General features: G+C 70.4%; 55 protein-coding genes, 1 rRNA gene, 1 pseudogene and 1 riboswitch (1 of these 58 only partly in view). Of the genes and pseudogenes, 23 read left to right on the top strand and 34 right to left on the bottom strand.

What is annotated here, in order from left to right:
• Positions 1–372: the beginning of an elongation factor Tu gene (tuf, locus tag ACFUPX_RS14580; protein WP_383320880.1), read on the bottom strand. Its footprint begins 792 nt before the window's first position; only the first 372 of its 1,164 coding nucleotides appear in the window; it begins with the start codon at positions 370–372; its stop codon lies beyond the left edge, outside the window.
• Positions 373–639: 267 nt separating this feature from the next.
• Positions 640–1,353, bottom strand: coding sequence for a DNA alkylation repair protein (locus ACFUPX_RS14575; RefSeq protein WP_383320878.1), 714 nt, complete (start codon positions 1,351–1,353; stop codon positions 640–642).
• 49 nt (positions 1,354–1,402) lie between these two features.
• Here ACFUPX_RS14575 and ACFUPX_RS14570 point away from each other — a divergent pair, with 49 nt between their 5' ends.
• The 6 genes from ACFUPX_RS14570 to ACFUPX_RS14545 all read left to right on the top strand — a co-directional run bounded on the left by ACFUPX_RS14570 (position 1,403) and on the right by ACFUPX_RS14545 (position 8,318).
• Positions 1,403–2,107, top strand: a complete 705-nt coding sequence (locus ACFUPX_RS14570) for a TVP38/TMEM64 family protein (protein WP_383320876.1) — start codon at positions 1,403–1,405, stop codon at positions 2,105–2,107.
• A 196-nt stretch (positions 2,108–2,303) separates the two neighbouring features.
• Positions 2,304–3,359 (top strand): dipeptidase, encoded by a 1,056-nt coding sequence (locus ACFUPX_RS14565; protein WP_383320874.1) that lies wholly within the window; start codon positions 2,304–2,306, stop codon positions 3,357–3,359.
• A gap of 99 nt (positions 3,360–3,458) precedes the next feature.
• Positions 3,459–5,138 carry a PucR family transcriptional regulator gene (locus ACFUPX_RS14560; protein WP_383320872.1) on the top strand — a complete coding sequence of 560 codons (1,680 nt, stop codon included), beginning with the start codon at positions 3,459–3,461 and terminating at the stop codon, positions 5,136–5,138.
• Positions 5,139–5,357: 219 nt separating this feature from the next.
• Entirely contained in the window at positions 5,358–6,233 is an 876-nt protein-coding gene (locus ACFUPX_RS14555) for an undecaprenyl-diphosphate phosphatase (protein ID WP_383320870.1), read from the top strand.
• Positions 6,234–6,372: 139 nt separating this feature from the next.
• Positions 6,373–6,726, top strand: coding sequence for an SCO4225 family membrane protein (locus ACFUPX_RS14550; protein ID WP_383320869.1), 354 nt, complete (start codon positions 6,373–6,375; stop codon positions 6,724–6,726).
• 122 nt (positions 6,727–6,848) lie between these two features.
• Positions 6,849–8,318, top strand: coding sequence for an FG-GAP repeat protein (locus ACFUPX_RS14545; protein WP_383320867.1), 1,470 nt, complete (start codon positions 6,849–6,851; stop codon positions 8,316–8,318).
• A gap of 17 nt (positions 8,319–8,335) precedes the next feature.
• Here the strand turns inward: ACFUPX_RS14545 and ACFUPX_RS14540 are convergent, their stop codons facing one another.
• Positions 8,336–8,947: a VanZ family protein gene (locus ACFUPX_RS14540; RefSeq protein WP_383320865.1), complete on the bottom strand. Its 612-nt coding sequence runs from the start codon at positions 8,945–8,947 to the stop codon at positions 8,336–8,338.
• A gap of 216 nt (positions 8,948–9,163) precedes the next feature.
• Here ACFUPX_RS14540 and ACFUPX_RS14535 point away from each other — a divergent pair, with 216 nt between their 5' ends.
• The gene (locus ACFUPX_RS14535) at positions 9,164–9,478 is read left to right on the top strand and encodes a DUF6401 family natural product biosynthesis protein (protein ID WP_383320863.1); all 315 of its coding nucleotides are present in this window, start codon (positions 9,164–9,166) and stop codon (positions 9,476–9,478) included.
• 12 nt (positions 9,479–9,490) lie between these two features.
• On the opposite strand, the gene ACFUPX_RS14530 is transcribed toward ACFUPX_RS14535, so the two are convergent.
• On the bottom strand, positions 9,491–10,300 hold the full coding sequence (locus ACFUPX_RS14530; RefSeq protein ID WP_383320861.1) for a hypothetical protein: 810 nt from the start codon (positions 10,298–10,300) through the stop codon (positions 9,491–9,493).
• Positions 10,301–10,548: 248 nt separating this feature from the next.
• Between ACFUPX_RS14530 and ACFUPX_RS14525 the strand changes: the two genes are divergently transcribed.
• From ACFUPX_RS14525 to lnt, 3 genes are all read left to right on the top strand, one after another.
• Positions 10,549–10,728 (top strand): hypothetical protein, encoded by a 180-nt coding sequence (locus ACFUPX_RS14525; RefSeq protein WP_383320859.1) that lies wholly within the window; start codon positions 10,549–10,551, stop codon positions 10,726–10,728.
• Positions 10,729–11,004: 276 nt separating this feature from the next.
• Positions 11,005–11,532: a nuclear transport factor 2 family protein gene (locus ACFUPX_RS14520; RefSeq protein WP_383320857.1), complete on the top strand. Its 528-nt coding sequence runs from the start codon at positions 11,005–11,007 to the stop codon at positions 11,530–11,532.
• An 89-nt stretch (positions 11,533–11,621) separates the two neighbouring features.
• On the top strand, positions 11,622–13,382 hold the full coding sequence (gene lnt, locus ACFUPX_RS14515) for an apolipoprotein N-acyltransferase (protein WP_383320855.1): 1,761 nt from the start codon (positions 11,622–11,624) through the stop codon (positions 13,380–13,382).
• Here lnt and ACFUPX_RS14510 read toward each other — a convergent pair.
• Entirely contained in the window at positions 13,297–14,211 is a 915-nt protein-coding gene (locus ACFUPX_RS14510; RefSeq protein WP_383321064.1) for a Gfo/Idh/MocA family protein, read from the bottom strand. The two genes, lnt and ACFUPX_RS14510, sit on opposite strands and share 86 nt — an antisense overlap.
• Before the next feature lie 222 nt (positions 14,212–14,433).
• On the opposite strand from ACFUPX_RS14510, the gene ACFUPX_RS14505 reads away from it, so the two are divergent.
• The gene (locus ACFUPX_RS14505) at positions 14,434–14,889 is read left to right on the top strand and encodes a hypothetical protein (protein ID WP_383320853.1); all 456 of its coding nucleotides are present in this window, start codon (positions 14,434–14,436) and stop codon (positions 14,887–14,889) included.
• A 24-nt stretch (positions 14,890–14,913) separates the two neighbouring features.
• Here the strand turns inward: ACFUPX_RS14505 and ACFUPX_RS14500 are convergent, their stop codons facing one another.
• The 7 genes from ACFUPX_RS14500 to ACFUPX_RS14470 all read right to left on the bottom strand — a co-directional run bounded on the left by ACFUPX_RS14500 (position 14,914) and on the right by ACFUPX_RS14470 (position 21,003).
• The gene (locus tag ACFUPX_RS14500) at positions 14,914–15,402 is read right to left on the bottom strand and encodes a hypothetical protein (protein WP_383321061.1); all 489 of its coding nucleotides are present in this window, start codon (positions 15,400–15,402) and stop codon (positions 14,914–14,916) included.
• 159 nt (positions 15,403–15,561) lie between these two features.
• Positions 15,562–16,245, bottom strand: coding sequence for a uracil-DNA glycosylase (gene ung, locus ACFUPX_RS14495; RefSeq protein ID WP_383320851.1), 684 nt, complete (start codon positions 16,243–16,245; stop codon positions 15,562–15,564).
• A gap of 95 nt (positions 16,246–16,340) precedes the next feature.
• Positions 16,341–17,918: an ABC transporter substrate-binding protein gene (locus ACFUPX_RS14490; RefSeq protein WP_383321058.1), complete on the bottom strand. Its 1,578-nt coding sequence runs from the start codon at positions 17,916–17,918 to the stop codon at positions 16,341–16,343.
• A 197-nt stretch (positions 17,919–18,115) separates the two neighbouring features.
• Positions 18,116–18,871, bottom strand: coding sequence for an SDR family oxidoreductase (locus ACFUPX_RS14485; protein ID WP_383320849.1), 756 nt, complete (start codon positions 18,869–18,871; stop codon positions 18,116–18,118).
• Between the two features lie 51 nt (positions 18,872–18,922).
• Positions 18,923–19,684: a 3-oxoacyl-ACP reductase FabG gene (gene fabG, locus ACFUPX_RS14480; protein ID WP_383320847.1), complete on the bottom strand. Its 762-nt coding sequence runs from the start codon at positions 19,682–19,684 to the stop codon at positions 18,923–18,925.
• 135 nt (positions 19,685–19,819) lie between these two features.
• The gene (locus tag ACFUPX_RS14475; protein WP_383320845.1) at positions 19,820–20,215 is read right to left on the bottom strand and encodes a DUF3037 domain-containing protein; all 396 of its coding nucleotides are present in this window, start codon (positions 20,213–20,215) and stop codon (positions 19,820–19,822) included.
• Complete coding sequence (locus ACFUPX_RS14470) at positions 20,212–21,003, bottom strand: HipA family kinase (protein ID WP_383320843.1); 792 nt, start codon at positions 21,001–21,003, stop codon at positions 20,212–20,214. Before ACFUPX_RS14470 ends, ACFUPX_RS14475 begins: the two co-directional genes overlap by 4 nt.
• A 90-nt stretch (positions 21,004–21,093) precedes the next feature.
• On the opposite strand from ACFUPX_RS14470, the gene ACFUPX_RS14465 reads away from it, so the two are divergent.
• Positions 21,094–21,558 (top strand): Rieske (2Fe-2S) protein, encoded by a 465-nt coding sequence (locus ACFUPX_RS14465; protein WP_383320841.1) that lies wholly within the window; start codon positions 21,094–21,096, stop codon positions 21,556–21,558.
• Here the strand turns inward: ACFUPX_RS14465 and ACFUPX_RS14460 are convergent.
• Positions 21,545–22,186 (bottom strand): cysteine hydrolase, encoded by a 642-nt coding sequence (locus ACFUPX_RS14460; RefSeq protein ID WP_383320839.1) that lies wholly within the window; start codon positions 22,184–22,186, stop codon positions 21,545–21,547. The two genes, ACFUPX_RS14465 and ACFUPX_RS14460, sit on opposite strands and share 14 nt — an antisense overlap.
• 176 nt (positions 22,187–22,362) lie before the next feature.
• Here ACFUPX_RS14460 and ACFUPX_RS14455 point away from each other — a divergent pair, with 176 nt between their 5' ends.
• Complete coding sequence (locus tag ACFUPX_RS14455; protein WP_383320837.1) at positions 22,363–22,842, top strand: pyridoxamine 5'-phosphate oxidase family protein; 480 nt, start codon at positions 22,363–22,365, stop codon at positions 22,840–22,842.
• 8 nt (positions 22,843–22,850) lie between these two features.
• On the opposite strand, the gene ACFUPX_RS14450 is transcribed toward ACFUPX_RS14455, so the two are convergent.
• Positions 22,851–23,783, bottom strand: a complete 933-nt coding sequence (locus ACFUPX_RS14450) for a LysR family transcriptional regulator (RefSeq protein ID WP_383320835.1) — start codon at positions 23,781–23,783, stop codon at positions 22,851–22,853.
• Positions 23,784–23,857: 74 nt separating this feature from the next.
• Between ACFUPX_RS14450 and ACFUPX_RS14445 the strand changes: the two genes are divergently transcribed.
• Positions 23,858–24,832: a DMT family transporter gene (locus ACFUPX_RS14445; protein WP_383320834.1), complete on the top strand. Its 975-nt coding sequence runs from the start codon at positions 23,858–23,860 to the stop codon at positions 24,830–24,832.
• A gap of 44 nt (positions 24,833–24,876) precedes the next feature.
• On the opposite strand, the gene ACFUPX_RS14440 is transcribed toward ACFUPX_RS14445, so the two are convergent.
• Complete coding sequence (locus tag ACFUPX_RS14440) at positions 24,877–26,208, bottom strand: aminotransferase class I/II-fold pyridoxal phosphate-dependent enzyme (protein ID WP_383320832.1); 1,332 nt, start codon at positions 26,206–26,208, stop codon at positions 24,877–24,879.
• 35 nt (positions 26,209–26,243) lie between these two features.
• Between ACFUPX_RS14440 and ACFUPX_RS14435 the strand changes: the two genes are divergently transcribed.
• Positions 26,244–26,972, top strand: coding sequence for a pyridoxamine 5'-phosphate oxidase family protein (locus tag ACFUPX_RS14435; protein ID WP_383320830.1), 729 nt, complete (start codon positions 26,244–26,246; stop codon positions 26,970–26,972).
• On the top strand, positions 26,972–27,607 hold the full coding sequence (locus ACFUPX_RS14430; RefSeq protein ID WP_383320828.1) for an FMN-binding negative transcriptional regulator: 636 nt from the start codon (positions 26,972–26,974) through the stop codon (positions 27,605–27,607). The genes ACFUPX_RS14435 and ACFUPX_RS14430 overlap by 1 nt, the downstream gene beginning before the upstream one ends.
• Before the next feature lie 70 nt (positions 27,608–27,677).
• On the opposite strand, the gene ACFUPX_RS14425 is transcribed toward ACFUPX_RS14430, so the two are convergent.
• From ACFUPX_RS14425 to ACFUPX_RS14415, 3 genes are all read right to left on the bottom strand, one after another.
• The gene (locus ACFUPX_RS14425) at positions 27,678–28,664 is read right to left on the bottom strand and encodes a DMT family transporter (RefSeq protein ID WP_383320826.1); all 987 of its coding nucleotides are present in this window, start codon (positions 28,662–28,664) and stop codon (positions 27,678–27,680) included.
• Between the two features lie 154 nt (positions 28,665–28,818).
• Positions 28,819–29,835, bottom strand: a complete 1,017-nt coding sequence (locus tag ACFUPX_RS14420; RefSeq protein WP_383320824.1) for a DMT family transporter — start codon at positions 29,833–29,835, stop codon at positions 28,819–28,821.
• Positions 29,836–29,887: 52 nt separating this feature from the next.
• Positions 29,888–30,538: a Clp protease N-terminal domain-containing protein gene (locus ACFUPX_RS14415; RefSeq protein WP_383320822.1), complete on the bottom strand. Its 651-nt coding sequence runs from the start codon at positions 30,536–30,538 to the stop codon at positions 29,888–29,890.
• Positions 30,539–30,735: 197 nt separating this feature from the next.
• Between ACFUPX_RS14415 and ACFUPX_RS14410 the strand changes: the two genes are divergently transcribed.
• Positions 30,736–30,924 carry a hypothetical protein gene (locus tag ACFUPX_RS14410; protein ID WP_383320820.1) on the top strand — a complete coding sequence of 63 codons (189 nt, stop codon included), beginning with the start codon at positions 30,736–30,738 and terminating at the stop codon, positions 30,922–30,924.
• Between the two features lie 52 nt (positions 30,925–30,976).
• On the opposite strand, the gene ACFUPX_RS14405 is transcribed toward ACFUPX_RS14410, so the two are convergent.
• Positions 30,977–31,834, bottom strand: a complete 858-nt coding sequence (locus ACFUPX_RS14405) for a putative protein N(5)-glutamine methyltransferase (RefSeq protein WP_383320818.1) — start codon at positions 31,832–31,834, stop codon at positions 30,977–30,979.
• A gap of 304 nt (positions 31,835–32,138) precedes the next feature.
• Here ACFUPX_RS14405 and ACFUPX_RS14400 point away from each other — a divergent pair, with 304 nt between their 5' ends.
• The gene (locus ACFUPX_RS14400; protein ID WP_383320816.1) at positions 32,139–32,567 is read left to right on the top strand and encodes an SRPBCC family protein; all 429 of its coding nucleotides are present in this window, start codon (positions 32,139–32,141) and stop codon (positions 32,565–32,567) included.
• Between the two features lie 147 nt (positions 32,568–32,714).
• Here ACFUPX_RS14400 and ACFUPX_RS14395 read toward each other — a convergent pair whose 3' ends face one another.
• The gene (locus tag ACFUPX_RS14395) at positions 32,715–33,338 is read right to left on the bottom strand and encodes a PadR family transcriptional regulator (RefSeq protein WP_383320814.1); all 624 of its coding nucleotides are present in this window, start codon (positions 33,336–33,338) and stop codon (positions 32,715–32,717) included.
• Between the two features lie 409 nt (positions 33,339–33,747).
• On the opposite strand from ACFUPX_RS14395, the gene ACFUPX_RS14390 reads away from it, so the two are divergent.
• Positions 33,748–34,569, top strand: coding sequence for a PhzF family phenazine biosynthesis protein (locus tag ACFUPX_RS14390; RefSeq protein ID WP_383320812.1), 822 nt, complete (start codon positions 33,748–33,750; stop codon positions 34,567–34,569).
• Positions 34,570–34,644: 75 nt separating this feature from the next.
• Here ACFUPX_RS14390 and ACFUPX_RS14385 read toward each other — a convergent pair whose 3' ends face one another.
• Positions 34,645–35,445 carry a type II CAAX endopeptidase family protein gene (locus ACFUPX_RS14385; protein WP_344529486.1) on the bottom strand — a complete coding sequence of 267 codons (801 nt, stop codon included), beginning with the start codon at positions 35,443–35,445 and terminating at the stop codon, positions 34,645–34,647.
• 166 nt (positions 35,446–35,611) lie between these two features.
• On the opposite strand from ACFUPX_RS14385, the gene ACFUPX_RS14380 reads away from it, so the two are divergent.
• Positions 35,612–37,384, top strand: a complete 1,773-nt coding sequence (locus ACFUPX_RS14380; RefSeq protein WP_383320810.1) for a substrate-binding and VWA domain-containing protein — start codon at positions 35,612–35,614, stop codon at positions 37,382–37,384.
• An 18-nt stretch (positions 37,385–37,402) separates the two neighbouring features.
• Here the strand turns inward: ACFUPX_RS14380 and ACFUPX_RS14375 are convergent, their stop codons facing one another.
• Entirely contained in the window at positions 37,403–38,920 is a 1,518-nt protein-coding gene (locus ACFUPX_RS14375; protein ID WP_383320809.1) for a glutamate--cysteine ligase, read from the bottom strand.
• A 484-nt stretch (positions 38,921–39,404) separates the two neighbouring features.
• Here ACFUPX_RS14375 and ACFUPX_RS14370 point away from each other — a divergent pair, with 484 nt between their 5' ends.
• On the top strand, positions 39,405–39,989 hold the full coding sequence (locus ACFUPX_RS14370; protein ID WP_383320807.1) for a hypothetical protein: 585 nt from the start codon (positions 39,405–39,407) through the stop codon (positions 39,987–39,989).
• Positions 39,990–40,295: 306 nt separating this feature from the next.
• A complete protein-coding gene (locus ACFUPX_RS14365; protein WP_361843540.1) occupies positions 40,296–40,502 on the top strand; it encodes a DUF5999 family protein in 207 nt (68 codons plus the stop codon).
• Between the two features lie 88 nt (positions 40,503–40,590).
• On the opposite strand, the gene gcvP is transcribed toward ACFUPX_RS14365, so the two are convergent.
• The gene (gene gcvP / locus ACFUPX_RS14360; RefSeq protein WP_383320805.1) at positions 40,591–43,476 is read right to left on the bottom strand and encodes an aminomethyl-transferring glycine dehydrogenase; all 2,886 of its coding nucleotides are present in this window, start codon (positions 43,474–43,476) and stop codon (positions 40,591–40,593) included.
• A 208-nt stretch (positions 43,477–43,684) separates the two neighbouring features.
• Positions 43,685–43,782, bottom strand: a riboswitch (glycine riboswitch).
• Between the two features lie 144 nt (positions 43,783–43,926).
• On the opposite strand from gcvP, the gene ACFUPX_RS14355 reads away from it, so the two are divergent.
• Entirely contained in the window at positions 43,927–44,307 is a 381-nt protein-coding gene (locus tag ACFUPX_RS14355) for a PRC-barrel domain-containing protein (RefSeq protein ID WP_383320803.1), read from the top strand.
• Here the strand turns inward: ACFUPX_RS14355 and ACFUPX_RS14350 are convergent.
• The 11 genes and pseudogenes from ACFUPX_RS14350 to rrf form a co-directional block, all read right to left on the bottom strand.
• Positions 44,223–45,789 (bottom strand): annotated as a pseudogene (locus ACFUPX_RS14350) (DNA polymerase IV). The gene ACFUPX_RS14355 and the pseudogene ACFUPX_RS14350 sit on opposite strands and share 85 nt — an antisense overlap.
• 101 nt (positions 45,790–45,890) lie before the next feature.
• A complete protein-coding gene (locus ACFUPX_RS14345) occupies positions 45,891–46,526 on the bottom strand; it encodes a MerR family transcriptional regulator (protein ID WP_383320801.1) in 636 nt (211 codons plus the stop codon).
• 172 nt (positions 46,527–46,698) lie between these two features.
• Positions 46,699–47,172 (bottom strand): bifunctional nuclease family protein, encoded by a 474-nt coding sequence (locus ACFUPX_RS14340; RefSeq protein ID WP_006123076.1) that lies wholly within the window; start codon positions 47,170–47,172, stop codon positions 46,699–46,701.
• A 53-nt stretch (positions 47,173–47,225) separates the two neighbouring features.
• Positions 47,226–47,969, bottom strand: coding sequence for a MerR family transcriptional regulator (locus ACFUPX_RS14335; RefSeq protein ID WP_383320799.1), 744 nt, complete (start codon positions 47,967–47,969; stop codon positions 47,226–47,228).
• A 42-nt stretch (positions 47,970–48,011) separates the two neighbouring features.
• Positions 48,012–48,989 carry an FHA domain-containing protein gene (locus ACFUPX_RS14330; protein ID WP_383321055.1) on the bottom strand — a complete coding sequence of 326 codons (978 nt, stop codon included), beginning with the start codon at positions 48,987–48,989 and terminating at the stop codon, positions 48,012–48,014.
• Positions 48,990–49,071: 82 nt separating this feature from the next.
• Positions 49,072–49,959, bottom strand: a complete 888-nt coding sequence (locus tag ACFUPX_RS14325) for a DUF881 domain-containing protein (RefSeq protein WP_383321052.1) — start codon at positions 49,957–49,959, stop codon at positions 49,072–49,074.
• A gap of 5 nt (positions 49,960–49,964) precedes the next feature.
• Positions 49,965–50,297 carry a small basic family protein gene (locus tag ACFUPX_RS14320; protein ID WP_030794354.1) on the bottom strand — a complete coding sequence of 111 codons (333 nt, stop codon included), beginning with the start codon at positions 50,295–50,297 and terminating at the stop codon, positions 49,965–49,967.
• Positions 50,294–51,193 carry a DUF881 domain-containing protein gene (locus ACFUPX_RS14315; protein ID WP_383320797.1) on the bottom strand — a complete coding sequence of 300 codons (900 nt, stop codon included), beginning with the start codon at positions 51,191–51,193 and terminating at the stop codon, positions 50,294–50,296. The genes ACFUPX_RS14320 and ACFUPX_RS14315 overlap by 4 nt, the downstream gene beginning before the upstream one ends.
• Positions 51,194–51,282: 89 nt before the next feature.
• Positions 51,283–53,778 carry a sugar phosphate nucleotidyltransferase gene (locus ACFUPX_RS14310; RefSeq protein ID WP_383320795.1) on the bottom strand — a complete coding sequence of 832 codons (2,496 nt, stop codon included), beginning with the start codon at positions 53,776–53,778 and terminating at the stop codon, positions 51,283–51,285.
• Between the two features lie 113 nt (positions 53,779–53,891).
• Positions 53,892–54,500 carry a CDP-alcohol phosphatidyltransferase family protein gene (locus tag ACFUPX_RS14305; protein ID WP_383320793.1) on the bottom strand — a complete coding sequence of 203 codons (609 nt, stop codon included), beginning with the start codon at positions 54,498–54,500 and terminating at the stop codon, positions 53,892–53,894.
• Positions 54,501–54,664: 164 nt separating this feature from the next.
• A 5S ribosomal RNA gene (gene rrf / locus ACFUPX_RS14300) occupies positions 54,665–54,781 on the bottom strand.
• Positions 54,782–54,945 lie beyond the last annotated feature (164 nt).

Raw genomic sequence — 54,945 nt, 5'->3', positions numbered from 1 at the left:
GCGGGCGAGCAGGACGTGCTCGGCGGTCTGCGGCATGATCCCTTCGAGCGCGGAGACGACGAGGATCGCCCCGTCCAGCTGCGCGGCGCCGGTGACCATGTTCTTGATGTAGTCGGCGTGGCCCGGCATGTCCACGTGCGCGTAGTGCCGGGTGTCCGTCTCGTACTCGACGTGCGAGATGTTGATGGTGATGCCGCGCTGCGCCTCCTCGGGGGCGCGGTCGATGCGGTCGAAGGGCACGAACGTGCCGGTGCCGCGGTCGCTGAGGACCTTGGTGATGGCGGCGGTCAGGGTGGTCTTGCCGTGATCGACATGGCCCATCGTGCCGATGTTGAGGTGCGGCTTGGTGCGGATGTATGCCGTCTTGGACATGGCGGTTCCTTCTCCGGAACTCGAAGCTGAGGACCCCTGGGCCGGACCGACCCTCCCCCTCTGGGGTCCGCCGGAGTGTCCGGGGAGGGTCAGCGTCGGGCGCCGTCGACGAGAAGTGCGGCGCAGTAAAGGACGGCAGCCTTCGCAGCGCCCGCGACCGCGGGCGGAGCTGCGTGAAAGGCGTACCGGAACATGAGGCAGATCATCGCCGACGGCCCGGGGCGCGTCGAATGGTTTTCGCCGGGGTGTCCGTGAAGTCCGGTGTGCTCAGAGGTGCTTCAGGGCCTCGCGCGCCGAGAGCGGCGCGAGGCACCCGCGCTCCCGCTCGACGAAGTCGCGTACGGCGCCCGGATCGGTCTTGGCGTACTCGCGCAGACACCAGCCGATGGCCTTGCGGATGAAGAAGTCGGGGTGCCCCGACCGGCGCAGGCAGTAGGTGAAGAGGCGTTCGGTGTCGGTGGCGTCCTTGTACCGCAGCTGGTGGAGGAGGGCGGTGCGGGCCACCCACAGGTCCTCGTCCCCGATCCAGGCGTCCATCTCGGCCTTGAGCTCCGGGTCGGCGGCGACGAGGCCGCCGACGACGTGCGCGGCGAGCGCGTCGACCGTGTCCCACCAGGAGACCGCCGTGACGAGGTGGCGGGCGACCGGCAGGAAGCCGGACGAGAGGTGCTTGCCGTACCGGCGCAGATAGTCCACGGCGAAGTACGCGTACTCGCGCTCCGGCAGCGCCCAGGAGCGCAGCGCGATCGCCGTGCAGTCGGCCTCGTCGGGGTGCGGGAGCCCGGCGAGCACCGTGCGGGCCAGCTCGCGGCGCAGGGGCGAGGGCAGGCCGAGGAAGGGGGCGACGTCCTTCATGTACGCCCGCGCCTGTGCGGCACGCTGCGGATCGGCCGCCGCGGAATACGTCGCGGTGAGCCGCTCCATGACGGTGTCCGCCAAGTCGCTGCGCGGGACCGCGCAGCGCGGGACTGTGACGCTCATGAGACGCACCATACGGCGATCACACACATATGTCGGTTAGTCTCCCCGGATGTTCGACACCGCCGCCACCCGCCCGCAAGGCTTCGCCGTGCGCTGTACCAAGGCGCTCCTCTCGCCCTGGTCGCGGCTGTCTCTGCTGGTCGTGCTGCTCGCGGCGGCCGGGACGTGCGTGCTGCTCTTCGAGCCGCAGCGGATCCTGTCCGACGGAGGCCTGCGGCAGCTGGGGGGCGCCGCCGCCGTGACGGTCTTCGCCCTCGCGTACGGCCTGTGCACCACGGCGTTCGTGCCGCGTCCGCTGCTCAACCTGGCGGCGGGCGCCCTCTTCGGTTCGCAGGCGGGGCTCACCGCGGCGCTCGCGGGCACGGTCCTGGGCTCCGGGATCGCCTTCGGGCTCGGCCGGATGCTGGGGCAGGACGCGCTGCGGCCGCTGCTCCGTGGCCGCTGGCTGCAGGCGGCCGACGGGCAGCTGAGCAGACACGGCTTCCGGTCGATGCTGGCGGCGCGGCTGTTCCCCGGGGTGCCGTTCGCGGCGGCCAACTACTGCGCGGCCGTGTCCCGCATGGGGTGGCTGCCGTTCCTGCTCGCCACCGGCCTGGGCTCGATCCCGAACACCGCCGCGTACGTCATCGCGGGCGCCCGCGCGTCCACGCCGACATCCCCCGCCTTCCTCGTCGCCATGGGCTTCATCGCGGTGACGGGCCTCGCGGGTGCGGTGGTGGCGTGGGTCAAGCGCCACCACTTCCGCGACCGCTAGCTCGCCCGAAAGGCCCTGAGACTGCCTGTACGGCTTGTCCTGTGGCACGAGCCGACCCATTCTTCTTGTCCGCAAGGACGAATCGCCGACCGCCCGACGGACGCGACACTCGCCCCGCAGGAGGCCCAGCCGCGGTCCGCACCGGGCGGCCTGTCGTTTCGCGGGAAAACCCGCCGAGCCGAAGGGGAATCCGTACATGACCACGGCACCGAGCCAGGCCGCCGCCGAGCTGCACAGCCGCAGCGTCGTCGCCGACACCCACAACGACCTGCTCTGCGCGGTGACGGCCAGGCCCGTCGACCGGTGGGCGGGGTTCTTCCGCGAGCAGTGGCTGCCGCAGCTCCTGGCGGGCGGCGTCGACGTACAGGTGCTGCCCGTGTTCATCGACGACACCTACCGGCCCGAGGGGGCGCTGCGCCGGACGCTGCGCATGATCGAGGCCGCGCACCGCCTCGCGGCGGGCAACGCCGACGCGGTCCGGCTCTGCGGCGACGGCGCCGAGGTGGACGCCGCCCTGGACGACGGGAAGATCGCGCTCGTGCTCGCCCTGGAGAGCGCGCCGGGCGTCGCCGATGACGTCGAACTCCTGGAGACGCTCTACCGGTTGGGCGTACGGATCGCGTCGCTGGCCCACTTCGGCCGTACGCCGCTGGCCGACGGCAGCGGCGAGGACGCGGCCGGGAGCCGGCTGACGCGGGCGGGGGTGGCCGCGCTCGCCGAGATGGAGCGCATCGGCATGATGTTCGACATCAGCCATCTCGGCGCCGCCGGCGTCGACCACGTCCTTGAGCTGGCATCACGGCCGGTCATCGCCACGCACTCGTCGGCGCGCGCCCTGCGCGACCACCACCGCAATCTCACCGACGACCAGGTGAAGGCGACCGCCGCGAACGGCGGTGTGGTGTGCGTGAACTTCTTCGCCCCCTTCCTCCACGAGAGCGACTACACCCTGGACCGGCTCGTCGACCACATCGAGCACCTCGCGGACGTCGCGGGCCTCGACCACGTCGGCCTCGGACCGGACTTCGTCCAGGAGGTCATGGACGACACCACCCCGCCCTGCTGCGCGCACCCGGTCGTCGAAGGCGTCCGCACCGACCAGTTCCTGCCCGGCCTCGAAGGTCCCGCGGGGTTTCCGCTGGTGACCGACGCACTGCTGCGGCGCGGCTGGGCCGACGGCGACATCGCGCGGGTCCTCGGCGGCAACGTGCTCCGCCTCTTCCGAGCCGGTCTGGGGCAGCCCGGCTCCTGACCGGCCGTTGCGCGGCCCGAACCCTACGACGTACAAACCCGGCCTGTACGACGCGCAAGAAGCGTCTTGACCCTTGCGGGAGGAAGCTTGCTCACTCCGGTGGCCACCCATCCCCGAGCCAGCCTGCGACGCGTCCTGGAGGACCTGGGGCCCACCCTCCTCGACCTCGTCCACGGCGACCCGGACGGCGCCGACGACATCGGCGGCGTCGTCATCCACGACCCGCACGACGAACCCGTGCCGCCGCCCCAGGCGCTCGTGCTCGGTGTGGCCGTCCAGGATCCGGCGCAGATCGTCCGGCTGCTCGACGCCCTGGGTACGCAGGGCGCCGCCGGACTCGTGGTCCGCGCGCCGGTCGCCGTCGACGAGAAGGTCACCGCGGCGGTGACGCGCTCCGGGGTCGCGCTGCTCGGCCTGACGCGCGGCGCCTCGTGGGCGCAGCTCGCCGCGATGCTGCGCGCGCTCATCGCCGAGGGGGACGTCGGGGAGACGGGCAGCGAGACCCTGGGCGGGGTGTCGTCCGGGGACCTCTTCGCGCTGGCCAACGCGGTCGGGGCGCTCCTGGACGCGCCCGTCACCATCGAGGACCGCAGCTGGCGGGTGCTCGCCTTCTCCGGGCGGCAGGACGAGGCCGATCCCTCGCGGGTGGAGACCATCCTCGGCCGCCAGGTGCCCGAGCGCTTCACCCGCGTCCTGGAGGAGCGCGGCGTCTTCCAGGCCATGTACCGCAGCGACCGCCCCGTCTACGTGGAGCCCTTGGTGGAGGTGGAGGGCAGCGAGGTGATCCTGCCGCGGGTGGCCCTCGCCGTCCGCGCCGGCGACGAGATACTCGGCTCCATCTGGGCCGCGGTGCACGGTCCGCTCAGCGCCGAGCGCGACCAGGCGCTGCGCGACGCGGCCAAACTGGTCGCCCTGCATCTGCTGAGGCTGCGTGCGGGCGCCGACGTCGAACGGCGGCTGCGCGCCGACCTGGTGGGCACGGCTCTGGAGGGCGGACCCGGCGCGGCCGAGGCCGTCGCCCGCCTCGGGCTGGCCGATCAGCCGGGCGTGGTGCTCGCCCTCGCCTTCGCGGACCGTACGGACGGCGACCGGTCGGCCGCGCGGCACGCACGGTACGTGGCCGAGCGCCAGCGCCTCGCCGACGCGTTCGCGATGCACCTGAGCGCCGTCCACCCGCGTTCGGCCACCGCGCTCGTCGGTGACGTCGTCTACGGGATCGTCCCGGCCCCGGCGGGCCGCGTCGACGCCGAGGAGCGGGCCGCCCGGGTCGCGGACGAGTTCCTCGAACGGGTCGGCGAGCGGCAGGAGTTGCTCCTGGGGGTCGGCCCGCTCGCCCGGGAGAGCGGCTCACTGCCCGCGTCCCGGGCCGGCGCCGACCGGGCCCTTCGGGTGCTGCGCGCGGGCGAGGGCGGCCGCTCGGTGGCCCGCATCACCGACGTACTCGTCGAGTCGCTGCTCCTCGAACTCACCGACGCGATCGCCGAACGCGGCGACCCGCCGTCCGGCCCCGTGGCCCGCCTCGACGCGTACGACGCGGTGCACCGCACCTGTCTGGTCGAGACGCTGCGGGCGTGGCTCGACGCGTTCGGCGACGTGGCGGCGGCCTCCGCGGCCGTCCATGTGCATCCGAACACCTTCCGCTACCGGCTGCGGCGGCTTGCGGAGGTGGGCGGCCTCGACCTGACGGACGCCGACGCGCGCTTCGCCGCCATGCTGCAACTGCGGCTGTGGCCACGCGCGCGGGCGCGGGCCCGAGCGCGGGTGTCGCGAGGGTCGTAGCAGGACGTCCGTAGGCCGATATGTACGGGAGCTGAACAGCAGCCGACACGAAGGGGGGCCGCGCCCAGGGACACCGGCCCTCCAGCGTTCTCGTAACCAAGTGACGCTACGCTGCCCCACGGCAAGGGCGTGATCACCCCTGGCTCTCACACCTCCCGCATCCCCCATCCCATGACCGCACCCGCAGCCCATGATCCGTACTTGGACGGCGCAGTTTCCATGTCTTGGCTTGAATCCTTCATCCTCGGGCTCGTCCAGGGACTGACCGAGTTCCTCCCGATCTCGTCCAGCGCACATCTGCGGCTGACCGCGGCCTTCGCGGGCTGGCACGATCCGGGGGCCGCGTTCACCGCGATCACCCAGATCGGCACCGAGGCCGCCGTGCTGATCTACTTCCGCAAGGACATCGCGAGGATCATCTCCGCGTGGTTCGGCTCGCTCTTCGGCAAGGTGCCGCGCTCGGACCACGACGCGCAGATGGGCTGGCTGGTCATCGTCGGCTCGATCCCGATCGGCGTACTCGGCGTCACGTTCAAGGACCAGATCGAGGGCCCGTTCCGCGATCTGCGGCTCATCGCCACGACGCTGATCGTGATGGGCATCGTCCTCGGCATCGCCGACCGCCTCGCGGCCCGCGACGAGACGGGCGGCAAGCACCGGGCCGTCAAGGAGCGCAAAGGCCTGAAGGAACTGGGCGTCCGCGACGGCCTGATCTTCGGCATCTGCCAGGCCATGGCCCTGATCCCCGGCGTCTCCCGCTCCGGCGCCACCATCAGCGGCGGCCTCCTCATGGGCTACACCCGCGAGGCCGCGGCCCGCTACTCGTTCCTGCTCGCCATCCCGGCGGTCCTCGCGTCCGGCGTCTTCGAGTTGAAGGACGCGGGCGAGGGCGGGCACGTGTCCTGGGGGCCCACGATCTTCGCGACGATCATCGCCTTCATCGTCGGATACGCCGTCATCGCGTGGTTCATGAAGTTCATTACGACCAAGAGCTTCATGCCGTTCGTGTACTACCGGATCCTGCTCGGCATCGTGCTGTTCGTGCTGGTCGGCATGGGTGCGCTGAGCCCGCACGCGGGTGAGTCCGCGGGGTGACGATCATCCCCGTGTAAGTCTTCGGGCGTGGGGCGCAGTGGGTCCCGCAGCCGTGCCGATGAGTACTCGTACTCATGCCTGCGCGCGCCTGCGGTGCACTGTGTGGATCACCGACCCGCACTGACGCGAAGGATCCCCGATGCCGGACACTCCCCGCCCGCGCCGCCTCCCGCGGCTGCGCCAGTTGCTGGCGCCCGCAGTGGACAACTGGCTCGCACGTGGATATCTCGCCGTGGCCGCGGCGTCGCTGGGGTTCTTCCTGGGCGCCTGGTACATGGGGCCTGACCCTGGGCTGGCCGGGGCCTACCCGTTCATCGCCACGATGCCGTTCAGCATCCTCGCCTTCCTGGTCTCGGTGCCCGCGGAACACGCCCCGTCCGCCTGGCTGAGCCCATTGATCTTCGCCTTCGGTACGGCCCTGTCCGGCCTGATCAACGCCGTGCTTCTCGGTCGGCTCACCCGTGGACTGCGGGCACCGCGCCGCGCCACCTGACCGACCGCAGGGGGTGCCTACGGGGACATTGACGGCTTGACGGCTACTCATCCCTCACGGCGCACATCTATTCGTGCGCCTCAGGTGTCTCCACGGTGAATCCCATCACCGTGGAGGCATCCGTGCGTGTACGAAGCGTCGTCATCGTCGCGTCCATAGCGGCAGCGGCCGCTACCGGAACCACTTTCGTCGCCGTGGCGGAGCCCGCCGTGGCGGAGCCTGCTGCGGCGGGCAAGGCCACCGCGTACGACTTCAACGGCGACGGCTACGCCGACGTCGTCACCGCCACCCCGAAGGCCACCGTCGGCGGGCAGACGAGCGCGGGCAACCTCGTGGTCAGCTACGGGTCCGCCACCGGCACCTCGACCGCGCGCGCCGCCGTCCTCAGCCAGAGCTCCGCCAACGTGCCCGGGGCGTCCGAGGCGGGCGACCAGTTCGGCGCCCAGACGGTGAGCGGCGACGTGGACGGCGACGGCTACGACGACCTCGTCGTCACCGCCCCCGGTGAGGCTGTCGCCGGTCACACCAACGCCGGGGCCGTCACCATTTTGTGGGGCGGTGCGAGCGGCCTCGGGAAGACCGCCACGGCGCTCTCGAACACCGCCGACGATCCGGGCTTCGGCCGCGACGTGGCCATCGGCGACCTCGACGGTGACGGCGGCGCCAACCTCGCCGTCCTGGCGGACCGGAAGATCCTCACCTACGCGGACGGCCTCTCGCGGACCACGCCCGCCGCGCCCACGGCGGTCACCGGCGGTCTCGCGGGTGTGTCCGCGCGCTCCTTCGTCACCGGCGCCTTCACCAAGTCCGGCAGCGAAGGCCTCGTCGTCGTCGGCTCGGCGGACGAGTGCGACGCGAGCGCCTGCCCCTGGCTCGGGTACTACACCGGCGGCCCCGGTGGCGTCACCTACCGGTCGAACCTGTCGACGGGCGCGCACGTCGCCGCGGCGGCGGCGGGCGACATCAACGCCGACGGCTACGACGACCTGATCACCGGGCAGGCCGGGCTGTTCCCGGACGGGGTCGACGACCCGTCGGGCGGCGCCGGTTACGTCACCATCCGCTACGGCCACCCGGACGGCCCCGGCAAGATCGACACCGTCAACTACAGCCAGGGCACCTACGGCATCCCCGGCGCCGACGAGGCGGGCGACGGCTTCGGCTCGGCCCTCGCCGTCGGTGACATGACCGGCGACGGCATCGACGACATCGCGGTCGGCACGCCCTTCGAGACCGTCGACGGGGTGAAGAACACGGGCTCCGCCTACGTCATGAAGGGCGGCGACTACGGCGTCGACCTCGGCACCAACATCCGCTACCAGTCGTACGCGGGCGTCCCCGGCGCCTCCGAGGCGAACGACTACTTCGGCTCCGACGTCTCCCTCGTCGACGCCAACGGCGACGGCCACGCCGAACTCGTCGTCGCGGCCCGCGGCGAGGACGTGAACGCCGGCTCCACCTCCGACGGCGCCAACTGGGTGATCCCCGCCTCGGGAGAAAGCCTGTCGCGAACCGGCAACAAGTCCTTCAGCGCCGACGACTTCGGCCTCACCTTCACCGACCGCCAGTTCGGCTCCGTCCTCAGCGACTGACGCCAAGCCCCGCCCCGTCAGTCCTTCAACTGGTCCAACAGCCATACCCGGAGAGGATGCCCCGGCCCGGCGTGCCGTCTCACGTCGCTCTCGACGCCACGCCGTGTCACTGCCCAGGCCACCCTGGCCAGCACGCAGCCGACCAGACCGCCGACGGTGTTGAAGAGGACGTCGTCCACGTCGACGACCCGGCCGGCGTTCATGACGAACTGCACGGCCTCGATGGTCACGCTCAAGGCGAAGCAGCCCACGACGATCGTGAGGACCGACGGCCGCCGGGCTGCCGCACAGGCGAACAGGCCGAGGGGCACGAACATCGCGGCGTTGGCGACCTGCAGGACAAGGATCATGTGCCGTTCGTCGGCGAACATGGAGTCGGAGGCACTCCCCCACAATCCTTCACCGGGGATCATCGCCACATAGGGGACTCCGGAGCCGATCGGCCGGTCCGGGATCACGGTGGCCGCCAACGCCGCCACCAGAGACACCATCCACAGCACCCGGGCACCCCGGCGCTGACGGCGCTGCGACGTCCGGCGCCACGCGCCCAGCCCGACGGCCACCGCGGCCACGGCGGCAAGGAACAGGGACACCGTCCACACGTTCACGTAGAAGACGATGCGCCACACGCCGCACTCCCCTGACCGTTCGGATGCTCCTGCGGCCGAGGTACGGCCCCCAGCCTGCACGTCACGGCGGGAACAACGGCGGGCCAGGGCGGGACGTCACGGTGCGGCCGACCGGCGCCCCCGCCGCCACCAGGACTCCCGCTACTGCGGACGCTGTGACCAATGGCATGCCGAAAGGCCCTCTTCAGGAGGGTTCGTCCGGCCTACGGTGAAGGGATGTCGCCCCTCGCCCGCATCAGCGCCTCGTACACCCCGCGCTTCGCCGAGTTCGCTTTCGAGCCTGGTTTCACGGCCGCCGTGGACCAGCACGTAGCTGAATTGCGGGAGCGGCTCGAGATGCGCGCGGCCGGGCTCGTGCCGCCGGCGCCGGATCCGGAGATCCTCTCCGACTACGCCCTGGGGTTCCTCGACGCCCTGGCCGAGAACGGATGGCGTGAGCCGGTGGGCCACGACTACGCGGTGTGCCGCCTCACCGCCATCTCCTGGCTGGTGAAGCGGCACGACCTGGTGCCGGAGTCCGCCGGGTCCTGAGACCCGGACCGGTCACATGTCGTCGCGCATGGCACCGCCGCCCATGTCGTTGCCCATGCCGTCACGCGTACGCTCCCGCACCGGCTGGTTGGTCATCGCGTCCTCCCGGCCCGCCTGGTAGGCGCCGACGCTGCCACGGGCCTTGGCCGTCTCCTGCTCCGCGGTGTTCAGCCAGCGCTCCCAGCGCTCCCGCATCGGGCCGATGAGGCCACCGCCCACGCCCACGACCAGGATGCCCGCGCCGGCCGCGAGGGCCGCGATCAGGACGGGCTGGGTCACGGACGTGGCGATGCCCGCCTGACCGAGTGCGGCGAACGCGCCGAGCGCGACGATGCAGGCCCAGACGATGGTGCCGATGGTCTTGCCGTACGACATCGAGGACAGGGCGCTGGTGACGATGTCGCGTACGAGGTTGGCGACCGCCATGGCGACGACCATCAGGACGATGGCGACGACGGCGCGCGGGATCCACGAGACGATGCCGTCGAGCATGTCGGAGACCGGGTTGCTGCCGAAGACGCCGAAGCCGAGCTGCAGGGTGACCAGGAGCAGGGCGAAGTAGACGACCTTGCAGACGATCCCCGTCATGTCGTACTTGGAGTTCGCCAGCATCCGGGAGGCGCCCGCGCGTTCGGCGAGCTTCTCGGAGCCGACCTTGCGCAGGACCCGGTCGAGGACCCGCGTGATCATCTTCGACACGAACCAGCCGATGGCCAGGACGACCAGGAAGCCGATCAGTTTCGGCACGAATTGAGCGACCTTCGACCAGGCGTCGTTGAGGCCCTGGGTGAAGTCCACGGAGAGACTGATGTACTGCGACATGAGTGGTCCTCCACTCGAAGAGCCCCGGTCGCCACAACGGCGTCAGGGCGATGAATCCCCCACGGCGCGCGGCTTCCGGCGCGTCCCTTCTCCCCTGGATATCAGGGGCCGCGGCCCGGCACAGTGCGGTGATGGGCCGTACGGGTGACGGTCGCGTGACGCCGCGACTACTGTGTGGATGCTCACCTGGAGGATCTGCCCGGTAGCTGAGAGTTCCGATTGTCGTAGCTATCCCCTAGGGTTGACGCATGCCCTTAAACCCTCAGCCCCGTGGTTCCGCACGGTCCGCCGCGGAACTGAACGAGCGCATCCGCGGCCTGTGGATGCGTGCCGGCGGTCGCCTCTCGCCCGAACAGCGCCGTGAGTACGAACAGTTGGTGACGGCGTGGGCTTCGGCCGTGCGCGAAGAGGTCGTGAAGGCGGCCTAGTTGACGCCCCGGCGCCCCTAGGGGCGCCCACGGCGGCGGCGGACAGCGGCGGCGGGCGGGTCCTCGCGATCGAGCACACCGCCGACGCCGATCGGCACTCGCTCCTCTGCCTGACCTCAACTGGTCGCAACTGGTCGCAACTGGCAGGCACAATAAGGCAGTTCACCGGCGGACTAAGCGAACCGACCGCGATTCACGCGTCACTTTCGCGCTCTCATTCCCGCACGTTCCTGCACGCCTCTTGGCTCGGCACCCCCCGTGCCCAACACTGACCCGATGACGCAGCGCGTGGAACTCGCCGCCGTGATGGACCGGTTGGCCATCGACTCCCTCATCACCGAGTACGCAGTAACCGTCGACAACGGAGACTGGGACGCCTACCAGCGGCTCTTCACCCCGGACGGCCGCGCCGACTACAGCTCGGCGGGCGGCATCGACGCGAGCGCCGCCGAAGTGGCCGGATGGCTCGCCGGGACGATGGAGCTCTTCCCGATGCGCCAGCATCTGATCGTCAACAGGAGGCTGCGGTTCGGGACGCTCGACCAGGACATCGGCGACATCGCGCAGGTGCAGGCCGACTACGTGAACCCGATGCGCTTCACGTCACGCGAGGGCGGGGACGGGGACGGGGACGGCAGCGAGGGTGACGGCGGCGCGGAATCCTCGGCCCCGGACTTCATCTGCGGCGGCCGCTACGCCTTCACCGCGCTGCGCACGACCCAGGGCTGGCGGCTGCGCCAGGTGACCGTGCAGGAGAAATGGCGCCAGATCCAGCAGCGCTCCCACAGCCGTACGCCCGGCTGAGAAACGGCACGGTAGGCGCACTGTCCTAGATCGTCCGGGGCGCGCACACTGGAGGAACGACCGGGCGTCGGGGCCGAGGGAGGCGCTGCATGGATCAACTCAGCGACGACCGGGGCCGCCGGTGGCCACGCCTCTCGGCCGCCTCCGCGAAGAGACTCCCATCCTCCGCGAAGAAACTGCCCGCCTCCGCGAAGGGGCTGCTCACCTCGGCCCGATGGCGCGGCGTCCTCGCCGTCGCCGCGGGCGCCCTGCCCGCCCTCGCCTTCCCCGCCCCGTCGCTGTGGTGGTTCGCCTACGTCGCGCTCGTGCCCTGGATCCTGCTGGCACGCTCGGCGCAGACCGGCCGCAGGGCGGCGCTCGACGGCTGGCTCGGCGGCCTCGGGTTCATGGTGGCCGTGCATCACTGGCTGCTGCCGAGCCTGCATGTGTTCACCCTCGTCATCGCCGCGCTGCTCGGCCTGCTGTGGGCTCCGTGGGGCTGGCTGGTGCGGCGGCTCCTCGGCGGAGCCGCGTCGCCCGGACGGACCGCGGCGGCGCTGGTCGTCCTGCCGTCCGGCTGGCTGATGGTCGAACTGGTCAGGTCCTGGGAAGGCCTCGGCGGGCCGTGGGGGCTGCTCGGCTCCAGCCAGTGGCAGGTGGGGCCCGCCCTGCGCCTCGCGTCGGTCGGCGGGGTGTGGCTGGTCAGCGCCCTGATCGTCGCCCTGAACACCGCCCTCGCGGCGCTCGTCATGGCCCAGGCCGCACGCCCGCGGGCCGCACGCCCGCGCCCACACCCACCCGGGGCCTCACGCACGGTCGCCGCCCGGACCATCCCCGCCACCGCGGGACTCGTGGCCGTGGCCGCCGTGACCACCTCCGCCTGGGCATGGGCGCCACGCCCCGAGCCCGCGGGCCGGATGCGCGTGGCCGTCGTCCAGCCCGGCGTCATCGACGGAACCGGCAGCGTCGACAAGCGGCTCGCGCGCGAGGAGAAGCTGACCCGCGATCTCGCGGGCCGGGACCAGGACCTGGACCTCGTCGTCTGGGGCGAGAGCAGCGTCGGCTACGACCTCGCGGAGCGCCCCGACGTCGCGCGCCGGATAGCCGCGCTGTCCCGGGAGGTGGGCGCCGACATCCTGGTGAACGTCGACGCGCGCCGCTCCGACCGGCCGGGCATATTCAAGAGCTCCGTCCTCGTGGGACCCCAGGGCCCCACCGGTGACCGCTACGACAAGATGCGGCTCGTCCCCTTCGGCGAGTACGTCCCCGCCCGCTCGCTCCTCGGCTGGGCGACGTCCGTGGGCAAGGCCGCGGGCGAGGACCGCAGACGCGGCGAGCGCCCTGTCGTGATGAACGTCGGGAACGGCCTGAAGGTCGGACCGCTGGTGTGCTTCGAGTCGGCGTTCCCCGACATGAGCCGTCATCTGACGCGCGAGGGAGCCCAGTTGCTGCTCGCGCAGTCGTCCACCTCGACGTTCCAGTCCAGCTGGGCGCCCGAGCAGCACGCCTCGCTCGCCGCGGTGCGGGCCGCCGAGACGGGCCGCCCCATGGTGCACGCCACGCTCACCGGCGTCTCCGCGGTGTACGGCCCGGACGGCGAGCGGGTCGGGGCGCCGCTCGGCACCTCGGCGAGCGCCACGGCGACGTACGACATTCCGCTGGCCAAGGGCGTCACGCCGTACGTCAGGCTGGGCGACTGGCCGGTGCACGCGGCTCTCGCCGTGCTCGGCGTGCTGTGCGCGGCCGAGGGCCTGCGCTCCCTGCGGGGACCCGCGAAGGGACGGTTCAGGCGGCCCGCTCGGCCTGCTCCTGAGCCGCACGGACCACGCGCTCGCACAGCTCATGGGTCGCCAGCGCATCACGGGCACTGAGCACCTTGCCCGCGCGCACGGCGTCGAGGAAGGCGAGCACGACCTGCTCGATGCCGCGCTGCCTGGCCACCGGCACCCAGTCGCCGCGCCGCCGCACGCTGGGCTGGCCCTTGTGGTCGATGACGTCGGCGAGGTTCAGGACCTGCCGCTTGGTGTCCTGCCCGGAGACCTCCAGGATCTCCTCGGTGGAGCCGCTCAGCCGGTTCATCACGCCGAGCGCGGTGAACCCGTCGCCCGCGAGCTGCAGCACGACGTGCTCCATGAGCCCGTCCCGCATACGGGCGCGCACGCCGACGTGGTCGATGGGACCGGGGGCCAGGAAGCGCAGCGTGTCCACGACGTGGATGAAGTCGTCGAGGACGAGCGTGCGCACGTCCTCGGGCAGGCCGACGCGGTTCTTCTGCATCAGGATCAGCTCGCGCGGGTGCTCCAGGCACTGCGCGTAGCCGGGTGCGAAGCGGCGGTTGAAGCCGACGGCGAGGCTGACCGCGCGCTCATCGGCGAGGCGCACGAGCCGCTCCGAGTCGGCCAGTTCGTACGCGAGGGGCTTGTCGACGTACGTGGCCACGCCCGCTTCGAGCAGCCGGGTCACGATCTCCGGGTGCGCGGAGGTCGACGCGTGCACGAAGGCGGCGTCGATGCCCTGGGCGAGCAAGGTGTCCAGGTCGGTGTGGCAGCGCGCTTCGGGGATGTGGTGGACGCCCGCGACGCGGGCGAGGGTCGCGGGCGTGCGCGTCTGCAGGTGCAGCTCGACCCCCGGCAGGGTGGTGAGCACGGGCAGATACGCCTTCTGCGCGATGTCACCCAGTCCGATACAGCCGACCTTCACCACTGAGCCTGTCTCCTCCGTACGAGTTCCGTTCCCGCAGCATACGACTGCCGCGAGGGGGCAGGACACCGCGGGCAATCGGGCGGGCGGGCGGCAGCACATCCGCCGCGACGCGGCGAAACGACTCAGCTCTCCCGCCGGCCGGCGGCGGACTCACCCGTGCGGGCCAACTTCCCGCCGATCCCTCGCCGAATGCACCCTCCAGCCTTCAGAGTTGCGCGAATGCACCGAACCACGACCACCGCCACACTGCTGGTCTCCGTGGCGGTCACCGCCGTCTCCGGCTGTGTGAGCGTCGACCGGCAGCCCGCGTCAGGGCCGTCCCCCGCGAGCGCCCCGCCCCCGGCGCCCCGCGCCGACGGGGACTCCCGCCCCCGGCTCGTGCAGGCCCCCGCCCGCGAGGCGCTGGAGCTCATGGGCCCGCCGCGCGACCCGGCGCCCCGCGCCACCGGCACCGCCCCGACCGTGCCCGCCGCACCGCCCCGCTCGGCGCCCCCCGCGCAGCGCTCCGGCCCGCCCCCGCACCGCCGCGCCCACCGTCCCGAGGCCGTCGAGCCGCCCGCGGTCCCCACCGCTGTGCCGTCGAACGCGGACCCCTGCGCGCTCGGCAGGCAGTACGGCGGCTGGCAGCCGGGCAGCCCCGAGGCCGTCATCTGCGAGGACGCCTACGGGCATTGAGCCGCCCTCCCCGGCCCCCCGGCCTCACTCCACCTCGCTGCCCTCCCCCAACCGCAGCTCCAGCCTCCCGATGGCCGCCCGGATCCCGTCCCCGTACCCGTCGTCCCCCAGCGCCCCGACCGCGCCACGCGCCCGCCTGATGTGGTTGCGCGCCGCCTCGGGGCGACCGAGCTTCGCGTAGTCGGCGGCCAGGTTGAGGTGCAGGGAGGGGTAGAAGCCGCGGACCGCGATCGAGTCGTGGTGTTCGTGCAGGCGCTCGTCCGTGAGCTCGTCCGCCGCCGACAACGCCCTCAGGTCCCAGGCCAGTTCGGCCGACGGGTCCTCCTGCGTGTCCGCCATGTAGTGCGCGAGCGTGCAGCGGTGCAGCGGGTCGCCCTCCTCGCCGATCTCCGACCACAGCCCCAGGAAGCGGCCCTGCGCCTCCTCGCGGTCGCCCCCGTGGTGCAGCATGACCGCCTGCCCGATCCGGGTCATCATGGCGTCTTCCGCCGCCTGCTCCTGCTGCTCCGCCACCGGGTCCTCCACACTCGTACGCCGTACGGCCATCGTGCACACCGCTCTCGACGCTATCCGCCGCCACCGACAATCACGGTCAGGCGCGATCGGCCGCGAGGCGCTCACGCATACCGCTGGGCCAGGCCGGTGACGGACATCGCCGGGGCGGCGCGGCGCTCAGCCCAGGTCGGGGACCCGCCAGTCGATCGGCTCGTGCCCCTGCGCGGCCACGGCCTCGTCGATCTGGGTGAAGGGGTGCGAACCGAAGAACTTCTTCGAGGAGAGCGGCGAGGGGTGCGCGCCCTTCACGACCACGTGCCGCTCCTCGTCGATGAGCGGGAGCTTCTTCTGGGCGTAATTGCCCCACAGGACGAAGACGGCGGGGTCGGGGCGGTCGGCCACCGCGCGGATCACCGCGTCCGTGAACTTCTCCCAGCCCTTGCCCTTGTGGGAGTTGGCCTCGCCCGCGCGGACCGTGAGCACCGCGTTCAGGAGCAGGACGCCCTGCTGGGCCCACGGCATCAGATAGCCGTTGTCCGGCACGGGGTGGCCTAGCTCCTCCTTCATCTCCTTGTAGATGTTGCGCAGCGAAGGCGGGGTCTTCACGCCGGGCCGCACGGAGAAGCAGAGGCCGTGCCCCTGTCCCTCGCCGTGGTAGGGGTCCTGGCCGAGGACCAGGACCTTGACCTGGTCGTACGGAGTCGCGTCGAGCGCGGCGAACACTTCGTCACGCGGGGGGTAGACGGGACCCTTCTCCCGCTCTTCCTCGACGAACTCGGTGAGCTCCTTGAAGTAGGACTTCTGCAGCTCCTCGCCGAGGACTCCGCGCCAGGACGCGGGCAGCATGGCGATGTCGGTCACGTCAACAACCTCCGGTGTGCGGTCACTTCTCACCACAGAACCTACCGGCGGCCACTGACAATCGGCCCGACCCCCACCGCCCGCTGTCGCTACCGCTACCAGCTGGTCTTGCGCTCCAGCTCCCACATCATCATGATCGCCGAGGGGTCGAGCGCGCGTTCGCCGCCCGCGATCTCCTCGCTCGCCATGATGTACTGCTTGCCCTGCCACAGCGGCAGCAGCCTGGCGTCGTCGACGAGGATCTTCTGGGCCTGCTCGAAGTCGTCGGCCACCGCGCCGCGGTCGGCCTCGCGGCGTGAGCGCGGCAGCACCTCGTCGGTGATCTTCGGCGACGGGTACGGCGTGTTGAGCACGTTCTTCGTGCCGATGAAGGGCGCGATGAAGTTCTCCGCGTCGGGGAAGTCGGGGAACCAGCCACGGCCGAAGACCGGGTACTCGCGCTTCTTGGTGCCCGCGTCGAACTCGGTCCAGGGGCGGCCCTTGAGCGTGATCTTGAAGAGTCCCGAGGCCTCCAGCTGGCGCTTGATCTCCTCGAACTCCCCCTTGGTCGCCGAGCCGTAGCGGTCGGTCGTGTACCAGAGCGTGAGCGGCACCGGTTCGTTGACGCCCGCGCCCTTGAGGATGTTCGCGGCCTTGGCGACGTCGGGGTCCCCGTAGTCGTCGAAGAAGCCCGTGCCGTGCCCGGTGAGTCCCTGGGGGACCATCGAGTAGAGCGGCTCGACCGTGTCCTGATAGATCTTGTGGGCGATGGCCGGGCGGTCGACGACCTGGGCGAAGGCCTGGCGGACCGGCTTCTTCCTGGCCCAGGGGTCATCGGGGTTGAACACCAGGTAGCGGATCTCGGTGCCCGCGCCCTCCACGAGCTGGATGCCCTCGCGCGCGTGCTTGTTGGCCTGCATCTCGACGACGTCCCGCGCCGCGAGCCCACGGAAGGTGACGTCGATCTGCTTGTTCTTCAGGGCGTCGACCATGGCCGACGACTTCTTGAAGTAGCGGATCGTGACGGCGTCGTTCTTGCGGTCGGCCGCGCCCTTGTAGTGGGTGTTCTTGACCAGCTCGGCCCGGTCACCCGCCGCGTACGACTCCAGGGCGTAGGGCCCCGAGCCCGCGATCGTGGTGCCCTCGCGGAGCTTGTCCGCGGGGTACTCGCGGGGGTCCACGATCGACATGGCGGGCGTGGCGAGCACGAACGGGAAGGTGGCGTCCGACTTCTTGAGCCGGAACGTGACCGTCCGGTCGCCTTCCGTCTCGACCGAGTCGAGCGACCCGAGCAGACCGGTCGGACCGCCCTTCACGTCGATGCGCCGCATGCGGTCGAAGGTGTACTTGACCGCCTTGGCGTCGAGCTCGTGGCCGTCGGAGAACGCGAGGTCCTCCCGCAGCTCGCAGGTGAAGACCGTGTTCCTGGCGTCGGTGAACTTGCAGGAATCGGCCGCGTCCGGCTCGGGCTCGGCCGCGCCGCTGGGGAAGCTCAGGAGCGTCTGGAAGACATTTCTGTACAGCTCCCAGGAGCTGTCCCACGCGGCCGCCGGATCGAGGGTGCTGGGAGCACTCATCGTGCCGACGGTGATCTGCTGCTCCTCGTCGGCCTCGTCCGAGGAGAAGACCCCGCACCCCGCGAGCAGGGAGATGGACACCAGCGCCGCAGCCGGCCGCAGGCCCCGGCGGGGCAGCCTGGAGAGGCCACGGAGACCCGCCGCCGCCACCGGGCGAACTTCACTGAACACGCGCACGCTCCTCGATCGGCCATGCCATGGGTCGGCAGACAGTATCGCAATGCCCCGCCGGGCCAACTAGCGGCGCCGACGGGGCACTTGATGCGCGTGTACGTCCCTTTTAAGTGGCGTACCTGCCGAATGCGCAGCCTTCGTCAGCTGACGCCCGCATTGAGGAAGATGCCGCCATCGACCACGAGTGTCTGCCCCGTGATCCAGTCGGACTGGCTCGACGTGAGGAACGCCGCGGCGCCCCCGATGTCCTCCGGCACACCGAGCCGCCCCAGGGGGTACGCGGCGGCGGCCTCCTCCTCGCGGCCCTCGTACAGCGCCTGGGCGAACTTGGTCTTGACCACGGCGGGCGCGATCGAGTTGACCCGCACCTTCGGCGCGAACTCGTGCGCGAGCTGCAGGGTGAGGTTGACCATGGCGGCCTTGCTCATGCCGTACGCGCCGATGAACGGCGAGGGGGCGACGCCCGCGACGGAGGCGATGTTCACGATCGCCCCGCCGTTCTCGCTCTGCCAGGCCTTCCAGGTCTGCTGGGCGAAGCCGAGCGCCGAGATCACGTTGGTCTCGAAGACCTTGCGTGCCACGTTGAGGTCGAGCTCCGCCATCGGCCCGAACACCGGGTTCGTGCCGGCGTTGTTGACAAGGAAGTCGACCCGCCCGAAGGCCTCCATGGCGCGCTCGACGGCGACCGCCTGGTGGGCCTCGTCGTGGGCCTTGCCCGCGACGCCGATGACGCGGTCGGCGCCGAGCTTCTCGACGGCCTCCTTGAGCGCGTCCTCGTTGCGTCCGGTGATGCACACACGGTCGCCGCGGGCGACGAGCGCCTCCGCGATGCCGTAGCCGATACCGCGGCTCGCGCCCGTGATGAGCGCGGCCTTTCCGCTGTCCTGCACTGTCATCTCCGCATCCCTCCGGAACAGAACTACCGGGCCTGGTCTACCGGGCCGGAACTAGTTGAGCGGGCCGCCGGCCACGTACATGACCTGACCCGAGACGAAGCCCGCCGCGTCGCCCGTGAAGAAGGCGATGGCGTTGGCGATGTCCTCGGGGCGGCCCACGCGCTGCACCGGGATCTGCGTGGCCGCGGCGGCCTGGAAGTCCTCGAAGCCCATGCCGACGCGGTCGGCGGTGGACTTCGTCATCTCGGTGACGATGAAGCCCGGGGCCACGGAGTTGGCGGTGACGCCGAACTTGCCGAGCTCCTTGGCGAGGGTCTTGGTGAAGCCCTGCAGTCCGGCCTTGGCCGCCGCGTAGTTGACCTGGCCGCGGTTGCCGAGCGCGGAGGACGAGGAGAGGTTGACGATCCGGCCGAACTTGGCGTCCACCATGTGCTTCTGGATCGCGCGGGACATCAGGAACGCGCCGCGCAGGTGCACGTTCATGACCATGTCCCAGTCGCTCGCGCTCATCTTGAAGAGGAGGTTGTCGCGGAGCACACCGGCGTTGTTCACGAGAATCGTGGGCGCGCCGAGCTCCTCGGCGATCCGGGCGATGGCCGCCTCGACCTGAGCCTCGTCGGACACGTCGCAGCCGACCGCGATCGCCTTGCCACCGGCAGTGGTGATCTGCGTGACGGTGTCCTTGCAGGCGGCCTCGTCGAGGTCGATCACCGCGACGGCGCGGCCTTCGGCGGCCAGACGCACGGCGGTCGCCGCGCCGATGCCTCGCGCTGCTCCGGTCACGACCGCGACGCGCTGCTCAGTGGTGGACATGCTGGTTCTCCTCGCCCTTGGGATGCGGCTCTACGGTACGCCCCGATGGTGAGCGACCGCTTAGTACCTTCAGCTGAACGAGACGCTAGAAGCCCTGGCACCCGGTGTCAACGGCACACCGGGGCCTGTGATTCTTTACCTCACCAGGAGGTCGAGGAGCCGGTCCACCTCCGCGGCGGGATCCGCCGTGAGGCCCGTGTGCACCGGCCCCGGCTGTACGACGGTCGAGCGCGGCGCGATCAGCCACCGAAAGCGCCGCCCGGCATCGTCCCGCTCGGCCTGACCTGCCCCTTCGCCGCCCGCACAGATCCTCTCGACCGCGCCGAGCGCGGCCCTGATGCCCTCCGGGTCGGCCTCCGGGTCGAGGGCGCGCAGCTTGCCCTCGTCGAGATGGGTACGGGCGGCCACGAAGGTCTTGGCCCGGCAGTAGACCACCACCCCCGCGTTGAACTGCTCCCCGCGCTCCACCCGCGGCACGACACGCACCAGGGCGTACTCGAAGACGTGCCGCTCGATCGGCTGCTCGGTCACTGTCCGGCGCCCTTCCGCTGCGGCTCGGGCAGCTGGATCCGTTCGTGGATGGTCTTGGCCCGCGGCAGGAGCGCCGCCACATAGGCACGGCGTACGGCGTCAGGGCTCTCGAAGCCCGGCTCGTCCACCAGCCACGCGTCGGGTACGTCGGCGGCTGCCGCGGTGAGCAGCTCCTCGGTGACGAGCGGGGCGAGCTCGGCGGCGGCCGTGGCGACGTCGGGGCCGAAGGGGGCGAGGGCGTGGTCGGACGCGTCGTACGGCTTGGCGGCCGCGGTCTCGGCGGTGCGCCAGTTGTGGTGCCAGATCATGCTCGCGCCGTGGTCGATGAGCCACAGGTCGCCGCGCCACAGGAGCATGTTCGGGTTGCGCCAGGAGCGGTCCACGTTGTTGATGAGCGCGTCGAACCACACGACGCGGCCCGCCTCGGCCGGATCGATGCCGTACGCGAGCGAGTCGAAGCCGAGCGCGCCCGAGAGGTAGTCCATCCCGAGGTTCAGCCCGCCGCTCGACTTCAGCAGCTCCTGCACCTGCTGATCGGGCTCCCCCAGGCCGAGCACCGGGTCGAGCCCGATCGTCGTCAGGCCGGGCACCCTGAAGCCGAGCCCGCGCGCGAGCTGCCCGCAGATCACCTCGGCGACGAGCGTCTTGCGGCCCTGTCCGGCCCCGGTGAACTTCATGACGTAGGTCGCGTACGTCCCCCGGCCGTCGGCGGCCTCGACGAGGCCCGGGAGCGATCCGCCCTCCCGCAGGGGCGTGGCGTAGCGGACCGCGGTGACTTCGGTGAGCATTGCCCCAGGTTAATGCCGGTCCGAACTCGGCTCGCGCAAGAAGTGCGGACGCGTTTGAACACGGCGGCGCGCGGCCTCGTACCACCAGACATGACCATTTCGAAGGAACAACTGCCCGCTCCCTCCCGCCGTTCGGTCGTGGCGGCGGCCGGTGTCGTCAGCCTGGCCGCCGCGCTCGCGGCCTGCGGTGAGAGCGACGACGCGTACGACTCCGACGATGCCGCGGACAAGTCGCCCGACGAAGCCGGGAAACCCGGTGGCGCCGCCGGGGCGGTGCTCGCCAAGACGTCCGAGATCCCGGTGGGCGGCGGCAAGATCTTCAAGGAGGAGGGGGTGGTGGTGACCCAGCCGACGGAGGGCGAGTTCAAGGCCTTCTCGAACCGCTGCACCCATAAGCAGTGCCCGGTGACGAGCGTCGAGGGCGGCACCATCAACTGCCCGTGTCACGGCAGCAAGTTCGCCATCGCGGACGGGAGCGTGAAGGCCTCCCCGGCGCCGAAACCGCTGCCCACCGCAGAGATCCGGGTGGACGGGGACTCGATCACACTGGCCTAGGGCGCTTCCAGCAGCCGAGGACGTCCTCGGTGGTGGCGATGGTGGCCACCAGGGCGAGCGTGTTGCGGATCATCGCGGGTGCGTAGTCGGAGGGGACTCCCGCGATGGCGTCCGAGGGCACGACGGCGGTGTAGCCCAGGTTCACGGCGTCGAAGACGGCGTTCGGTATCGCCACGTTCGCCGACACACCCGTCACCAGGAGGGTGCGGCACCCCAGGTTGCGCAGGAGCGGGTCGACGTCGGTGCCCGCGAGGGGCGAGAGGCCGTGCAGGCGCCGTACGACGAGGTCCTCGTCGGCCACTTCGATGGGCGGCGCGATCCGGACGGCCTTGGTCCCGGACAACTGCTGCACGGGCAGCCGGCCCGCCGCGCGGAAGAGGCGGGCGTTGCGGTTGGCTCCCCGCCCGTCGGGCCGGCGTTCGGCGACGGCGTGCAGGACCTGGACGCCTGCCTGGTGGGCGGCAGAGACGAGCCGCGCGACATTGGCGAGGCAGCCCGACGAGCGCGCCTGGTCGGCGAGTTCGGGCAGCGCGCTCTCCGTCCCCACCACGCCCTGCTGGCACTCGACGGTCATCAGTACGGTGGTGGCGGGATCGAGGAGTTCCCTGAGCTCTTCGTACGACGGCATCGCTCCCCCTGTCCGGGTCGTCCGGGCCAGCCGAGGCAACCGGCGCCCGGGATGCGCGGAGGGTAACCGCCATTGCGCCACGGCGGAAGAGACCGCATGCTTTCCTGACGCACTGATCTGACGCCCAGTCAGTTTCCCTCGTGCGCCCACCTTTTCCCCATGTCACGGGAGGACCGATGGCCGTCACACAGCGCCGGGGCCGAAGGATCATGATGTCTCCGGGCGAGCTCGACGCGTTCCTCGCCGAGGAGCGCACCTGCCGCGTCGCCACCGTGTCGGGCGACGGCGCCCCGCACGTCAGCGCGCTCTGGTTCGCCTGGGACGGTACGTCCTTGTGGCTGTTCTCGATCACCCGCAGCAAGCGCTGGGCGGACCTGCGGGGCGACCAGCGGATCGCCGTGGTGATCGACGCGGGCGTGGAGTACGGGGAGCTGCGGGGCGTGGAGCTGTCCGGGACGGCGGTCTTCGTCGCCGAGTCCCCGCGCGTGGGCGAGCCGTGCCCCGAACTCGAAGCCCCCGAGCGGCTGTTCACCCAGAAGTACTTCGGGATGGACACGATGCCCTACGACGGGAAGCACGCCTGGATCCGGCTCACGCCCGACGCGATCGCCTCCTGGGACTTCCGGAAACTGGCAGAGCTCCAGGCCCGCCCCTGACCTCTCGCCTAGGGGTGGTCCGCCCCCGCCCCTGAACGCCGGTCGTGCTCCGCCCCCACCCCCTGGAGCGCCTCGACCGCGGCCCTGATCGAGGGCCGGCGGTCGGCGTCCGCGCGCCACACCACGTACACCTGACGGCGCACCCGGTGCCGCACCGCGGCCGTCCTGACCCCGGGAGGCATCGGATCGCGCCCCAACTGGGGCGCCACGCACACGCCGAGACCCGCGGCCACCAGCGCGAGCTGGGTGTGGTGCTCCTCCGCGCGGTGTGCGATCCGCGGCTCGATGCCCTTGGCACGCAGCGTGAACATCAGCCACTCGTGGCAGAACTCCCCCTCCGCCCAGGTGATCCACTCGTCGTCCGCGAACTCTTCTAGGTCCACTTCGGTGCGGTCGGCCAGGGGGTGCGCCGCGGGCATGGCGACATCGGTGGGGTCGTCCAGGAGGGAGGCCTTGACCAGACCCTCGGGCATCGGCAGCGGCTTGTTGTACCAGTCGAGGACGACAGCCATGTCGATGTCGCCGCGCACCACGGCGGCCACCGCGGGCTGCGGCTCCATCTCCTGGGAGCGGACGCGCAGCCCGGGGTGCCCGGCGCTCAGCGCGGCGAGCGTGGCGGGCAGCAGGCCGCGCATCGCCGTGGGGAACGCGGCGATGCGCAGCTCGCCCACGGCCTTGCCGCGCTGCTCCTCCAGGTCGGCCCTGGCGAGCTCGACCTGGGAGAGAATGCGCGCGGCATGCTCGGCGAGCAGCCTGCCGGCGTCGGTGAGGCGCACCCCGCGGCCGTTCTTGGCGAGGAGCTGCTGGCCCACCTCGCGCTCCAGCTTGGTCATCTGCTGGGAGACGGCCGACGTCGTGACGTGCAGCCCCGCGGCGGCGCCGCTGACCGAGCCGTGCCGGGCCAGGGCGTCGAGCGTGCGCAGGCGCTCCAGGTTCAACATGTAAGCGATGCTACGCGATACCGAGCAGTTTATTTCGCTTGTTCTACGAGGTCGACTGCTTCAAGGTGACGTACATGAGCGCCACCACCACCCCTCCCGGCTCCCTCGCCGCACCCTCCGCTCCTCCCTCCCTCACGGAGCCGGAGCGCCGCGCCATCGGCTGGCGCCTGCGCTTCGGCATCCTCTCGCTGATCTGGGGCTTCAGCTTCCTGCTGATCAAGGTCGGCACGGAGGGGTACGCGCCGTTCCACGTCACCCTGGGGCGGCTGGTCTTCGGCACCGCGGTCGTCGCGGCCGTCCTCGTGACCAAGCGCGAGCGGCTGCCGCGCGGGGCACGGACGTGGGGCCATCTCGCCGTGTCGGCGCTCTTCCTCAACGCCCTGCCGTTCTCGCTGTTCTCGTACGCGGAGCTGACGATTCCGTCCACGCTCGCCGGTATCTGCAACGCGACGTCGCCCCTGTGGGGCATGGCGCTCTCCCTGGTCGCGCTCTCCGAGGACCGTCCGACGCGGCGCAGGGTCGCGGGGCTCGGCATCGGGTTCCTCGGAGTGCTCACGGTGCTCGGCGCCTGGCAGGGCTTCAGCGGCCTGGACTTCGGCGGTACGGCGATGGCACTGCTCGCCTCGGTGTGCTACCCCATCGGCTGGATCTACGTGCGTCGCACCCTGGCAGGATCGGGCCACTCGAACCTCTCGCTGACGGGCGCCCAGCTGCTGGTCGCGACCGTCGAACTGGCCGTGGTGACCCCGCTGTTCACGTCCCTGCCCACGCACTTCCCCGTCGTGCCGTTCCTCGCGATCGTGGCATTGGGTGCCGTCGGCACCGGGATCGCCTTCCTGATCCAGTACGGCCTCGTCGCCGAGGTCGGACCGACGACGGCCCAGATGGTCACGTACTTCGTCCCGGTCATCGCCACCGCCGCGGGCGTCGCCGTGCTCGGCGAGTCGCTGAGCTGGTCGACGCCGGTCGGCGCGGTGATCGTCCTGGCGGGCGCGGCGCTCACCCAGTCCAGGCCGCGCGACCGCGCACGGAACCCCGCTCACTCATAGGGCGAAGGCGCGCCCCACCGGCAGCACCACACGGCAAGGCCCGCTCACTCGTAACGCCGCGCGGGAGCGGGCCCGGTGGCGGAGGCGACGGCGTCCGCCACCGCTTCGATGTCACCGCCCCGGAGCGTCGACACGGTGATCCGCACCCCGGGGCGGGCGCCCATCCGGAACCGCGCCCCCGGGGCGACGGCCCACCCCGCGTGCAGCAGCCTGGAGACGGCGCCGGTCTCGTCCGGCACGGGCACCCACACGTTCATGCCGCTGCGCCCGTGCGCCTCGACGCCCCGCTCGGCGAGCGCGGCGATCAGGGCGGCACGCCGCTCTCCGTAGGACGCCGCCACCTCGGCCGTGTCCACCGCCCCGTCCTCCCACAGCCGCACCACGGCCCGCTGCGACAGATGACTCACCCACCCGGGTCCGAGCCGCTGGCGCCCCTGTACGCGATCGACGGTGACGGCGTCCCCGGTGAGCAGGGCGAGACGCAGGTCAGGGCCGTACGCCTTGGCCGTGGAGCGGACGAAGGCCCAGCTGCGGGTGACGCCCGCGAGCGGGTGCAGCGGCAGGTCGACGATGGCGTGCCCGTGGTCGTCCTCGATGAGCAGCACGTCCTTGTGCGCGGAGAGCACTTTGCGCAGGGCACGCGCGCGTGGAGCACTGATCGCGGCGCCGGTCGGGTTCTGGGCGCGGTCGGTGACGATGAGCGCCCGGACGCCGCCGCGCAGCGCCTCCTCCACGTCGGCGGGCAGCGGCCCGTCGTCGTCGACGCCCACCGGGACCGTACGCAGCCCGAGCACCGGCATCAGATCGAGCAGGCTCCCCCAGCCCGGATCCTCGACCGCGACCGCGTCGCCGCGCTTGAGATGCGCCGCGAGCACGCGCTCGATGGCGTCGAGGGACCCGGAGGTGACGGCGACAGGGCCGTCCGGCACCCCGTCCTCGTCGAGGGCCACGCGCGCGTGGCGGGCCATTTCGGGGTTCACGGCCTCCTGCCCGTACAGCACGGGACGCCGGTCGCCCTCGGCGGCGGCCGCAGCGAACACCCCGGCGAGCGGCGGGAGCAGCGCCGTGTCCGGATTGCCGTTCGACACGTCGCGCACCCCGGCCGGCACGTCCACGCGGATCAGCTCGCGCGCCGTCGTCGCGGGCTTGGGGCGTACGCGGCTGCCGCGCCGCCCCGCCGTCTCGATGACGCCGCGTTCGCGCAGCGTGCGGTAGGCGGCGGCCACCGTATTGGGATTCACCCCGAGCCGCTCCGCCAACTCGCGCATCGGCGGCAGCAGTTGACCTGGCTCCAGGTCTCCGCCACCCACCGCGCGCTCCACGCTGGCAGCGATCTCAGCTGCACGCCGGCCTTCGATCCGATACTCTCCTAGCACAAACCAGATTATGCACTAGTGCAATGGAGAAGGCAATGAGCGTCGCATCCGGGTCCGGCATCGAGACCGGCGCCGAGTCCGCCACCACCGACACCGCCTCGTACGCGCCGACCGACCTCACCGTCCCCACCCGTGGGCGGGACCGCGCCGCGTACGACCAGGAATTGGTGCACGCGATACTCGACGAGGCCTACGTCTGCCACCTCGGTTTCGTGCGTGACGGCGCTCCCGTCGTCCTGCCGACGCTGTACGGCCGGGTGGGCGAGCGCCTGTACGTGCACGGTTCGACGGGTTCGCGGCCGCTGCGGATGGCGAGCGACGCCCGGCGGCAGCAGGAGGACGACCCGGGTCTCGCGGTCTGCCTGACCGTCACCCACGTCGACGGCCTGGTCCTCGCCCGGTCGGCCTTCCACCACTCGATCAACTACCGCTCCGTGGTGATCCACGGCACCGCCCACCAGGTCACGGACCCCGAGGAGAAGCGCGCCGCCCTCGACTCGCTCGTCGACCACGTCGTGCCGGGCCGCTCCGCCGACTCCCGTCCCGCGAACGCCAAGGAGCTCGCGGCGACCGCCGTGCTCAGCCTCGACCTCGCCGCCGTCTCCGCCAAGGTCCGCACCGGAGGGCCGAACGACGACCCCGAGGACCTCGACCTCCCGCACTGGGCCGGCGTGGTCCCCCTGCGCAAGGGCCACGACGCCCTCATCCCGTCGGCCGACCTGGCATCCGGCATCGACACCCCCGACTACCTGATCGAGCTGTGATGCTGATCCACCCCTGGGACGCGCCGCACTCCGACGCCGAGTGGCAGCAGTGGCTCGCGGGCCACGACTTCGGGCAGCTCGCGGTCAACGGCCTGCCCGGCGAGCCCCCGCACGTACAGCCCGCGCACTTCGTCTACGAGGCCGAGCACGGCCCGCACGGCCGGGTGATCACCCACCTGGCGCGCCCCAACCCGCTGTGGCCCGCGCTCGAAGCCGACCCCGAAGTGCTGCTCAGCGTGGTGGACGACTACGTGTTCGTGCCGGGCCCCTGGCAGGCACCCCCGGACACCCCGCCCGAGCACGGCGTGCCGACCAGCTTCTACGCCGCCGTCCAGCTCCGCTGCACCGCGCGCATCGTGGACGACCCTGGGGAGAAGGCCGAGCTCCTCAACCGCCAGGTGGCCCACTTCCAGCCGGACGGCGGCTCGGCCCCGGCCGCGGTGGGCGAGGCCCCGTACGGCCGCATGCTCTCCGGCATCCGCGCCCTGTGCCTCGAAGTGACCGGCGTACAAGCAAAGTTCAAGTACGCCGATCACAAACCGCAGGAGGTCCAGGAGCGAATCGCCACCGGCCTCACCCACCGCGACGGCCCCCGCGACGCGGCAGCACGCGACCACCAACTACGCCGCCGCTGAGCGCCCCGTCAGGGGCGCGGGGAACGGACACCGCGCCCAGCCCCCACCGAGCCGCGGACTCAAGGCGGACTCAAGACAGCAGTCGCACGGCCCGCCCACCCGCACCGCGCCCCGCGGCGACCGTCTCGGCGACGGCGAGCCCCGTGACCGCCGCCAGCATCAACAACGTGCCGAGGACCGTGGAAACGGTCAGCTCCTCCCCCAGCAGCACGACCGCGATGACCGCCGCACTCAGCGGTTCGAGGAGCGTGATCACGGAGACGGTCGCGGACCGGATGACGGCGGCGCCCGCGAAGTACAGGGCGTAGGCGACCGCCGTCGGGATCACGGCGATGTACAGCAGGTACAGGCCCATCCGGGCCGGTTCCGCGGTGTGCGGTACGAGCCCCTCCACCGCGGCGAGCGGCAGCAGGCAGACGGACACCACGGCGAACGACCAGACCGTCGTGTCGGCCGAGTCGGCGCCGCCGTCCCGCCCCCACCACCGCGTGAGCAGCGTCATCGCGGCGTACGCGGCCGCCGAGAGCAGCCCCCACCCGACCCCCGCCGGACGCACGCTCGCACCGCCGCCGCCCAGGACGAGCACCACGAGCCCGGCAAGCGCCCCGGCCACGGCGACGACCCCGCCGCTCCCGAGCCGCTCGCTCATGGTGAACCGCGCCCCGAGTGCGATGAGTACGGGCCCCGCCCCCATCGTGACCACCGTGCCGACCGCGAGTCCGGTCGACTCGACGGCCGCGAAGTAGGCGGTCTGGAAGACGGACAGGGCCACGCCGGTGGCCAGGATCCGCGGCAGCCTCTGCCGCAGCGGCGCGCTGACGGCGGCGTACGCGGACCGTCGGCGCGCCCGCATCAGACGGACGGCGAACAGCAGCACGAAGCCGCCCGCGCAGCGCCAGAAGGACAGGCTGACCGGTCCCATGTCACTGGCGTGGAAGACCAGCGCGGCGGCGGCACCAGCGGTGCCCCAGGCCGTACCGGCGACGATCAGATAGAAGAGGCCTCGTCCGACGGACAGCCCGGAGGCAGCAGTCGGCGCACTCGACACATTCGACACGTGAGTTCTCCGCAGAAAGGAAAAGAAGGTCCCTGACTCCGTCTGCGGGCAGCGTCGTTCCACCCGGCCACCGGCCGCGTGTGATCCAGGAGGTGCCCGCGCTTAAGCGGCGGGAGGCGGAAGAACGAGTGCGCGTGAATGCATGATCAACACCCTAAGCGGCAGTGCCGGTTGGCGACAACTGCTCTTCCGGCTCCGGCAGCCCGCCCGCGGGAGGCCCGCCGCGGGGCTTGGCGGGCGTGGACGACTGCGCGATGAACGCCCCCGCGAGCACCACGGCGCCCCCGATGATCTGCGGCGCCGACAGGTGTTCGCCCAGCATGACCCAGGCGAGCACGGTCGCGATGACCGCTTCCAGACAGGCCACGACCCCTGCCACCTGCGGCGAGAGCCGACGCACCGAGAGCACCCCGGTGACGTACGCCACGACGGTCGCCACGAGCACGATCCAGCCGACGAGCGCCCAGGCGGGCACGGTCGATCCGTCCATGTCCGCGCTCCCGGCGAGCAGCGACCAGTCCATGTTCCAGGGGCGTGCCACGGCGGTCAGCACCACGGTGCCGATCAGCAGTCCGAACGCGATGACGCCGAGCGGATCGGGGGCGTCGTCCCCCGCGTCGCTGCCCTGGTCGGACAGGACGAAGTAGCCGACCTGGCAGCACGCGGCGCCCAGCGCGAGCAGCAGCCCCACGGCGTCGAAGCTCAGCCCGGCCCAGATCTCCACGACACAGGCGAGCCCGCCCACCGCGAGCACCACGCCCACCGCGGCCGCCCGCGTCACGGGCCGCCGCTGCACGAAGCGCACCCAGCCGAGGACGAGCGCGGGCGCGAGGTATTCGACCAGGAGCGCGACGCCCACGGGGATGCGGGAGATCGCCGCGAAGTAGCAGGCCTGGACGCCGGCCACGGCGAGCAGGCCGAAGCCGAGCAGGAGCGCGGGCCTGCGCAGCAGCAGTCCGCGGTGGCGCCAGGCGACCGGCAGCATCACCAGGGCGGCGCCGGCCACCCGCAGCCACACCACGTGCAGCGGGTCGAGGCCCGCCTCGATCAGCGGCTTGGCCGCGACGCCCGAGCCGCCGAAGGCGACCGCCGACCCCAGGGCGAGCCCCAGGCCGACGCCTCTTCCCTGGCTCTGCCGCGAGCCTGTTCGTTGCCCCTGAGACGCTTGCACCGGCACATCATGACAGGACGTGTCATGAGCTTCACCCCCGATAGGCCCTGTCTCAATCGGCGGACGTTCCGGCGTACGGGTCGGCACGTGGGTCGGCACGTGGGTCGGCATGTGGATCGGCGAACGGGTCCGCGTACGGGCCCCCGTAGGGATCCCCGTACGTCCCGGCGAGCGGATCGTCCTCGATCCGCCGGAGGATCGCGCGCGCGTCGGCCCCGGCCCGGCCGAGGACCTCGACCGCGCGGCAGTCGGGATCGGCGACGAGCGCCAACAGGAGGTCGATGCCGAGGGCGCGCGGTTCGCCACGCCGGTCGGACCGCTCGATGGCCCTCTCCATGGCGGCGGTCGCGGCCGGCGACCAGCCCGACTCCTTCACCGCCGCCAAGTCGTGCTCACGCACCAGCGGCACGGCTCCGGAGTCCTCGACCGTCCCCTGCCACTGCAGGCCGTAGCCGATGCTCCGCTGCACGAGATAGCCGAGCAGCCGCACCACCTGCGCCCCGTCGTCGAAGGCCGCCCGCACATCGGGATCGGTCTCCAGCAGCGAGTGCAGCAGATGCGCGGTGTCGATCTGCCGGTCCCCGTCCCGCATCGCGCGTCGGCGCGCGCCTGCCACCACCGACGCCAGTGCGGCGCTGAGTCGGGAGTCGGTCTCTGCTCGGGTCGGGCCGGGCTCGGCGCCCTGCGGGGTACGGCTTTGCACATCTCCCACCCCATCAGCCCCCGAGAGCGGCGTCATCGCCGGAGGGAAGCATCTTCGCGTCCGACACAGGTTGGGTACGCATGTGTGGCTTCTCCTCCTTACGGATGAGATCCAACCGTTCTTCCCCGAGGGGCGCGTGCCGCCTTGATTCACGCCGGGCACGCAACCACGGCCCACCGGTCACTCGTCTTTCAGGCATGGAGTGCAGATCCTGGATGGTCGCGCTGCCCGCGATCGACGGCAGGCAGTACGTGTACAGGGTGTACGCACCCGAGAACGCGCTGCCCGCCGACCTCTTCTGGGAAGCCTGGCACTGCCACGACGAGGGTCCTCACCCCCGAGCGTGCGATCTCTTCGACGCGGCGGTGATACGCAGAGTCGGCTGACGCCCGCGCCCTTGCCGACCCGCGCGTGGCCTGCACGGACCGTGCCCGCGCCCTACGCCGGACGCGTCCCGACGACGACCGTGGCGTACAGCTCCTCGTCGCTCACCGCCCGCGGCGAGAGACCTCCGTCGGCGACCGCTTCGAGCGCGTACGGCACCTGGCGCTCACTCGTCTCGAACAGCAGCCGCCCGCCGGGCGCGAGCCAGCGCGCCGCGTCCGCGGTCACCCGCCGCAGGACGTCGAGGCCGTCCGCGCCGCCGTCGAGCGCCACACGGGCCTCATGTATGCGGGCTTCCGGCGGCAGGAGACCGACCTCTTCGGTGGGTACGTAGGGGACGTTCGCGAGGAGTACGTCGACGCGCCCACGCAGGGCGCCGGGCAGCGGCTCGTAGAGGTCGCCCTCGTACACCCGTCCCCCCACGTCGGCGACGTTGCGCCGGGCGCACCGCACGGCGGCGGGGTCGATGTCGGCGGCGTGCAGCTCGACCCGCCCGACGGCGGCGCCGAGCGCGGCCCCCAAGGCACCCGAGCCGCAGCACAGGTCGACGACGACCGCCCCTGGCCCGGCGAGGGCGGCGGCCTCCTGGACGAGGAACTCGGTGCGCCGCCGGGGCACGAAGACCCCGGCGTCCACGGCGATCCGCAGGCCGCGGAATTCCGCCCAGCCCAGGACGTGTTCGAGCGGCCGTCCGGTGACGCGCCGCTCCACCATGGCGGCGAGCTCGGCGTGGTCACGCGCGGCGGCGACGAGCAAGTCCGCCTCGTCCTCGGCGAAGACACAGCCGGCGGCGCGCAGCCTGGTGACGATGACGGAAGGAGCAAGGGACTCCCCGGAATCCCCGGACTCCAGGGGTGAAGCCGGTGAAGCGGGTGATGCCGGTGAGGCGGGTGACGATGGTGTGGCAGACATGAGATGAGGAAACCTTTCGGGACGCCTATGGGGCTCCCTCGGTCACCTATGCCTGGTGGACCGCGCGGTCGCGAAGGGGGAGCGCCCGACCTGCTACTGCGGTAATGGGGCTCACCTCCTGGGTCCGTCCACCCGCGTCCGTCGCGGGGAGGGCAACAGTACCCGACCCGCTTCCGGGCGGCTCCGCCGGAGTTTCCCCTACATCTGACGGTTCATCAGTATTGAATGTTCCAGGCCCTGCGGCTACGTTCCGCGACACCGCAGCTGCGCCCCACCGCAGCACCCAACGAGAAGGGGTCGTCGCATGGCCGAAGTCAGCGCGGAAGCACGGATCGAGGCGCCCGCCGAGAAGGTCTGGGCCCAACTCACCGACTTCTCCTCGTACGGCGAATGGAACGCCACGCACACGAGCTTCCCGAAAGGCGGTCCCACCACGCTGGAAGTGGGCGGCACGTTCGTGGAGAACATGAAGCTCATGGGCTTTCCCGCCGAGGTCAACTGGACGATCGAGGACCTGGAGAGCGAGCGCACCCTGGCCATCAGGGGCAAGGGCCCGATGGGCGTCACGGTCGGCACCCGCTACACGCTCATCCCCGAGGGGGACGCGACGAAGGTACGCATAGACGGGGAGTTCACGGGCGCGGCGGTCTCCCTGATGGCGGGCAAGCTGAAGGACTCGGCGACGGCCGCGCTCGACGAGTCCCTGCGAAAACTGGCGAGCCTGGTCGCCTGACCTCCTCCCCTCCCGCACTTCCCCCTCTCGCCTCTCTTCCCCTCTCCCCCGCGCTCCACCTCTTCCCCGGCCTCCACACAAAGAGGCGCCCCACACATGAAGTGCGGGGCGCCTCAATGGCACTGGGGGGCATCGACCCCCACCACCTCAGTCCTCATCGGCGAGGATCAGGTACAGCTTCTTACGGGCGTCGTTGATGACCGTGAGAGCCTTCTCGCGCTGCTCCTTGCTGCCGGTCTTCCAGACCTGGCCGAACGCCTCCATCAGACCGAAACCGGCCTGGCGGATCTCGTTCAGCGTGTCCCAGTCGACCCCGCGCCCGGCTTCTTCCCAAGGCGCGTCGGGACCTTCCTCGGCCGCGGTGCGGCCTTCCTCGGTGAGCGAGAAGAGCTTCTTGCCGCCCTCGCTCGCGCTGCTGATCAGGCCCTCGTCCTCCAGAAGCTGGAGGGTCGGGTAGACCGAACCGGGGCTGGGCTTCCATGCCCCGCCGCTGCGCTCGGCGATCTCTTGGATCATCTCGTAGCCGTGCATCGGCCGGTCCTTCAGGAGGGCCAGGATCGACGCGCGTACGTCGCCGCGCCTCGCCCTGCCTCGCGGACCGCCCCTGCCGCCTCGACCGCCGCCCCAGGGGCCGCCGGGCCCGCCGGGACCGCCGAAGCCGGGCCCAAAGGGACCGAACGCGGCGCGCCGCCCCTCGAAGCCGCCGCGACCCTCGTGACCGGGGCCGCACTTTCCACGTCCGTGCTCGTGTTCGTAACCGTGGGAACGCATGGCAATCACTCCTCAGCGTGCTTGATCGTGTAGTTGATTATCGCGCCATCGTTGATCTGTCGCGATGCGTCAACGATATATCGAAAGCGTTCGCATGGCAAGGTTTTCCTGCGAGATGAGCAGAGCGCCAGGTCAAAGGGCCACGGAGAGCGCGGGCAGACGCCTCACCGACCCGCCGAGGGTGTCGGCCGCCCGGACGGAGGACGAGAGCCACTGCGGGCGGCGCCCGAGGCTCCGAGAACCCAGCCCGGGAGCCGAACAGGGGGCGGCGCCCCGCCCCCCGTATCCACACCCAGTCCACCAACCCCCCAAGCAGTCCAGGAACCACCCCCACCGGCACCACAATCCGGTCCGCCCACCCTCGATTGGCCTTACCCAGGCCCCACATTGGCCCGCTAGCGTCATAGCCATGCCGACTTCTCACCGCATCCGCATCGTCGACGCCTTCGCCGAGCGCCCCTTCACGGGCAACCCCGCAGGCGTCCTCCTCCTCGACGCGTTCCCCGAGGACGCCTGGCTCCAGAGCGTGGCCACCGAGGTCAACCACGCCGAGACCGCTTACGCCCACCCCCTCCCCCCGGGCGGCGAAGCCGACTGGGCGCTGCGGTGGTTCACGCCCGCCACCGAGGTGGACCTCTGCGGCCACGCCACGCTCGCCACCGCCCACGTCCTGCAGGTCACCGGCACCGCTCAAGGCCCCGTACGGTTCGCCACCCGCAGCGGCGTCCTGACCACGACCGCGCACCCCGACGGCAGCGTCACCATGGACTTCCCGACCGCTCCGCTCACCCCGGTCGACATCCCCGACGGCGCGGCGCAGGCGCTCGGCGCCGAGCCGCTCGCGGTGTTCGACACCGGGGCTAACCTCGGCGACCTGCTGGTCGAGCTCGCTGACGAGAAGACGGTGCGCGCCCTCACCCCGGACCACAAGGCCCTGGCCCAGCACTCCAGGCGCGGCATCATCGCCACCGCACGCGCCGAGGACCCCACCCGCGGCTACGACTTCGTCTCCCGCGGCTTCTTCCCCCGCGTCGGCATCGACGAGGACCCCGTGACGGGCAGCGCCCACACCGCCCTGGCCCCCTTCTGGTCCGAGCGTCTGGGCCGCGCGGAGCTCACCGGCCTCCAGGCCTCGGCCCGCAGCGGCCTCGTCCGCACGGAACTGCGCGGCGACCGCACCCTCCTGACGGGCCGCGCGGTCACCGTCATCGAGGGGGATCTGTACGCCTGACATGCCCGTGGGGGTGTACGACCGAGTCACGGTCGTACACCCCCACGGTCACACCCGCCGCGTGCCACCCGCCGTCTAAGGCGTGGGCAGCCACCCCACCTTCCCCGCAAGCAGCGCGTACCCGACGAACGCGCCGATGTCGAGCAGCGAATGGGCCACCACCAGCGGACCGACGCGCCCCCACCGCCGGTACAGGAGCACGAAGACCACCCCCATCGCCATGTTCCCGATGAACCCGCCGATGCCCTGGTAGAGGTGGTAGGAGCCGCGCAGCACCGAGCTGCCGACCAGTGCGGCCATCGGCGTCCAGCCCAACTGCCCGAACCTGCGCAGCAGATAGCCGACGACGATCACTTCCTCGAGGACCGCGTTCTGCACCGCGGACAGCACGAGCACCGGGTACTTCCACCACACGTCGGGCAGGTCCTCCGGCACCACCGTCAGGTTGAACCCGAGCCCGCGCGCCGCCAGATAGAAGGCGATCCCGGTGCTGCCGATCACCGCAGCGATCGCCGCACCGCGGCCCAGATCGGGCCAGGGCCGACTCCGGTCGAAGCCGATCGTGCGCAGCCCGGCGCCCTCCCTGATCAGGAAGTGCGCGACCAGCGCCACGGGCACCAACGCGGTCGTGATTCCGAACAATTGCCACGCGAGATCAAGCCACGGCCGCCCCGGAGCGGCCGACGCGTTCATGGTCGCCGCCTGATCCTTCAGGCCGCCCGGTTTGGTGACCGATCCGACAAAGCTGATCAGCGCGGACACACCGCTCGCACCCAGTGAGAGCGCCAGGACGAGCAGTGTCTCGTCCCGGAGGATCCGTCGCGATGGCCCCTCACCCCGAAAAGAACCGGCCAACGGCCCGGACTCCGCTTGCACTCCGCCTCCAGTTGAGTAATCCCGCCTCATCCCCATCTCCGCACCGCTAGGGTCTCGAATGTAGTTGCGAAGATCGTGCGCGACAGGCCGAGGGGGACGGACGCCGACTGCGGTCATGCCACCCCCTCTTTCCTTGCTTCATCGCTCAAGGAGGGGCACCACCGCCATGGGACGTCACAGCTTGCCCGATGAGTACGGGTCGGACGCACCCGACCCACGGCCACGTACCCGCGGCCGCACGGTGGCCATCGCGACGGCACTGGTCCTGACGGTCGCGGCAGGCACCGCCTTCGCCGTCCGCAGCGATCTGCTCACCTTCGGCGGCACGTGCGGCGACGACGCGGTACAGCTCGACGTCGTGGCCGCCCCCGACATCGCCCCCGCCCTGCGCTCGGCTGCCGACGACGCCCGCGAGAAGGAGGTCACGTCCGACGGGTCGTGCATCGACGTACGGGTCACCGCGCGTGATGCGTACAAGGTCGCCGACCAGCTGCGGACGGGCAAGGGCGATCCCGGCTACGAGGTGTGGGTGCCGGACTCCGAACTCTGGCTCCAGCGCGTCGGCCTGGGCGGCAAGCAGAACAAGGTCTCGCCCGCCGGGAACATAGCCTCGTCCCCGGTCGGCATGGCCATGATCCCCTCCGCCGCCGAAAGCCTGGGCTGGCCCAAGAAGACGTACAACTGGCCGGAGTTGACCGGTGCGGCGATGAAGGGCGACAAGCTGCGGCTCGGTGCCGCCGATCCCGCGCGCAGCGCGACCGGTCTCCTGGCGCTCGCCAAGATGAGCACGTCGGCGGAGAAGTCGGGCGGCAAGGACGGCGACACCGAGGCCGCCGGGATGGCCAAGGCGCTGGCCGCGCGCACGTCCGACAGCGACAGCCAGCTCCTGGAGACCCTGGCCCGCGACTCCTCCGGCACCGAGCAGGGCAACCCGCGCCGCAATCAGGCGCTGATCCTCTCCGAGCAGGCCGCGTTCGACCACAACGCGTCGGCGGGCGAGGAGAACAGCCTGGACATGTTCTATCCCAAAGACGGCTCACCGCGTCTCGACTATCCGTACACGCTGGTCCAGGAGGACGAGCTGTCCACGGACCAGAGCCGGGCCGCCCTGCGCTTCATGACGCTGTTCAGCGACGACGAGGGACGCGCGATCCTGGAGAAACACGGCTTCAGGACCGGCTCCGAGGGCCCTTCGGAACAACTCGTCACGGCGGCCGGCGGGCGCACCCCCCAGCCGTACGAGGACGATCCGAGCGAGCCCCCTTCCGAGAAGGAGCTCCAGGAGACGCTCGGCATGTGGACGATCACCGTCCAGAGCGCCAGGATCAGCACGGTCGTCGACGTCTCGGACTCCATGGGCGAGATCGTGCCGGGCCGGGGCCAGACCCGGATGGAGATCACGAAGTCCTCGCTGCTCCAGGCGCTGGCGGGGTTCACGGATCAGGACGAGATCGGCCTCTGGGAGTTCGCCACCCTCCTGGACGGCAAGCGCGACTACCGCAAGCTCGTGCCGACGCAGCGGCTGGGCGACCGCAAGGGCAACGACACCCAGCGGGACAAGGTCTCGGACGCCTTCAGCGACCTGGCGCCCATCCCGGGCGGCGCGACCGGCCTGTACGACACCACGCTGGCGGCGTACAAGGAAGCGACGTCCACCTACGCGCGCGGCAAGTTCAACGCACTCGTGGTGCTCACGGACGGCGCGAACCAGGACCCGGGCTCCATCTCCCGCAGCAACCTCGTCGCGCAGCTGGAGAACCTCTCCGACCCCAAGCGCCCCGTGCCACTCATCGCGATCGCGGTCGGCCCCGACGCGGACAAGGAGGAGGTCGTGCAGATCGCCGAGGCGACCGGCGGATCAGGTCACCAGGTCGACGACCCGGCTCAGATCCACGCGGTCATCCTCAAGGCCATCATGGAGGCGGGCAGCCACGGCTGAGCCCGCCCCCTCGACGCGTCAGCTCAGGAAGGCCGGTTCCGGCAGCCCCACCGGCCAGGTGTGCACCGGGTCCCCCGCATGCATCAGCTCGGCATAGCGCCGGGTGGTCGCGGCGAGCGCGGCCTCGCGTTCGAGCCCGGTCTCCAGGGCCTGGTGATAGGTCGCCGCCTGCCAGGAAGCGCCGTTCACCCGCAGCCTGCACCGCTCCTCGATGATGCCGAGATAGAAGTCCCGGTCGGCGGGCTCGACTCCCCACGCGTCGAGCCCGGCCGCCGCCAGCGGCAGCAGTTCGTCGCGTACGAGGGCGACGGCGGGCACCTCCACGATCCCGCCCGCCCGGCCGCGCCGGGGCCAGTGCAGCCGCGCCTCGATGCCGTCGCGGCACGCGGTGTCGAAGTTGCGGGCCGCGGTCTCGAAGGGCAGCCGGCTCCACACGGGCCGCGGTTCCTCCGCGAGGGCGCGTACGACTCCGTAGTAGAAGGCGGCATTGGCGATGACGTCGGTGACGGTGGGGCCCGCGGGCAGGACACGGTTCTCCACCCGCAGGTGCGGGACCCCGTCCGCGATGCCGTACACCGGGCGGTTCCAGCGGTACACGGTGCCGTTGTGCAGGACGAGTTCGCCGAGCTGCGGCACCCGGCCGTCGTCGAGCACCTCGATCGGGTCCTCGTCGTCCATGAGGGGAAGCAGCGCCGGGAAGTAGCGCAGGTTCTCCTCGAAGAGCTCGTAGGCGTCGCTGATCCAGCGCTCCCCGAACCAGGTCCGCGGCCGCACGCCCTGTGCCTGGAGTTCGGGCGGGCGGGTGTCGGTGGACTGCAGGAACAGCGGCGGCCGCGACTCGCGCCACAGCTCACGCCCGAACAGGAACGGCGCGTTGGCGCCCACGGCCACCTGCGCCGCCGCGACGGCCTGCGCCGCGTTCCACACGTCGGCGAACCTGCCCGGCGTGACCTGGAGGTGCAACTGCACGGACGTGCAGGCCGCTTCGGGCGCGATCGACGCTGACGTACAGGTCAGCCGCTCAACCCCCTGGATGTCCAGGACGAAGTCCTCGCCGCGCGCGGCCACGATCTGGTCGTTGAGCAGCGCATAGCGGTCGACGTCCGAGAGATTGCCCGAGACCAGGTCGTGGTGCGCGAGCGTCGGCAGAATGCCGATCATCACGATGCCCGCGTTCACCTCGTTCGCTTTGCGGTGGGCATAGGCGAGGCCGGTGCGCAGCTCTTCGGCGAGCCGGTCCAGAACACGTCCGCCCAATCGGTGCGGTGCGATATTGACTTCAAGATTGAACATTCCGAGTTCCGTCTGGAAGTCACGGCTCGCGATGCGTTCGAGTACTTCCGCATTCAGCATTCTCGGCATGCCGTCGGGCCCTGCGAGATTCAGCTCTATCTCCACACCCATCAGATTCTTGGGCCGGTCGAACCGCTCCTCGTCCAGCAGTCTCCGCAGTCCCGCCAGACACTCCTTGAGCTTGCTCCGGTACCGGCTCCGCTCAGCCAGGTCAAACGTTCCTCCTGCGACCTTCTCCCCCATCGAAGCGTCCCCTCCTCGGATGGGCAGCCAGTGATCCGTCCGCTGCGTCACGGTGGATGATGCCCTGCAATGTGATCGATAACGCCCCGCACATGCCTCCGGCCCAGTAGGCTCGTTGCCGTGTCCGCCCGGCACATTCACCAGGCATGAGGCAGGCCGGGGAATCCTCGCACCTGCCCCTGGTAAAAAACACCGATGAGAATCGGCCGTCCGCTCCCGCGAAGGGATCCGAGGTCAAACGTCCGAGCTCATCCGGAATCGGGATAAAGCCCGCAAAATGGCGACCGAATATCGCCTTGCAGGCAATATCGGGTGCGGTTAGACGAAACACTGCCTGAACACGTGTCGTATAAACTCCGCGAACGAGGCAGAGAGTTGGCGCTCGCGGTCCCCTGCCCCCGCCCCCTCTGACTTCGGAGCAGACAGCGACGTCCGCACCTGTCCTCGTTCCACCGTGCCTGTCGAATGAGAGAGGCGACCCATCATGCCGCTGCAAGTCCCCCCGGCTCCCGCGCCCGCCCTGCGCAGCGTCCTCGCGGCACTCGGTTCACCCACCGCCGTACGCGAAGCCCGCACTCCGTCCCTGCGCGCCGCACAGGGACCGACGAGCCCCGAACTCCCGTTGCCCGTCCACGTCCTTGACCGGATCACCCCGTCGGGCACATCGCCCACCCGGCTCGCCGGGTGGCGTTTCCTGATCCGCTCCGGCGAGCGGGCCGTCGCCGCCGCGGACACGATGCTGACACCTGACGGATGGACCTTCTCCCACTTCTTCGAGGGCCCCTACATCGCGTCCACCGAGCGCGCCCTGCGCCATGCCGAGGCCATGCCGATGCCTTATCAGCCGCGGCTGTTGTCCGTACCCGAGCTCTACATGCTGACACTCTGGCTGCACGGAGACTGCACGGCGGACGGCGCGGGCGGTCATCTCGCGCCCTCCGACATCCTCGTGCCCCTGGCGCCGGCGCCTCCCGGCATCGCGGCGCACCGCCCGCACCGCGCCTCGGAGCTCCTCAAGGTCCTCACCCATCGCATGACCCCTGCGCCGCTGCTCGGTTCACCCGCCTGACCTCGCCGTACGCTTCCGTGCCCCGCCGCCGTCACCGGCAGCGGGGCTCGGCGCGTCATGTACCCATACGGACTAGCCCGGTATGACCACCCCGAACCACCCGAAGAGACAGTGCAGTTGAGCTGAACCGTCCGGGCGGGTGATACGTCATTAAGCAGTAAGGAGCGCTGCAGCCAAATCCCTGCGGATTGACTCCCGTAGGGCAACACTGGGATCGGACCGACTAAACGGGGGGCGGCCATGAACACCGCATCGAGCCACAAGGCAGACGTCACAGCCATCACATCGCAGCGAAAGAACCCTTCCATGTGCCAGCACCAACCACCGTGCCCGACAGCCGACTCCGCCGACCGGGAAGCCGCGCTCCTCATGGCGAGCCACCCGGAACAGGGCTGGAGCCTGCTGTGCAACGGAGTCCTCCTCTTCGAGGACACCGGTGAGCTGCTGCCGGACGGCCAGATCATCGCCCCGCATCGACCGCTGGGCACGGACAAGATCATGACCGCCGCCTGACGCGGCGACGGCACGGCACGGACGACAAAGGGGCCGACCCGGAGAGAAAACCTCCGGACCGGCCCCCATGCATGTTCCGAGCGCGATATCAGTCCTCGTACGCATCCAGCGGCGGGCAGGAGCAGACCAGGTTCCGGTCGCCGTACGCCTGGTCGATGCGGCGCACCGGCGGCCAGTACTTGTCCGCGGCCACGACACCGGCCGGGAAGACGGCGTCCTCGCGGCTGTAGGCGTGCTCCCACTCACCGCCGAGCGCGGCAGCGGTGTGCGGGGCGTTGCGCAGCGGGTTGTCTTCGGCGGGCCACTCGCCGCCGACCTTCTCGATCTCCGCGCGAATGTTGATCATCGCCTCGCAGAACCGGTCGATCTCGACCAGGTCCTCGCTCTCGGTCGGCTCGATCATCAGCGTCCCTGCGACGGGGAACGACATGGTCGGCGCGTGGAAGCCGTAGTCGATGAGCCGCTTGGCGATGTCGTCGACGCTGACACCGGTCGCCTTGCTCAGCGGGCGCAGATCGATGATGCACTCGTGCGCGACGAGCCCGCCGGGACCGGTGTAGAGCACCGGGTAGTGCGGTTCGAGGCGCTTGGCGATGTAGTTCGCGGAGAGCACGGCGACCTGCGTGGCGCGCTTGAGGCCCTCGCCGCCCATGAGGCGTACGTACGCCCAGGAGATCGGCAGGATTCCAGCGGAGCCCCACGGCGCGGCGGAGATCGGGCCGACGCCCGTCTCGGGGCCCGCGGCGGGCTGCAGCGGGTGGTTGGGCAGGAACGGCGCGAGGTGCTCGCGCACACCGACCGGGCCGACGCCGGGGCCACCGCCGCCGTGCGGGATGCAGAAGGTCTTGTGCAGGTTCAGGTGCGAGACGTCGCCGCCGAACTTGCCCGGCTGGGCGAGGCCCACCAGGGCGTTGAGGTTCGCACCGTCGACGTAGACCTGGCCGCCCGCCTCGTGCACGGAGGCGCAGATGTCGGCGACGTGCTCCTCGAACACCCCGTGCGTGGACGGGTAGGTGATCATCAGCACGGACAGCTCGTCGCGGTGCTTCTCGATCTTGGCGCGCAGGTCCTCGACGTCGATCTCGCCGTCGTCGCTCGTCTTCACGACGACGACCTTCATGCCGGCCATCACGGCGCTCGCGGCGTTGGTGCCGTGCGCGGAGGAGGGAATGAGGCAGACGGTGCGCTGCTCGTCGCCGTTGGCGCGGTGGTATCCGCGTACGGCGAGCAGTCCGGCCAGCTCTCCTTGCGAACCTGCGTTGGGCTGCAGGGAGACCTTGTCGTACCCGGTGACCTCGGCGAGCCGCTCCTCCAGCTCACGGATGAGCGTCAGATAGCCCTGCGCCTGCTGGGCGGGCGCGAAGGGGTGCAGCTGTCCGAACTCGGGCCAGGTGACGGGCTCCATCTCCGTGGTCGCGTTGAGCTTCATGGTGCAGGAGCCCAGCGGGATCATGCCGCGGTCGAGCGCGTAGTCGCGGTCGGCCAGCTTGCGCAGGTAACGCAGCATGGCGGTCTCGGAGCGGTACTGGTGGAAGACGGGGTGCGTGAGGTATTCGTCCTCGCGCAGCAGGCCGGCCGGGAGCGTGTCCTCGGTCCGCGCGTCGAGCGCCTCGACGTCGCCCTCGACGCCGAACGCGGTCCAGAGGGCGATCAGTTGCTTGCGCGTGGTGGTCTCGTCGCAGGCCAGGGAGACGTGGTCGGCGTCGATCTGGTGGATGTTCACGCCACCCTCGCGGGCCGCGGAGACGAGCTCGTCGGCCTTGCCCGGCACCCGCACGGTCAGGGTGTCGAAGTACGCGTCGTGCACGACCTCGACCCCGCCTGCGGTGAGCCCCGCGGCGAGCACGGTCGCGTAGCGGTGCGTACGCCGTGCGATGGCCTTGAGGCCCTCGGGCCCGTGGTAGACCGCGTACATTCCGGCCATCACGGCGAGCAGCACCTGAGCGGTACAGATGTTGCTGGTGGCCTTCTCGCGACGGATGTGCTGCTCACGGGTCTGCAGCGCGAGCCGGTAGGCCTTGTTGCCGTCCGCGTCCACGGAGACTCCGACGAGCCGCCCCGGCAGGCTGCGCGCGAACTTCTCGCGCACCGCCATGTAACCGGCGTGCGGGCCGCCGAAGCCCATCGGGACACCGAAGCGCTGCGTGGTGCCGACGGCGATGTCGGCGCCGAGCTCACCGGGCGAGGTGAGCAGCGTCAGGGCAAGCAGGTCGGCGGCGACGGAGACGATGGCGCCGATCTCGTGCGCCTGCTCGATGAGGGGCTTTATGTCGCGCACGGCACCGGAGGCGCCCGGGTACTGGATGAGTACGCCGACGACACCGCGCTCGGCGGCCTCGGCCGGGATGCCCTCGCTCAGATCGGCGACCACGACCTCGACACCGGCCGGCTCGGCGCGGGTCTGGATCACGGCGACGGTCTGCGGCAGCGCGTCGGCGTCGACGAGGAAGACACCGTCCTTGACCTTGCCCATGCGCCGCGACAGGGCCATGGCCTCGGCGGCGGCGGTCCCCTCGTCGAGCAGCGAGGCCCCGGAGGTCGGAAGGCCGGTCAGCTCGGCGACGACGGTCTGGAAGTTGAGGAGCGCCTCAAGACGTCCCTGGGAGATCTCGGGCTGGTACGGGGTGTAAGCGGTGTACCACGCCGGGTTCTCCATCACGTTCCGCAGGATCACCGGCGGAGTGAAGGTCCCGTAGTAACCGAGCCCGATCATGGAATCGAGGACCTGGTTACGGTCCGCGAGGGAACGCAGCTCGGCGAGCACCTCGGCCTCGGTGCGCGCTCCCGGCAGGTTCAGCGCCTCGGCGTTCTTGATCACGTCCGGCACGGCGGCCGCGGTCAGCTCGTCGAGCGAGCCGTATCCGACCTGCGCGAGCATCTTGGCCCGTGCTTCCACATCGGGGCCGATGTGCCGCTGCTCGAAAGGAATGCCCTGCTCGAGCTGCGAGAGCGGGATGCGAGGGGTGGCGGTCATTGCGGAGGCCTCCTGGTCTGACGCTGGTCTGACGCGACCTGCGAGGGGCACCACGGCGCGGGTACCCGGACGGCCTCCCCCTCTGTCATCTCAACCTGAGAGCTTCACCGGTCCCTGCCTCGCGAGAGGCTTCGTCCCGGCTTTCACCGTCGGTGAGGAAAGGTTTCGGACGTGCCCGCCCGATGCCCGCCCTACTTTCCAGAGTGACCTCGTCCGTGCGGTACAGGGGCCTGAGAGATTCCGGGGAGGAGTTGCTCCTTCGGCGCCTCCGGTGTCTCCACCGGAGAGCTCTCCCGCACGGGGTCAGCAGCCAAGCGCCAGCCTACCAGCGAGGACCGCGGCCGATCCCTCGAGTGGCCGCCTGCCCCGAAGTGCTCTTTCGTAGTGATTACGAACGAACAAGGATGAGTTACGCCCCACTTCGACAAGCCTCGACCAGTTGGAGGGCCCGTGCAGACCGATATCGATCCGCGCAACCTGATCGGCCGCAAGGCGTTCGACCGGAACGGGGCGAAGATCGGCACGATCGACGAGGTCTATCTCGACGACGCCACGGGCGCCCCGGAGTGGGCGGCCATACGCACCGGCCTCTTCAGCCGGGACGCGTTCGTACCCCTGGAGCCCAGCGAGGTCACGAGCGAGGGCACCCTGCGCATCCCCTTCGAGCGCTCCCTGATCAAGGACGCCCCCGACTTCGGCGTGGGCCGCCACCTCTCCCCCGAGCAGGAACTCCAGCTCTACCACCACTACGGCCTGGACATCGCGCCTCCGCAGGCGCCACCGCCGCCGGACCAGGACTTCGGCAAGATCGCGGGCCAGGAGAGCACCTGACTCCAGCCCCGCCGCGGGCCACCGTCAGACCGGCGGGCGCTGCCCGGCCCCCTCCCCCGGCGGGCCCACCAGAGGCAGCGGCTCCGCGGGCTCGAGCTCCGGATCATCCGTCCGGAAGGTCCGCACCCGCCCCGGCACCGACGACTCCGGCGTCTCGAAGCGGACCGTCACCCGCCCCAGGCCACTGCCCTGCACCCACCCGTGCCCGTACTCGGCATGGCGCACATCGTGCCCGGCGGACCAACGCCGCTCGGCCACGGCGACCGCCACGGGCACCTCCACTGCCTCGCCCACGGCCTCCGCCGAAGCCTCCGCGGCCTGCCCGCCCTGCGCCTCGCCCTCCCGCTGCGCCTGCGCCTCCGCCTCCCGCTGCGTCTCCAGCACCTCCGCGGCTTCGGTCTCGGCCTGCGCCTGGGCCTGCGCGAAGAGATCCTCCTGCGTGTAGTCGGCGAGCCCCGTGACGCCCACTCCAAGGAGCCGCACGCCCCCTGTGGTGTCCACGGACTCGAGGAGCCGCGCGGCGGCCTCCCGCACCACCCCAGGGTCGTCCGTCGGCCCCCGCAGCGTCTCGGAGCGCGTCAGCGTCGAGAAGTCGAACCGCCGCACCTTCAGGACGATGGTCCGCCCCGAGTGCCCCGCCGCCCGCAGCCGCTCCACACAGCGGTCGGCTAGCCGCGCCACCTCGCCCCTGACCCGCACCCGGTCATGGATGTCCACGTCGTACGTGTCCTCGACGCTGACCGACTTGGACTCCCGCTCCGCCACCACGGGCCGCTCGTCGAGCGCCAGCGCCATCGCGTACAGCGCGCTCCCGTGCGACTTCCCGAGCAGCCTGACGAGCTCGTCCTCGCCCGCCTCCGCGATCTCCCCCACGGTCATGATCCCGCCCCGCCGCAGATGGTCACCGGTGGCAGGCCCGACGCCCGGCAGCGTCCGCACCGACATCGGCGCGAGCAGGTCCCGCTCGGTCCCCGGCACTATCAGCCGCAGGCCGTCCGGCTTGGCCTCCTCCGAGGCGATCTTGGCCAGCATCTTGGACGCGGCGAGCCCGACCGAGCCCGCGAGCCCGGTCACCGCCTTGATGTCCGCACGCAACCGCTCGCCCACCACAAGGGCCGACGCCTGGTCGTCGGCCACCCCGCCCGCCTCCAGGTCGACGAAGGCCTCGTCCAGGCTGAGCGGCTCCACCAGCGGCGACAGCTCCCGCAGCAGCGCCATCACCTGCTCGCTGATGTCGCGGTAGAGCGAGAAGCGCGGCACCAGATAGGCGGCATTGGGCGCCAGTCGCCGCGCCTGCCCCATGGGCATCGCCGAGTGCACCCCGAACTTGCGCGCTTCGTACGAAGCCGTGGCCACCACACCCCGCGGCCCGAGCCCGCCCACCACCACGGCCTTCCCGCGCAGACTCGGTTTCGCGGCCTGCTCGGCGGACGCGTAGAAGGCATCCATGTCGAGATGCAGAATCGTGGGCGCGGTTCTCACACCTCTGATGCTGCCCTACGCCACTGACAACGCACCGGGAACGCCACCTGGCAGCCGAACTCCGGGCACCACGGTCACAGAAGTCACAGGGGTCACAGGCGTCACACAGCCCTGTTGCGCCGCCTCGCGAGCTCGTCGGCGGGGTTCTGGCGCACCAGCGTCTCCCCGGTGTCGATCCGCTCCCCGTGCAGCTGCGAAAGGGCCGCCTCCACGTCCCGCCAGACGACACCCACGGCGATCCCGAAGACTCCCTGGCCGCCCTGGAGCAGCTCATGGACCTCATCGGGGGACGTGCACTCGTAGACCGTCGCGCCGTCGCTCATGAGCGTCATCCGCTCCAGGTCCTTGAACCCGGGGTCACTCAGATGCTGGACCGTGGTCCGGATGTTCTGGAGGGACACACCCGTGTCGAGGAACCGCTTCACGATCTTCAGGACGACGACGTCCCGGAAGCTGTAGAGCCGCTGGGTCCCCGACCCGCCGGCGGACCGCACACTGGGCTCGACCAGGCCCGTACGGGCCCAGTAGTCGAGCTGTCGGTACGTGATCCCGGCGGCCGCGCACGCGGTCGGCCCCCGGTAACCGATCTGTTCCTGTTCGGACTGTCCGGACGTGGCGTCCCCGCTCCCCTGAACGCTCCCCTGAACCGCCATCGGCCTCTGCGGAGAGTGACCGGCCGCGCTGCTGTGAAGCGGATACGGCCCACCCATCGCCGTACCGTCGCCGCTGCTTCTCACGCCGACCTCCGTCCTTGACCTGCCCACTCGAAGGTAGGCAGTCACCAGGGGCTCGTCAACGATCGCCACACTCGGCACGCCGAGTGATAATCACCCTAAGAGTGGTTTGCCGTACCTCACCGCCGGGAAAGGCTAGCCGAATGGTCGGCCGGGCCCCTTCGGGAGCGAGGGACTACTGGCTGTTGGTACCGAAGTCCTCGGGCGAGATCTGGTCGAGGAACTCGCGGAACTTCTCCACCTCGTCCTCCTGCTCGTCCGGAATCGCGATCCCCGCGTCGTCCAGGACACCGTCACTGCCGTAGATCGGCGTTCCGGTGCGCAGGGCGAGCGCTATGGCGTCGGACGGCCTGGCACTCACCTCGACTCCGCTGGCGAAGACCAGTTCCGCGTAGAAGACCCCTTCTCGGAGGTCCGTGATGCGCACTTCGGTGAGCTCCTGTCCCACCGCCTCCAGCACGTCCTTGAACAGGTCGTGGGTCAGCGGCCGTGCGGGCGCCATCCCCTGCTGTGCGAAGGCGATCGCGGTCGCCTCACCTGGTCCGATCCAGATGGGGAGGTAACGATCGCCTCCCACTTCACGCAGGAGCACGATCGGTTGGTTGGAGGGCATTTCCACCCGGACACCTACGACGTCGAGCTCGTTCACACAGCAACCCTAGGACGTGCCCGGCCGGTTTGGGTAGTCGGGCACCCCCCGAGTCAGGGCAACCGCACCCCGAGCGCGGTCTGCACCAGTGCAGAGTGCAGCTTTCCGGTCAGCCCCGCGAGCTCCTTCGTACGGGCTTCCGCATGGGCTCTGGTCTGCGGATTGCGGTGCCGGCGCAGCGGCGCCACGACCTGGTCGACAAGCCCGGCCTCACGTTCGGCCGCCGACTTCATGGTGCGCAGATGCCTGGGTTCGATACCGAATCGCCCAAGTTCGACGACGAGCGCGGCGACCGTCACGGCCTCCGCGTCGTAACCGCCGTCGGGCAGCGGCGCGATGAGCCCGTACGTCTCCCAGTCGGAGAGCTGCTCCTCGTCGATCTCGGCGGCGGCCAGCAGCTCGGCACGGCCCACGCGGGCGGCAGTGGGCTCATCGGCGTCACTCACGCCCCAGGCGTCACCGGGCTCGCGTGGCTGCCCCAGGGAGGGCAGGGGGGCCCGCTCTCCGCGCTCCAGGGCGTCCAGGTGCTCCCGGATGACCTTGAGCGGCAGATAGTGGTCCCGCTGCATCCTCAGGACGTGAGCGAGCCGCTCGACGTCCTGGGGGCTGAACTTGCGATAGCCGGACGGCGTGCGCTCCGGCTCGATGAGCCCTTCCGACTCCAAGAAGCGGATCTTGGAGATCGTGACCTCGGGAAACTCGTCACGCAGCGCGTTCAGAACAGCGCCGATGCTCATCAGCCGATGGTCCTCGGCGGCGGTGCCGTTCCCGGCACCGCCCCTCGGTGTTTGAAGCATGGACCTTCCTGGGGGTCCCCCCGGACGAAGTCTGGGGGAGGATCAGATACCGATGCCCCGCTGGCTCGCGTAGAAGACCAGCCGGTACTTGCCGATCTGCACCTCGTCGCCGTTCGACAGCGCGACCGAGTCGATGCGCTCCCGGTTGACGTACGTGCCGTTGAGGCTGCCCACGTCGGCGACGGTGAAGGAACCGTCACCGAGGCGACGGAACTCCACGTGACGGCGCGAGACGGTCACGTCGTCCAAGAAGATGTCGCTCTGCGGGTGACGCCCCGCCGTGGTCAGCTCGCCGTCCAAAAGGAAGCGGCTGCCCGAGTTCGGACCCCGGCGCACCACGAGGAGCGCGGAACCGAGCGGCAGTGCGTCAACGGCGGCCTGGGCCTCCGGCGAGAGGGCGGGCGAGGCGGTCTGCCCCGTCACCTCCGCGTCGTAGGCCTCCAGGCCCGAGATGGAGATGGTGGAGGTCGTCTCGGAGGGACGCTCCGGCGCGGCCCCGGCCCGCAGCGGCGCACCGCAGTTGGAGCAGAACCGGCTCGCCTCGGCGTTGCGGTTCCCGCACCTCGTACACACCAGGGCCATGGACGGATCCTCCTGCCGCGGCTGCCCCGCGGGGGCATTCGATGCGTACGGATCGGGGGTAAACCCTCCACCCGTACTTGAGGTTGACGGTTCTCCGAAACCTATGCGGCCCGGACCGGCAGGGTCAACAGACGACGCGCCCTGCGCGCCCGAAATGTCACCGCCTGGCCCACCGACCTGGTCACGGAACATCGGACGCTCGGCGCCCTGTCCCTCGGAACCCTCGGCATCTCCATGGCGCGGGGCACGGTGGCGGGCAGTGGCGGGGTTGCCACTGTCCTCACGTGCGCTCTTGCCGAACAACTTCGCAAACAACTTCACGGGCGATTCCCCTTGACCGAAACAGACCCGCCCGTGGGGCAGGACGAACCCTGATTGCACACACCGGCGTACATCGGCAGTGCAGACATCCTCACAACGTCCGCACCCACCAAACAGTTTCCACCACGCACCACGCTTACGGTGCGCCGACCCCCCGCAACCTCATGCCCTCGACCGGCGGCCCCCATGCACCCCCGCCTCACTGGGACGACGACCGAGCGTAGTCAGGCCGCTTCGCCGCTCGCAAGGCGTCCACCACGATCTTCTCCGCTCGCGCCACGGTGACGGTGGCCTGCTCCTTCTCCAGAGTCTGCACCACACCACCTGGGATGTTCAGCGCCGGCTCGAGGTCCTGCGGCTTGCCGATCACCTTGAACCGGTAGGGCTTGCCGACCTTGCGACCGTCCACCCGGACACCACCACTGTCCGTATCCGACAGATAGGTGTTGGCCACTACGCGTACATCATTGATCTGGATGGCCTCGGCGCCCGCGGCGCGCAGCTCCTGAATGGCATCGAGCAGCATGTCCGCCTCGACCGCCCCCCTCTTGTCGTCGATGGTCAGCGTGATGCCAGGACCCTGCGCGGCCACGGTGCCCGCCAGAATGCCGAGTTGACGTTCTCTCTCGACAGTCTGCTTGCGGGCCTCCTCGGCCTGGTCCGAGCTGTTCTCGAGCCCGGTGCGCTGGTCCTCGAGACGCTGCTTCTCACCTTCCAGACGCTGTGTACGGTCATCGAGTTCATCGAGGATGCGTACGAGATCTTCCTGACGTGCGCCGCGCAGCGCGCTGCTGTCGTTGTTCGAGCGCACCTGGATGGCCAGACCGAGCCCCAGCACGAACAGGAGCAGGGCGACGATGAGTTGCGGGCGCGTGACGCGGGGCGGCCACAGCCCCTGCGCCAGCCGCCGCCGGCCGCTGATCGGCGCCGGCTCGTCCCGCTGCTCTTCCTGCCGTTCGCCCTGCCGTTCGTCCGGCGCGGGCGTCGCGCCCTCGACGGGCTCCGCGGGCACGCTGCGCACCTCGGCGGGAAGTTCCCTGCTCCGGTTGGACCGGTTGTCGCCCTCGGGCGTCTCGTCCGTACCCATGCGCGTCACGCCCTGAAGATGTGTCGGCGGATGGCGGCGGCGTTGGAGAAGATCCGGATGCCGAGGACCACGACGACACCGGTGGAGAGCTGCGCGCCGACGCCCAACTTGTCGCCGAGGAACACGATCAGGGCGGCCACGACCACGTTCGAGAGGAACGACACCACGAAGACCTTGTCGTCGAAGATCCCGTCGAGCATCGCGCGCAGGCCTCCGAACACCGCGTCGAGTGCCGCCACCACGGCGATCGGAAGGTACGGCTCGACCACGGCCGGAACCTCGGGCCGGACCAACAATCCGGCCACGACTCCCACGACGAGGCCCAGTACGGCGATCACGATGTGCCCTTTCCTGCCTTCGGCTCTGCTGTACGTACGGTCACACTCGGTGCTGCGGGCAGTCGGACGTCGTCCTGCGCGGAAATGCTGGTCCGGACGCCGAAGTTCTCCTGCAGAGCATGCAGATATTGACCGTCGCGACTGTTCTGGAATCTCGTGCTCAAGCGCTGACCGTCACCCACGGCAAGCACCGTATACGGCGGCACCAGCGGCTTGTTGTCGACCAGTATGGCGTCGCCCGCGGCCCTGATCGCCGACAGCGCCGTCAGCCGCTGGTCGTTGATGGCGATCGCTTCCGCGCCGGACTGCCACAGGCCGTTGACGACCCGTTGCATGTCCCGGTCACGCACCCGCCCGGTGTCGGAGAACCCGGCGCTCTCCCGCGGCCCGCCCCCGCCCTGGTCGGCTTCCTTGGCGTCGTCCACCACGAGCTTCACACCGCGCCCATGGACCTTGGTCGCACCGGAGAGCAGGGACACCAACTCGCCCTGGCTGCCCCCGTGTTTCTTCAGCGCCTCGCGCTGCCGCTCGCCCACGTCGTCGCGGAGCGTTTCGACGTCACCTTCGAGCTCGTCGGCGTCGGAAGTCGCGGACTCGATGCGGTCGATGAGCTCGCCGCGCTCCTTGGCGACCACCGGAGCCGCTATCCGCGCCTGGGCCGCTCCCACCGTCACCACCAGGGCCGCGAGCACGAGTCCGAGCGCAAGGCCGAGCTTCGCCCGCAGCGGACGCGGCACTCCACCGGCGCCTTTGGCCTTCTTGCGCGCGGCCGCCTCGGCATAGCCCTCGTCCAGGCTGTGGTCCATGACCGTGGTCAGCAGCGACATGGAGGCGTCCGGACGCCGGGGGCGCGAGGGGGTGCTCCGAACGGGGGGCTGCTGCGGCATGCCGCACATCGTCGCACGTCGCGGGCGTTACCTCCGAATGGCCCCACCGGCGTGCCGGACAGCACCTCTCACGGGTGCCGTCCGGCCCACGCGACCGGTCAGCGACCGGCGCTGTCCACCACGGCGGACCACTCGTCGAGCAACGCCTGGGCGGAGGCGTCGTCGGGTCCCTCGGCCCACAGATGAGTGACGGCCTCTGCGGGATCGGGCAGTACGAGCACCCACCGGCCGTCGGTCTCCACGACCCGGACGCCGTCGGTCGTGTCCACCGAACGCTCACCCGCCGCCTCGACCACGGTCCGCATCACGAGCCCCTTGACCGCCCACGGCGTCGCGAGATCACGCCGCAGCACATGGGCCCGCGGGATCCGCGCGTCGATCTGGCTCAGCGTGAGCTGCGTGCGCGCCACGAGACCGATGAGCCGCACGAAGGCGGCCGTACCGTCGAAGACGCTGCTGAACTCCGGAATGATGAATCCACCGCGGCCGTCGCCGCCGAAGATGGTCGACTCATCGCGTCCCACGCGCGTCAGATCGTCGGGCGACGTCGTCGTCCAGTCGACCTGCGTCCCGTGGTACGCCGCCACCTGCTCGCCGATGCGCGTCGTCGTCACCGGCAGCGCGACCCGCCCGCTGCGGCGTTCCGCGGCGACCAGATCGAGCATGACGAGCAGCGCGCGGTCGTCCTCGATGATCCGCCCCTTCTCGTCGACGAGCGAAAGCCGCTCGCCGACAGGGTCGAACCGCACACCGAAGTCGGCACGCGAAGACGCCACGATCTCGCCCAGCCGCACCAGCCCCGACCTGCGCGCTTCATAGGTCTCGGTCGGCCGCGACTCGTCGAGACCCGGGTTGATGGTCAGCGCGTCGACACCGAGGCGCCCGAGCAGGCTCGGCAGCACGAGGCCCGCACTTCCGTTGGAAGCGTCGACGACCACCTTGAGGTCCGACTCGGCGACACCTGTGGTGTCCACGTTGCGCAGCAGTGAACCGGTGTAGGAGTCGAAGACGCTGGACGGGAAGTGCAGATCCCCGATCTCCCCGGGGAAGGCCCGCCGGTACTCCTGGCGCGCGTACACCCGGTCCAGCTTCCGCTGGCTCCCCTGCGACAGGTCGGCCCCACGCGCGTCGAAGAACATGATGTCGACGGAGTCGGGGACCCCGGGCGTCGTCCGGATCATGATCCCGCCGGCACTGCCCCGGGCCGTCTGCTGCCGCGCCACCGGCAGCGGCACGTTCTCCAGGTCGCGTACGTCGATGGCGCTGGCCTGCAGGGCCGAGATCACCGCTCGCTTCAGCGCCCTGGCGCCCCGCGAGTGGTCACGGGCCGTGGTGACGGTCGAGCCCTTCTTGAGGGTCGTGGCGTACGCACCCGCCAGCCGCACCGCGAGCTCCGGTGTGATCTCCACGTTCAGGATCCCGGAGACCCCACGCGCACCGAAGAGGTGCGCCTGGCCCCGGGACTCCCAGATGACGGAGGTGTTGACGAATGCGCCGGCCTCGATCGTCTTGAACGGGTAGACCCGGACATTGCCCTGGATAATCGATTCCTCACCGACGAGGCACTCGTCGCCGATGACGGCGCCGTCCTCGATGCGGGCGGCCCGCATGATGTCGGTGTTCCTGCCGATGACACAGCCCCGCAGGTTGCTGTGCTGGCCGATGTAGACGTTGTCGTGCACGACGGCCCTGTGCAGGAACGCACCGGTCTTGACGACCACGTTCGAGCCCACCACCGTGTGCTCGCGAATCTCGGCGTCGGCCTCGACCTTGGCGTAGTCGCCGATGTAGAGCGGCCCGCGCAGGGTGGCGTCGGGGTGCACCTCGGCGCCTTCGGCGACCCAGACACCGGGTGAGATCTCGAACCCGTCGAGCTCGACGTCGACCTTGCGCTCGAGCACGTCGGCCTGGGCCTTGACGTAGCTCTCGTGCGTACCGACGTCCTCCCAGTAGCCCTCGGCGATGTACCCGTAGACGGGCTTGCCTTCCTTCATGAGCTGGGGGAAGACGTCACCGGACCAGTCCACCGACACATCGGCGTCGACGTAGTCGAAGACCTCGGGCTCCATCACGTAGATGCCCGTGTTCACCGTGTCGGAGAAGACCTGCCCCCAGGTCGGCTTCTCGAGGAAGCGCTCGACCTTTCCTTCCTCGTCCACGATGGTGATGCCGAATTCCAACGGATTGGGAACGCGCGTCAGACAGACCGTGACAAGCGCGCCCTTCTCCTTGTGGAAGTTGATGAGCTCGGTGAGGTCGAAGTCGGTCAGCGCATCACCGGAGATCACGAGGAATGCATCGTCCTTCAATGCTTCCTCTGCGTTCTTCACGCTCCCGGCAGTGCCGAGTGGCTTCTCCTCATTGGCATAGGTGAGCTCCATACCGAGCTCTTCACCATCGCCGAAGTAATTCTTGACCAGAGAAGCCAAGAACTGGACTGTTACTACGGTCTCGGTGAGCCCATGCCTCTTGAGCAGCCGAAGCACATGCTCCATGATGGGCCTGTTGGCCACAGGCAGGAGCGGCTTGGGCATGCTCGAGGTCATAGGGCGAAGGCGCGTGCCTTCGCCTCCGGCCATTACGACGGCCTTCATGTCGGAAGCGTCCTCCTCAATAGACGACGATCTAGCCGACTTAGCCCGCCAAGATAGGCCCGTATGTGTCGCTTACAGGACTGCGAGCTTCTACAGCTGCCGAATCGGCAAGCTCAATCGGCCGTGGCGTCCGCACGGATAAGTCGGCGGACCTGAACCACGTACAGGATCCCTGCCCACCAGTACAGACTTGTACCCCATCCTGCGAACGCCCATCCGAAAATAGCAGCGGCAGTGCTGATCCAGCCACTTCCATCGCTGAGGAGCAGTAGTGGAAAGGCGTACATCAGGTTGAAGGTGGCGGCCTTGCCCAGGAAGTTCACCTGGGGCGGCGGATAGCCGTGACGCCTGAGGATCCAGACCATCACCAGCAGAACCAACTCGCGCAGGAGCAGCACCGCGGTCAGCCACAGCGGAAGAATCTCCCGCCACGTGAGCCCGAGCAAGGTCGACAGAATATAGAGCCGGTCGGCGGCCGGGTCGAGCAAGCGCCCTAGGTTGCTGATCTGGTTCCAGCGGCGGGCCAGCTTGCCGTCGAGATAATCACTGATGCCGCTCAGCATCAGCACCAGGAGCGCCCAGTGGTCACTCTTGGGCCCGCCGAACTCCGGCCTGAGGATCAACCACAGGAAGAGGGGTACGCCGAGGAGACGCGCCATGCTGAGGATGTTCGGGATGGTGAGGACCCGGTCCGTCTGGACGCGAGTCTCCTGGACCTCCACCCGGGGGCCTCCTGTGGGAAACGAGCCGATGATGCCCCCTGACCTTACCCTCAGTTGTCAGCCGGCGGTGCAGAGGGGTAACTCGGGGCCCGGAAAGGGACCAGAAACACAAAAAAGCCGTGGCCCCCGGACAATTAAGTCCAGGGACCACGGCTATAAAATAAGTTCGGCGGCGTCCTACTCTCCCACAGGGTCCCCCCTGCAGTACCATCGGCGCTGTGAGGCTTAGCTTCCGGGTTCGGAATGTAACCGGGCGTTTCCCTCACGCTATGACCACCGAAACACTATGAAACTGTCAACCGCACCGTAGTCGTGGCCCGACATACGGGGTTGTTCGTGGTTTCAGAACCAACACAGTGGACGCGAGCAACTGAGGACAAGCCCTCGGCCTATTAGTACCAGTCACCTCCACCCGTTACCGGGCTTCCAGATCTGGCCTATCAAC

Origin of the sequence: Streptomyces sp. NPDC057302, assembly GCF_042667685.1 — a bacterium.
Classification (GTDB): domain Bacteria; phylum Actinomycetota; class Actinomycetes; order Streptomycetales; family Streptomycetaceae; genus Streptomyces.
This window is presented reverse-complemented; position numbering and strand designations above follow the sequence as displayed.

What these genes read in the sequence shown, in the direction of transcription:
- ACFUPX_RS14575 (WP_383320878.1), bottom strand. Translation starts at nt 1,353, where the DNA reads ATGAGCGTCACAGTCCCGCGCTGCGCGGTCCCGCGCAGCGACTTGGCG.
- ACFUPX_RS14465 (WP_383320841.1), top strand. Translation starts at nt 21,094, where the DNA reads ATGACCATTTCGAAGGAACAACTGCCCGCTCCCTCCCGCCGTTCGGTC.
- ACFUPX_RS14400 (WP_383320816.1), top strand. Translation starts at nt 32,139, where the DNA reads ATGGCCGAAGTCAGCGCGGAAGCACGGATCGAGGCGCCCGCCGAGAAG.
- ACFUPX_RS14380 (WP_383320810.1), top strand. Translation starts at nt 35,612, where the DNA reads ATGGGACGTCACAGCTTGCCCGATGAGTACGGGTCGGACGCACCCGAC.
- ACFUPX_RS14310 (WP_383320795.1), bottom strand. Translation starts at nt 53,778, where the DNA reads ATGAAGGCCGTCGTAATGGCCGGAGGCGAAGGCACGCGCCTTCGCCCT.
- ACFUPX_RS14470 (WP_383320843.1), bottom strand. Translation starts at nt 21,003, where the DNA reads ATGCTCACCGAAGTCACCGCGGTCCGCTACGCCACGCCCCTGCGGGAG.
- ACFUPX_RS14460 (WP_383320839.1), bottom strand. Translation starts at nt 22,186, where the DNA reads ATGCCGTCGTACGAAGAGCTCAGGGAACTCCTCGATCCCGCCACCACC.
- ACFUPX_RS14485 (WP_383320849.1), bottom strand. Translation starts at nt 18,871, where the DNA reads ATGACAGTGCAGGACAGCGGAAAGGCCGCGCTCATCACGGGCGCGAGC.
- ACFUPX_RS14505 (WP_383320853.1), top strand. Translation starts at nt 14,434, where the DNA reads ATGCACCGAACCACGACCACCGCCACACTGCTGGTCTCCGTGGCGGTC.
- fabG (WP_383320847.1), bottom strand. Translation starts at nt 19,684, where the DNA reads ATGTCCACCACTGAGCAGCGCGTCGCGGTCGTGACCGGAGCAGCGCGA.
- ACFUPX_RS14430 (WP_383320828.1), top strand. Translation starts at nt 26,972, where the DNA reads ATGCTGATCCACCCCTGGGACGCGCCGCACTCCGACGCCGAGTGGCAG.
- ACFUPX_RS14315 (WP_383320797.1), bottom strand. Translation starts at nt 51,193, where the DNA reads ATGTGCGGCATGCCGCAGCAGCCCCCCGTTCGGAGCACCCCCTCGCGC.
- ACFUPX_RS14550 (WP_383320869.1), top strand. Translation starts at nt 6,373, where the DNA reads ATGCCGGACACTCCCCGCCCGCGCCGCCTCCCGCGGCTGCGCCAGTTG.
- ACFUPX_RS14565 (WP_383320874.1), top strand. Translation starts at nt 2,304, where the DNA reads ATGACCACGGCACCGAGCCAGGCCGCCGCCGAGCTGCACAGCCGCAGC.
- ACFUPX_RS14390 (WP_383320812.1), top strand. Translation starts at nt 33,748, where the DNA reads ATGCCGACTTCTCACCGCATCCGCATCGTCGACGCCTTCGCCGAGCGC.
- ACFUPX_RS14535 (WP_383320863.1), top strand. Translation starts at nt 9,164, where the DNA reads ATGTCGCCCCTCGCCCGCATCAGCGCCTCGTACACCCCGCGCTTCGCC.
- ACFUPX_RS14520 (WP_383320857.1), top strand. Translation starts at nt 11,005, where the DNA reads ATGACGCAGCGCGTGGAACTCGCCGCCGTGATGGACCGGTTGGCCATC.
- ACFUPX_RS14395 (WP_383320814.1), bottom strand. Translation starts at nt 33,338, where the DNA reads ATGCGTTCCCACGGTTACGAACACGAGCACGGACGTGGAAAGTGCGGC.
- ACFUPX_RS14375 (WP_383320809.1), bottom strand. Translation starts at nt 38,920, where the DNA reads ATGGGGGAGAAGGTCGCAGGAGGAACGTTTGACCTGGCTGAGCGGAGC.
- ACFUPX_RS14410 (WP_383320820.1), top strand. Translation starts at nt 30,736, where the DNA reads ATGGAGTGCAGATCCTGGATGGTCGCGCTGCCCGCGATCGACGGCAGG.
- ACFUPX_RS14555 (WP_383320870.1), top strand. Translation starts at nt 5,358, where the DNA reads ATGTCTTGGCTTGAATCCTTCATCCTCGGGCTCGTCCAGGGACTGACC.
- ACFUPX_RS14325 (WP_383321052.1), bottom strand. Translation starts at nt 49,959, where the DNA reads ATGGGTACGGACGAGACGCCCGAGGGCGACAACCGGTCCAACCGGAGC.
- ACFUPX_RS14445 (WP_383320834.1), top strand. Translation starts at nt 23,858, where the DNA reads ATGAGCGCCACCACCACCCCTCCCGGCTCCCTCGCCGCACCCTCCGCT.
- ACFUPX_RS14450 (WP_383320835.1), bottom strand. Translation starts at nt 23,783, where the DNA reads ATGTTGAACCTGGAGCGCCTGCGCACGCTCGACGCCCTGGCCCGGCAC.
- gcvP (WP_383320805.1), bottom strand. Translation starts at nt 43,476, where the DNA reads ATGACCGCCACCCCTCGCATCCCGCTCTCGCAGCTCGAGCAGGGCATT.
- lnt (WP_383320855.1), top strand. Translation starts at nt 11,622, where the DNA reads ATGGATCAACTCAGCGACGACCGGGGCCGCCGGTGGCCACGCCTCTCG.
- ACFUPX_RS14525 (WP_383320859.1), top strand. Translation starts at nt 10,549, where the DNA reads ATGCCCTTAAACCCTCAGCCCCGTGGTTCCGCACGGTCCGCCGCGGAA.
- ACFUPX_RS14365 (WP_361843540.1), top strand. Translation starts at nt 40,296, where the DNA reads ATGTGCCAGCACCAACCACCGTGCCCGACAGCCGACTCCGCCGACCGG.
- ACFUPX_RS14335 (WP_383320799.1), bottom strand. Translation starts at nt 47,969, where the DNA reads ATGCTTCAAACACCGAGGGGCGGTGCCGGGAACGGCACCGCCGCCGAG.
- ACFUPX_RS14435 (WP_383320830.1), top strand. Translation starts at nt 26,244, where the DNA reads ATGAGCGTCGCATCCGGGTCCGGCATCGAGACCGGCGCCGAGTCCGCC.
- ACFUPX_RS14570 (WP_383320876.1), top strand. Translation starts at nt 1,403, where the DNA reads ATGTTCGACACCGCCGCCACCCGCCCGCAAGGCTTCGCCGTGCGCTGT.
- ACFUPX_RS14370 (WP_383320807.1), top strand. Translation starts at nt 39,405, where the DNA reads ATGCCGCTGCAAGTCCCCCCGGCTCCCGCGCCCGCCCTGCGCAGCGTC.
- ACFUPX_RS14455 (WP_383320837.1), top strand. Translation starts at nt 22,363, where the DNA reads ATGGCCGTCACACAGCGCCGGGGCCGAAGGATCATGATGTCTCCGGGC.
- ACFUPX_RS14530 (WP_383320861.1), bottom strand. Translation starts at nt 10,300, where the DNA reads ATGTCGCAGTACATCAGTCTCTCCGTGGACTTCACCCAGGGCCTCAAC.
- ACFUPX_RS14405 (WP_383320818.1), bottom strand. Translation starts at nt 31,834, where the DNA reads ATGTCTGCCACACCATCGTCACCCGCCTCACCGGCATCACCCGCTTCA.